The sequence below is a fragment of the Pseudomonas sp. WS 5410 genome, assembly GCF_012985645.1.
GTDB classification, from domain to species: domain Bacteria; phylum Pseudomonadota; class Gammaproteobacteria; order Pseudomonadales; family Pseudomonadaceae; genus Aquipseudomonas; species Aquipseudomonas shahriarae.
Map to the genome: position 1 here is coordinate 1 of NZ_JAAQWS010000018.1, position 53,836 is coordinate 53,836.

Genomic DNA, 53,836 nt, shown 5'->3' on the forward strand with positions numbered 1-53,836 from the left:
CTTGCCCGCGATGGCGGCAGCCCAGTCACTCTTTCTGGCGGCTGACCCACCGCTATCGCAGGCAAGCCAGCTCCCACATTTGATTTGTGGCGGTACCAAAAATCTCTGCCTCAGTGAGACCCCCTGTGGGAGCGGGCTTGCCCGCGATCGCGGCAGCCCAGTCACTGTTTCTGGCGGCTGACCCACCGCTATCGCAGGCAAGCCAGCTCCCACATTTGATTTGTGGCGGTAGCAAAAATCTCTGCCCCAGTGAGCCCCCCCCCCCCTGTGGGAGCGGGCTTGCCCGCGATAGCTATCTAACTATCAACGCTTCTCTAGCTTTTGGGGCAACGGCGCAAACAGCGCCTCGATATCCTCGTTGCCCAGCTTCCAGTCGCCCGTGGTGCGGCCATCCAGCACCCCCGCTGCCAGGTCTGACTTTTCTTGCTGCAGCGCCTGGATCTTCTCTTCCACGGTGCCCCGGGCAATCATCTTGTACACAAACACTGGCTTTTCCTGGCCGATGCGATACGCACGGTCAGTCGCCTGGTTTTCCGTGGCCGGGTTCCACCAGGGGTCGTAGTGGATCACGGTATCGGCCTCGGTCAGGTTAAGCCCCACGCCGCCCGCCTTGAGGCTGATCAGGAAGATCTGCAGCTTGCCACTCTGGAAGTCCTTGACCGGCGTGCGTCGGTCGCGGGTCTGGCCGGTCAGCAAGGCGTAGGCGACCCCGCGTTTTTTCAGCTCGAGCTCAATCAGGCTGAGCATCGAGGTGAACTGCGAGAACAGCAGGATCCTGCGCCCTTCGGCAAACAGCTCGTCGAGCATCTCCATCAGGCTGTCGAGCTTGCCGGAACTGCTGCCGCGTGCGGGCAGGGTGGCGTCGTTTACCAGGCGCAGATCGCAACAGACCTGGCGCAGCTTGAGCAGCGCTTCCAGAATGATGATCTGGCTGCGGGCCACGCCCTTGCGGGTGATCTCGTCGCGCACCTTCTTGTCCATGGCCAGGCGCATGGTTTCGTACACATCGCGCTGGGCTTCATTGAGATCGACCCAGTGGATGATCTCGGTCTTTGGCGGCAATTCAGTAGCCACCTGTTCCTTGGTACGGCGCAGCAGGAACGGTTTGATCCGACCGTTGAGGTGTTGCAATCGTACGTCGCTGCCGCGTTTTTCGATGGGCACGCGGTAGTCACGGTTGAAGCTTTTTACATCGCCCAACCAACCCGGCAGCAGGAAGTGGAACAGCGACCACAGCTCGCCCAGGTGGTTTTCCAGGGGTGTGCCGCTCAGGCACAGGCGCTGGCGTGCATTCAGCTCGCGGGCGGCCTGGGCGGCCTTGCTGGTGGGGTTCTTGATGTACTGGGCTTCGTCGAGGATCAGCACATGCAGTGGCTGCACGGCCAGTTGTTCGATGTCTTTGGGCAGCAGGGCGTAGGTGGTCAGCAGCAGGTCGTAATCCTGCAACTGGGCGAAGTGTTTCTTGCGCCCGGCACCGTACAGTGCCAGCACCTTGAGCTGCGGGGTGAAGTGCGCCGCTTCGTCGAGCCAGTTGGGGATCAGGCTGGTAGGCATCACCACCATGCACGGCCGGTCCAGGCGCCCGGCGATTTTTTCGCTGAGAATATGCGCCAGGGTCTGCAGGGTTTTGCCCAGGCCCATGTCATCCGCGAGAATCCCGCCCACTTCCAGTTGGCGCAGGGACTGCATCCAGCTCAGGCCTTCGAGCTGGTAGGGGCGCAACGTGGCGTTGAGGCCCTCGGGGGCGGCGCAGGTGAAGTCCTTGATGTCGCGCAGGCGCTGGGCAAAGTTGCGGATCTGCTCGCCACCTTCCCATTGCAGCGGTAGGTCTTCCAGCGGGTTGAGGCGAATCGCGTCGGCCTTGGCCAGGCGCAAGGCGGTGGTGCCAGGCTCCTGCAGGTAGAACTCACCGAGGGTCGCCAGCACCGGTTTGAGCCGGCCGTAGGGCAGGGCGACTTGCAGCGGGCCGTGGCCACCGTTGGGCAGGCCGGGGATGTTCACCAGGATCAGTTCGTCGTCGCGGCGGCGCGCGAGCTTTTCCGGGTTGAGGATTTCGGTGTGGGAGCGCATCAGGTTCAGCAGGATCGGCAGCAGGCTCAGCCGTTCGCCATTGACGATAATGCCCAACTCCAGGTCGAACCAGTCGCGCTCCGGCACTTCATCGACGCTGGCGTACCAGTCCTCGACCGGGCTCAGGTCGAAGCCGAAATCCTCGTCGATCTGCAGTTCCCAGCCGGCAGCACGCAGGCTTGGGGAGGCGTTGAGGGTGAAGTTCAGCCAGGCGCTGTCATTGACCATCTCAAACAGCTCGCCGGCGCTTTCCGGCAGGGCCTTGCTCTGGCGGGTGGCGATCTTGAAGCCCAGCAGGCGCAGGTGCTCGCGAAAGCCTTGCTCCACCTCGGGATGGCGCTTGATCCGCAGGCTCTGGGTTTCCTGGCGGACAATGATGTCGGCGTTTTTCTGGCCGCTGACATAGTTGCCCTGGTAATTGAATGACAGCGCCGCCCGGTGCTGGATATAGCGCTGCATCTTGCCGTTGCGTGGCTCAAAGGCGCTGAACTCGATGCTGGCCAGCCACAGCCGGGGAATCGGCTGCACATCCTCGAGCACCACTTGCGGCAGGACCACGCGGTTATCCAGCACGGCCTGCAGTTTCTCCAGCAGCTCGGCATCCTTGGCCGCCGCCGGGTAGGCCAGGGTTTCCTGGACCTGCAGCAGCACGGCCGCGATGTGTTTGCAATTGGTGTGCACGGGGCAGGTGCAACGGCTGTCCACCAGGATCAGGGTGCCTTTGGCCGATTCGCGCAGGGAGATGGTCTGGCGATACACATTGCCGCCCGAGCCTTCGCAACTGGCGATGATGGTGCTGTCGCCGGACTCGACAATCCTTACGCGGTTTTCCAGGGCGTAGCGCCGGCCGCGCTCCAGGCTTTGTTCCTTGAAGCGGTTGGCCCAGGACGGAGCCAGGGGTTTGGTCAGCGACGACGTCAGGGGCATGGCGCTGGATCAGTCCGCCAGGCCGGGCGGCGGCGCGCTCGGTGGCTTGGCGGTAAGGGAGGTGATCTTGATCAGCAGGGCCAGGTGGCCGGCGTCCAGGTAATTGAGCTGGTTGTTCTTGGTGCGCACGTCCGGCTGGCTCAAGTGTTCGCTGGCAATCACGCTGCCGTTGTTGTCGAACTGGTTGAGCCAGAAGCTGGCGTCAATACGGGTAAAGCGCCCCAATTGCAGGTCCAGTGTGCCCTGGATGGGGTATTGGCCAAACTGTTCCTGGCCGTCGGTGATTTTCACCTTTACCGGCTGCTCGCCCAGGTTCTGCTCCCAGGCTTTGTGCAGCAGCACCGTGTAGTCGCCATTGGCCTGGAGTTTCTCGACGATATTGTTCAGGCGCGGCGGGCTGATTTTCTCGATCCCTTGGCGTGGCGCCCCGGCGGCCCAGTCTTCCGGGGCTGGCCGGCTATTGATCAGCGGCTCTGCATTCTGGCGGATCAGGATCATTTCCACCTGGTAGAGGCTGTCGGCAAACGCCGAAGGTGCGACTACCACCAACAACAGGCTCAGGATACGAAGCAGGCGCATGGGGCGTCCTTCAAGCAGGTTTCGGGATGAGGCGCTCAAACAGCGCCTCCAATGTATTAAAGCGCTCTTCTGCACGTTCCATCGGCACCATGAACTTGAACAGCGTAGCGCCTTCGAATTTGTAGCGGTTGGGCTGGCCCTGGATCAACTTGATCAGTACCAGCGGGTCTACCGGCGTCTGCGCTTCGAACTCGATACGCCCGCCCTGCGGCCCGGCGTCGACCTTCTTGATCCCCAGTTGCTCGGCCTGCAATTTGAGCAGGGTCAGGCGCACCAGGTTCTTGGTCGGCTCCGGCAACAGGCCGAAGCGGTCGATCATCTCCACTTGCAGGTCCTTGAGACCTTCTTCGTCAGTGGCCGAGGCGATGCGCTTGTACAGGATCAGGCGTGCATGCACATCCGGCAGGTAGTCTTCGGGAATCAATGCCGGCAGACGCAGGTTGATTTCCGGCCCGCCGCCCAGGGGTTGGTCGAGGTTCGGTTGTTCGCCTTTGCGGATGGCCTTCACCGCGCGCTCAAGCATTTCCATATAGAGGGTAAAGCCCACGGCCTGGATCTGCCCGCTCTGGCCGTCGCCCAGCAGTTCGCCGGCGCCACGGATTTCCAGGTCGTTGGTGGCCAGCACAAAGCCCGCGCCCAGGTCCTGGGTGTTGGCGATGGCTTCCAGGCGCTTTTCCGCATCGCCGGTGATTTGCTGGCGCGGTGGCGTCAGCAGGTAGGCGTAGGCCTGGTGGTGACTGCGGCCGACCCGGCCACGCAACTGGTGCAGCTGCGCCAGGCCGAACTTGTCGGCGCGCTCGATGATAATGGTATTGGCGCTCGGCACGTCGATGCCGGTCTCGATAATGGTCGAGGCGATCAGCACGTTGAAGCGCTTGTGGTAGAAATCGCTCATCACCTGTTCGAGTTCGCGTTCGCGCATCTGCCCGTGGCCGATGCCGATCCGCGCTTCCGGCACCAGTTCGGCGAGGTCGGCGGCGCATTTCTCGATGGTTTTCACATCGTTGTGCAGGTAGTAGACCTGGCCGCCGCGCAGCAACTCGCGCAGCAGAGCTTCCTTGATCGTGCTGTTGTTCTGCTCCATGACGAAGGTGCGCACCGACAGGCGTCGTGCCGGCGGCGTGGCGATGATCGACAGGTCGCGCATGCCCGACACCGCCATGTTCAGCGTGCGCGGGATCGGTGTGGCGGTCAGGGTCAGGATATCGACCTCGCTGCGCAGGGCCTTGAGCTGCTCCTTCTGGCGTACGCCAAAGCGGTGCTCTTCGTCGATGATCACCAGGCCCAGGTTCTTGATCTTCACATCGTCCGACAGCAGCTTGTGGGTACCGATCACGATGTCGATCTTGCCTTCGGCCAGGTCGGCCACGGCTGCGTTGACTTCCTTGGCGGACTTGAAGCGGCTCATCACCTCTACGGTCACCGGCCAATCGGCAAAGCGGTCGCGAAAACTGTTGTAGTGCTGCTGGGCGAGCAGGGTGGTCGGCACCAGGATTGCCACCTGGCGGCCGCCATGCACCGCGATAAACGCGGCGCGCATCGCCACTTCGGTCTTGCCAAAGCCCACGTCACCGCAGACCAGGCGGTCCATGGGCTTGGGCGCGAGCATATCGGCGCGCACGGCGTCGATGGTGGTTTGCTGGTCCGGGGTTTCTTCGAAGGCGAAGCCGGCGCTGAACGTGGCGTAGTCGGCCTTCGGGTCGGCGAACGCATAGCCTTCGCGGGCCGCGCGGCGAGCATAGATGTCCAGCAGCTCGGCGGCTACGTCGCGCACCTGCTCGGCGGCCTTGCGCTTGGCCTTCTGCCAGGTCTCGGAACCCAGGCGGTGCAACGGCGCCAGGGCGTCGTCGCTGCCGGTGTAGCGCGCGATCAGGTGCAGGTTGGCCACCGGCACATAGAGCTTGGCGCCCTCGGCGTATTCCATGGTGAGGAATTCGGCGGCCTGGTTGTCGATCTCCAGGGTCTGCAGGCCCAGGTAGCGCCCCACGCCGTGGTCGATATGCACCACCGGCGCGCCTTCGCGCAGTTCGGTGAGGTTCTTGATCACCGCGTCGTTGTTGGCGTCGGCACGTTTTTCCCGGCGCCGGCGCTGCATCACGCGTTGGCCGAACAGCGGGCTCTCGGCAATCAGCGCCAGGGCCGGATCATCCAGTTGCAGGCCTTCGTTCAGCGGCGCAATGGTGATCGCCAGGCGGTCCTTGCCGGCGACAAAGTCCGGCCAGCTGTCGACGGTTTTTGGTCGCAGCTTCAGACGTTCGAGCAACTCCAGCAGCACTTCGCGGCGCCCGGCGGATTCGGCGGTAAACAGCACGCGGCCGGGGAAGTCGCCGAGGAAGTCGGACAACGCTTGCAGCGGCTGGCTGGCCTTGGCTTCGATGGCCAGGTTGGGCAGGGTTTGGGCGGGGAAGCGTTCGCGGCCGACGCCGGCTTCCACATCCTGTTGGCTGGCGACCACCCGTGGCCAGTTCTTCAGGCGGGCGAAGCAGTCCTCTACCGGCAGGAACAGCTCGGCAGGCGGCAATAAAGGCCGGGATGGATCGACGCGGCGTTCTTCATAACGGTTGCGCACGTCGTTCCAGAAGTTTTCCGCCGCCTGTTCGATGCCCGGCAGCGAGAACACCTGAGTGTCCTGGGGCAGGTAATCGAACAGGGTCGAGGTTTCGTCGAAGAACAGCGGCAAGTAGTACTCGATACCGGCGGGGGTAATCCCGCTGCTCAAGTCCTGGAAGATCGGGCAACGGCGGAAATCCACGTCAAAGCGTTCGCGAAAGCGCGCCTTGAAGCGCGTGACGGCGTCTTTTTGCAGGGGGAATTCCCTGGCCGGCAGCAGCTTGATCGACTGTACTTTGTCGATGGAGCGCTGGTTTTCCGGGTCGAAGGTGCGCAGGGTCTCGATTTCGTCGTCGAACAGGTCGATGCGGTAGGGCAGTTTGCTGCCCATCGGGAACAGGTCGATCAACGCGCCACGCACGGCGAACTCGCCATGCTCGTACACCGTATCGACGCAGCGGTAGCCGCTGGCTTCCAGGCGCGTGCGCATCTGTTCCACGTCGAGTTTCTGGCCGATATCCAGCACCAGGCTGCTGCCCAGCAGGAACTTGGTCGGCGCCAGGCGGTGCAGGGCCGTGGTGATCGGCACCACCAGTACGCCGTGGGCCAGTTCCGGCAAGCGGTACAGGCTGGCGATGCGCTGGGAGATGATGTCCTGGTGCGGCGAGAACAAGTCGTAGGGCAGGGTTTCCCAGTCCGGGAAATGCAGCACCGGCAAATCGGGGGCAAAGAAACTCAGCTCCTGCTCCAACCGTTCGGCGCTTTGGCTGTCGGCGGTCAATAGCAGGGTAAAGCGCTTGGCTGCACTGGCAGCCTCGGCAATGGCCAGGCTCAGGGCGGCACCGGGCAGATTGCCCCAATGCTGTTTACCTGCCTCGGCAGGGAGTAGCGGTAGACGCAGGACGGGCACGGACGTTTGAGCTCCAGCGTTGCGACAAAGTCGGTAATTGTAACGGCCCGGAGTGCCGCCTGTCAGTTGCTGACTGTGCCTATTACGGTTTGTAGGAAATGTAGTGGCTAAGACAAACAATGCGCGGTTTTGACTCAAAATGTAGTGCCAAAATGCACGTATGTTTCGGAGGGTTACGGACAAGTGGCCCGAGGCTTTCACCAGGGGGGGCGCTGGAAGCCGCGTATTTACTGGCCTGTAGCGCGGCGAAAATTATGTGCAAGGGCTTTTGTTGCGTGGCGCGCATTGCTCCGGGGGCGGTCGGGCGGCATAATGTAGCCCCTTTTTTCAGCCCCTACATGTGGAAGGTTCCCGTGACTCAGAAGCCCGACCAGTGTCTTGGTGAATGGATCGACCGTGAAGCACTCGCAGAAGCGATGATCCCGCTTATCGGTCAGCTGTACCGCAATAACAATGTGGTGAGCTCGATCTATGGCCGCAGCCTGATCAACCAATCAGTCATCGCGATTCTCAAGGCTCATCGCTTTGCTCGCCATCGTTCTTCGGACGATAGCGAACTCTCCGTCCACGAAACATTCCCTCTGCTTAAAGCCATGAGCGAGCTCAAGCTCGGCGCGGCTTCGGTGGACCTGGGCAAGTTGGCGTTCAAATTCCGCGCTCAAGGCAATGGCCGCAGCGCCGAGCAGTTCGTGCGTGAAGAACTGGCCGACGTGGTTGGCCAGCAAAACGCCGCATCCCGTAAAGGCACTGACGTGGTGCTGTACGGCTTCGGTCGTATCGGCCGTCTGCTGGCACGCATCCTGATCGAAAAAACCGGCGGTGGCGACGGCCTGCGCCTGCGGGCCATTGTCGTGCGCAAAGGCGCCGAAAATGACCTGACCAAGCGCGCCAGCCTCTTGCGTCGCGACTCGGTACACGGTTCGTTCAATGGCACCATCACCATCGACGAAGAAAACAACACCATCACCGCCAACGGTAACCTGATCCAGGTGATCTACGCGAAGAACCCGACCGAGGTGGATTACACCCAGTACGGCATCCAGAACGCCTTGCTGGTGGACAACACCGGCGTATGGCGTGATGCCGACGGCCTGGGCCAGCACCTGGCCTGCCCGGGTATCGACCGCGTTGTGCTGACTGCGCCTGGCAAGGGCAAGCTGAAGAACATCGTTCACGGCATCAACCACAACGAAATCACCGCTGACGACAAGATCGTGTCCGCCGCTTCCTGCACCACCAACGCCATCGTGCCGGTGCTCAAGGCTGTGAATGACAAGTTCGGCATCATCAACGGTCACGTCGAAACCGTTCACTCGTACACCAACGACCAGAACCTGATCGACAACTTCCACAAGGGCGATCGCCGTGGCCGTAGCGCCGCGCTGAACATGGTGATCACCGAGACCGGTGCTGCCACCGCTGCTGCCAAGGCCCTGCCTGAGCTGGCCGGCAAGCTGACCGGTAACGCGATCCGTGTACCCACGCCGAACGTGTCGATGGCCATTCTCAACCTCAACCTTGAGAAAGCCGCCACCCGCGAAGAGATGAACGAGTACCTGCGCTACATGGCGCTGCACTCCGATCTGCATAAGCAAATCGACTTCGTCAATTCCCAGGAAGTGGTGTCCACCGACTTCGTTGGCTCGCGCCACGCCGGTGTGGTCGATGCTGAAGCGACCATCACCCAGGATAACCGCGTTGTACTGTACGTCTGGTACGACAACGAGTTCGGTTACAGCTGCCAGGTGGTGCGCGTGATGGAAGACATGGCTGGGGTCAACCCGCCAGCGTTTCCGCGCTAAGCGTTAGCGGTAAATGAAAAAGCCCCGACTGGTTCGGGGCTTTTTTGTGGCTGGGGGTTTGTGTGGGGTTTGAAGGCCTCATCGCGGGCAAGCCCGCTCCCACAGTTTGATTTGCGAATACATTCAAATGTGTGGGCGGGCTTGTCGGGCCGCCGCATCGCCGCGATAGCGATCTATCAGGCCCCACCGACTACCGAAGCCTGCGCAGTGCGCAGTTCGTGCCGATTCCCCTTGAACAGCACCAGGGTCGCCACTAGCCCCAGCACCGCCGCCCCACTGAGCCAGATCCCCGGCGCTGCCTTGTTATCCAGTACATGGATCAGGTAAGTACAGGCGGCCGGGGTAAAGCCGCCAAAGGTTGCGGTCGCCAGGCTGTAGGCCAATGAAAAGCCTGTGGTGCGTACTTCCACTGGCATGATTTCGGTCAGCGCGACGACCATGGCGCCGTTGTACGAGCCATACAGAAACGACAGCCATAACTCGACGAGCAGCAGGTGGCTGAAGCTCGGATTGGCCACCAGCCATGACAGGGCCGGGTATGCCGTGAGGATTGCCAGAATAGTCGCCCCCAGCAGCAAGGGTTTGCGACCCACCTTGTCGGATACCGCGCCCATCACGGGCAACCAAAAGAAGTTCGACAGGCCGATGCACACGGTGACCAGCAACGCATCCAGGTCCGACAGGTGCAGTTCGGCCTTGCCGAAGGTCGGTGTGTAGGCGGTGATCAGGTAGAACGACACGGTCGTCATCACCACCAGCGCCATGCCTGCCAGGACGATGCCGAAATTCTGGCCGATGGAGCGGATGATTTCCTGCAGGGTAGGGCGATGTTTACGTGCCTGGAATTCCGGGGTTTCCTCCAGGGAGCGGCGAATCACGAAGATCACCGGCACGATCAGGCAGCCGATCAGGAACGGCACGCGCCAGCCCCACTCACCCATCTCCTCGGGGCTCAGCCAGTGGTTCAGGCCCACGCCCAGCAGGCCGGCGAAGACCACGGCGGCTTGTTGGCTGGCGGACTGCCAACTGACGAAGAAACCTTTACGTCCCGGCGTGGCGATCTCCGCCAGGTACACCGAGACCCCGCCCAGTTCGACACCTGCCGAGAAGCCTTGCAGCAATCGGCCAAACAGCACGATCAGCGGCGCGGCTACCCCGAGGGTGGCGTAGCCGGGCACGCAGGCGATCAGCACGGTGCCGGCGGCCATCATGGCCAGGGTGATCACCAGGCCTTTTTTACGGCCATGGCGGTCGATGTAGGCACCGAGGAAAATTGCCCCCAGCGGACGCATCAGGAACCCGGCACCGAAGGTCGCCAGGGACAACATCAGGGACGCAAAGGCGCTGTCGGCAGGGAAGAAGGTCTTGGCAATGGCCGTGGCGTAGAAACCGTAGACCATGAAGTCGAACATTTCGAGAAAGTTACCGCTGACAACGCGAAAGATCGCCTTGCCTTTGCCCGTGGTGTTGGACATGTCATTTACTCAACTGGCTATCTTGTTGGAAATCCCTGGTCGTCGTTCTTCCTTGCTGCAAGGTCTGGGCGCTGGCTGGCGCCCAAGAGTTTTGTAACCATATGTGTATCCGTGTGGGCGAGCAACAAAAACCGTTAGCAAGCTGGCTATTTGTCATGAAGCAACCCGCGTCAGGCGACGACATGCCGCATAATGGCCAGCCCCGAAAATTTGCTTGAGTGCGGCTTCATTGGGTTTTCAGCAGCGATAAGGTTGTGTGGCTTATGGGCGGTTTGCGATGCGCGATGGTGGGCGCTGTGTTGGCGATCTTGACGGGCTGCGGCGGCGATGAGCCCCTGGAGGCGTTTGGCGGCCCGACCATGGGCAGCACTTATTCAATCAAATATGTCCGTACCCCCGGTACGCCGGCGGCCAATGATGTGCAGCCTCAGGTCGAGCGCATCCTTGCCGAGGTCGACCGACAGCTGTCGACCTATCGCAGCGATTCCGATATCGAGCGCTTCAATGACTTGCCGGCCAACCGCTGCCAGCCGATGCCCGAGTCGATCCTGCAGTTGGTACGCACGGGCGAGCAGCTGTCCCAGGCCAGTGGCGGCGCTTTTGACCTGACCGTCGAGCCACTGCTCAACCTGTGGGGCTTCGGGCCCCAGGCGCGACAGGTAAAAGTCCCGGATCCCATGACGCTGGCCTTGGCGCGCCAGCGCGTCGGTCATCAGCACTTGCGCATCGACGGTCACCAGCTGTGCAAGGACGCGGCGGTGCAAGTGGACTTCAACAGCATCGCCGCCGGCTACACGGTGGACCGGATCGCCGAGCGGCTAGGGCGGTTGGGCATTCACCGGTACCTGGTCGAAGTGACTGGCGAGCTCAAGGCCGCCGGGCGCAAACCCGATGGCACGCCCTGGCGTGTGGCCCTGGAGGAGCCCCGCGATGACCAGCAGGTGGCTGAGCGTGTGATCGTGGTGGACGGCTTCGGCGTGTCTACTTCAGGTGACTATCGCAATTATTTCCAGCAGGATGGTCGCCGCTATTCCCACACCCTCGATGCCCGTAGCGGGGCGCCGATCACCCATCACCTGGCGTCGGTCACGGTACTGGAGCCTTCGGCGCTTATGGCGGACGGCTTGTCGACCTTGCTCCTGGTACTGGGGCCCGACGAGGGCTGGGACTATGCAGAAAAACAGCGGATCGCGGCATTTTTTGTGATGCGTGAGGGGGATGCTTTCGTCACACGCAGCAACAAAGCGTTCGAACAACTGACGGCGGTCAAGCCGTAATCAATACTGTGTAGTAAAGGCAAAACTGGCCTACGACGCGACCAAGGGTTAATGTGCGCGGCGTTGAGCCTTATATAGACTGTGCCCCGGCTCACACACCTGAGCCTATTTGATCCTTCATGACCGCTGGCCGCGGCATGATTTAGCCAGGCGCCCAACCGTGCGTCCTGGCCTGTTCTGAGGAGTACGCATGGCTGTCTACAACTACGACGTGGTGGTACTGGGTTCCGGCCCAGCTGGAGAAGGTGCGGCGATGAACGCCGCCAAAGCAGGACGCAAGGTGGCGATGGTCGATAGCCGTCGTCAGGTCGGCGGTAACTGCACCCACCTGGGCACCATCCCGTCCAAGGCCTTGCGTCACTCGGTGCGCCAGATCATGCAGTTCAACACCAACCCGATGTTCCGGGCCATTGGTGAGCCGCGCTGGTTCTCGTTCCCGGATGTACTGAAAAGCGCCGAGAAAGTCATTTCCAAACAAGTCGCCTCGCGTACCGGCTACTACGCCCGTAACCGCGTCGACCTGTTCTTCGGCACCGGCAGCTTCGCCGACGAGCAAACCGTCGAAGTGGTCTGCGCCAATGGCGTGGTCGAGAAGCTGGTGGCCAAGCACATCATCATCGCCACCGGTTCGCGTCCGTATCGCCCGGCCGATATCGACTTCCACCACCCGCGTATCTACGATAGCGACACGATCCTCAGCCTGGGCCACACCCCGCGCAAACTGATCATCTACGGCGCCGGCGTGATCGGCTGTGAATACGCCTCGATCTTCAGCGGCCTGGGTGTGCTGGTGGAGCTGGTGGACAACCGCGACCAGTTGCTGAGCTTCCTCGACTCGGAAATTTCCCAGGCGTTGAGCTATCACTTCAGCAACAACAACATCACCGTGCGCCACAACGAGGAATACGACCGCGTTGAAGGCCTGGACAACGGTGTGATCCTGCACCTCAAGTCCGGCAAGAAGATCAAGGCCGATGCCTTGCTCTGGTGCAACGGCCGTACGGGCAACACCGACAAGCTGGGCATGGAAAACATCGGGGTCAAGGTCAACAGCCGTGGCCAGATCGAGGTGGATGAGAACTACCGCACCTGCGTCACCAATATCTATGGTGCCGGCGATGTGATCGGCTGGCCGAGCCTGGCCAGTGCCGCCCACGACCAGGGCCGTTCGGCGGCTGGCAGCATTGTCGACAATGGCAGCTGGCGCTATGTCAACGATGTGCCGACCGGGATCTACACCATTCCCGAGATCAGCTCCATCGGCAAGAACGAGCACGAGCTGACCAAGGCCAAGGTGCCTTACGAAGTGGGCAAGGCGTTCTTCAAGAGCATGGCGCGTGCGCAGATCGCCGGCGAGCCGCAAGGCATGCTGAAGATCCTGTTCCACCGCGAGACCCTGGAAGTGCTTGGCGTGCATTGCTTCGGCTACCAGGCCTCGGAGATCGTGCACATCGGCCAGGCGATCATGAGCCAGCCGGGTGATCTCAATACCCTTAAGTATTTTGTGAACACCACGTTCAACTACCCGACCATGGCTGAAGCCTATCGGGTAGCGGCCTACGACGGCCTCAACCGGCTTTTTTGAGCGGCTCCGGCCGGTGGCCTGAGCCGGCCGGGGAGACCGATTTCAGTAATTCCCGAGAGTGGCAGTGGCCAAACCGGGAAAGTCTGTAATCAGGCTATCTACGCCGAAGTCGGCGAGCCTGCGCATCAGCGCGGGTTCGTTGACTGTCCACACGGACACGTGCAAGCCCTGGCGCTGGGCTTTTTCCAGTCGCTCGGGAGTGCACAACGTCCAGTTCAACGCCAAATACTCACAGCCATAGTTCTGCGCGACCTTCAGCGGGTCGAGCCAGGCGTATTCGGCCACCAGTCCACGGGACAGGTCCGGCGTCAGCTCCAGGGCGGCTTTCAACACTTCCCGCGAGCTTGAAGTCACGGTGACCTTGTCCAGCAGGCCAAAGCGCTGGGCCATTTCCCGGATCGCCAGTACGGTGGTCGCGGCGCGGGTGCGCGAGGCGCTTTTGACTTCCAGTTGCCAGTGGTCGAAGTCGCACTGCTCAAACAGTTCTTCCAGGCGCGGGATCGGGCAAGGGGTGACCCAGCCTGGGCCGCCTTTGCGTGCGTCCATCTTCACCAGGTCGGCGGCGACGTATTCCACCACCTTGCCGCGTCGGTCTGCGGTGCGCTTCAAGGTCGGGTCGTGGATCACCATCAACTCGCCGTCCATGGACAGGTGCAAGTCCAGTTCGCAACGGCGCACGCCGTGCTTGAGGCATTGCTGGAAGCTGGTCAGGGTGTTTTCCGGTGCTTCGCCTTTAGCGCCGCGGTGGCCATAAATCAGGGTCACAGTTGCTCCTTTTCGCCAGGTGTCTGGCTGGATAAATACGAAATCAGGTGTCTTGGCCGTCGCTTTGTTCCCGGGCCAGGCGCCGTTCCTGGGCCTGTTTTTGCAAAATATAGCGAGCCAGCAACTGGCGCTGGGCGTCAGTCATGGATTCGAATTCGGTACCGATGTCAAAACTGTCGCCCTTGGGATCGCAATGGGTGACCTTGGCCCGCAGCAGCAGGCCCAGCGCCTGGGGCATCAGCACCAGCTTGACCGCCAGGTGGCTGCCGGGCGTGAGCACCGTGGGGTGTTGGAAGTCGATGCCACCTTCGGAAATGATCACCGGCTGCGGCGCGCCGATCTCGCCCAGCAGGCTTTGCGCCATGACCTGGCTGAGCAAATCCATGCGTTTGTTCTGCACTTTGAGGAAGGCGGCGAGGGTGCGGTCGCGCTCGCCGAGCTGGCGCAGCAGGTGTTGGGACTCGAATTCGCTCAGGTGCAGTTCACTGAGCAGGTTGAACAGCGGGGAATCATCCAGCAACACTTCCTTGCTCGCCGCTTGCGGGGCCGACAGGCTTTTGATTTGGAGTGCGATCATGTCGTCGATACGGTAGTATTCGCGGCGATCTTCTTCATCTAATGTCGTCATGGCGAACCCCAGGTAACGGTAATGGTCTGAGTGTAAAGCTGCTTACCAGACCCCGCCACCGGGACGTCTTCTTTTCCTCCGAACAAGCCCCGACATGTTCAGACCTCTCTTCGTATTTATCGGCACGCGTTATACCCGTGCAAAGCGTCGCAATCATTTTGTGTCGTTCATTTCCCTGACCTCCATGATCGGACTCGCCCTGGGCGTCGTCGTAATGATCGTGGTGCTATCGGTGATGAATGGCTTCGATCATGAGATGCGCACCCGCGTGCTGGGCATGGTGCCCCACGCGACCATCGAGTCCGGCGAGCCCCTGGGTGACTGGCAAGGCCTGGCCGACAAGGTCAAGCAGAACCCCAAGGTGCTGGCCGTCGCGCCATTTACCCAGATGCAGGGGCTGTTGACCAACAATGGCAAGGTGCAGAAAGTCCTGCTCAATGCCATCGACCCGGCACAGGAGCGCAAGGTCTCGATCATTGATCAGTTCATGCAGCAGGGCCAGCTCGATGCCCTGTCGCCTGGCAGCTTCGGCATCGTGATCGGCGACCGTGCGGCGGCCAAGCTCGGCGTGGCCATTGGCGACAAGCTGACCTTCGTCGCCCCGGAAGTCACCGTGACCCCGGCGGGCATGTTCCCGCGCATGAAGCGCTTTACCGTGGTTGGCATCTTTCATGTCGGCGCCGGCGAAATCGACGGCTTCCTCGGCCTGACCAACCTTACCGACCTGGCCCGCCTGCATCGCTGGAAGCCGGACCAGGTGCAGGGCTTGCGCCTGAAGTTCAACGACCTGTTCGAGGCGCCGCGCGGGGCCTGGGAAATCGCCCAGCACCTGGGTGAAAGCCAGTACTACGCCCGTGACTGGACCCGTACCCACGGCAACCTGTACCAGGCGATCCGCATGGAAAAGGCGATGATTGGCCTGTTGCTGTTGCTGATTGTCGCGGTGGCCGCCTTCAACATCATCTCCACCCTGGTGATGGTGGTGAACGACAAGAAGGGCGACATCGCCATCCTGCGCACCCTGGGCGCCACGCCGGGGCAGATCATGGCGATCTTTATGGTCCAGGGCACGGTGATCGGCGTGGTCGGTACCTTGATCGGTACGGCCGTGGGGATCTTCGCCGCGCTGAACGTCAGTGCTGCCATCGCCGGCGTCGAAACCCTGATCGGCCACAAGTTTCTCAACGCCGACGTTTACTTCATCGACTATTTGCCGTCCCAGGTGCAGAGCCAGGATGTGTTGATGGTCGGCGGCGCCGCGTTGGTCCTGAGTTTCCTTGCCACCCTATATCCAGCCTGGCGCGCGGCACGTACCCAGCCGGCGCAGGCTTTACGCTATGAGTGAATCGGGCATGAGTGAAAAAGCAATCCTGAGCTGCCGCAACCTGGGCAAATCCTACGAGGAAGGCCCGGAATCGGTAGTGGTGCTGTCCAACCTGCAACTGGAACTGCATCCGGGCGAGCGCGTGGCGATCGTTGGCAGTTCCGGCTCCGGCAAAAGTACCTTGCTCAACCTGTTGGGCGGCCTTGATACGCCGTCCCAGGGCAGCGTGTGGCTGGCCGGTGAAGAACTCTCGGCGTTGAACGAGAAGGCCCGTGGCCAGTTGCGCAACCGCTCCCTGGGCTTTGTGTACCAGTTCCACCACTTGCTGCCAGAGTTCACGGCCCTGGAAAACGTGTGCATGCCGCTGTTGATCGGCAAGACCGCGATCCCGGAAGCGCGTCAGCGTGCTACGGCGCTGCTGGAGCGCGTCGGCCTGGGGCATCGCCTGGAGCACAAGCCGGCAGAGCTGTCTGGCGGCGAGCGCCAGCGTGTGGCGATTGCCCGTGCCCTGGTGAACAACCCAGGCCTGGTGATGCTCGATGAGCCGACGGGCAACCTCGATTCCCACACTGCCCAGGGCATCAAGGACTTGATGCTGGAGCTGAGCACCCAGATGCGCACCGCGTTCCTGGTGGTGACCCATGACATGAGCATGGCCCGGCAGATGGACCGAGTGTTGCACCTGCAGGAAGGTCATCTGGTCGCCATCTGACCTGTTTCAGCCCGGGCATTCGTGCCTGGGTTTTCTATTTTTTCAACGGTGCCCGCGAATGTTCAGACCGTTATCGATTTTTATCGGCACGCGCTATACCCGCGCCAAGCGCCGCAACCGTTTTGTCTCGTTTATCTCGATGACCTCGATGATCGGCCTCGCCCTGGGCGTGCTGGCGATGATCGTGGTGTTGTCGGTGATGAATGGCTTCCAGCGGGAAATGAGCTCGCGCATTCTGGGCATGGTGCCGCATGCCACCATCGTCGGCGTCAACCCGATCAGCGACTGGCAGCCCGTGGCCGCCGCCGCTCTGAAAAACCCCGAAGTGACCGCCGCCGTGCCGTTTACCGAGATGGAAGGCATGCTGTCCTATAAGGGCTCGATGCAGCCGATCCAGATCAGCGGGATCGACCCGGCCCAGGAAGGCAAGGTGTCGATCGTCACCCAGCATATCGTCCAGGGCAATCTGGAAAACCTGCAGCCGGGTGAGTTCGGCGTGGTGATCGGTGAAATCACCGCGCGCCGTTTCCGCTTGAATGTGGGGGACAAGCTGACCTTGATCGTCCCGGAAATCAGCACTGCGCCCGGCGGCATCACCCCGCGTATGCAGCGTTTGAACGTGGTGGGGGTGTTCAAGGTGGGTGCCGAGCTGGATAGCTCGATGGCGCTGATCCACGTCGCCGATGCCGCGCAAATGCTGCATTGGCAGCCGAACCAGGTGCAAAGCGTGCGCCTGGCGGTCAAAGATCTGTACGCGGCGCCGAAAGTGTCGGCGGACATTGCCGGCAGCCTGGGCGCCGCCTACAAGGCCGATGACTGGACCCACACCCAGGGCAGCCTGTTCAGTGCAATGAAGATGGAAAAGACCATGATCGGCCTGCTGTTGCTGATGATCGTCGCCGTCGCCGCGTTCAATATCATCGCCACGCTGATCATGGTGGTGAACGACAAGGGCGCGGACATCGCGATCCTGCGCACCATCGGCGCCACGCCACGACAGATCATGGCGATCTTCATGGTCCAGGGCACGGTGATCGGTATCGTCGGCACCCTGATTGGCGGCGTGCTGGGAGTGATTGCCGCGCTCAACGTCAGTGAGCTGGTGGGCTGGATGGAGCGCGTGACCGGGCAGCATATCTTCAGTTCGGACGTGTACTTTGTCAGCAACCTGCCTTCGGAGCTGCAAGGTGGCGATGTGTTGCTGATTTGCAGCGCGGGGTTTGTGTTGAGCTTTCTGGCGACGATCTACCCGGCGTATCGGGCGGCGAAGATTGAGCCGGCGCATGCCCTGAGATATTCGTAGGTCTTGAGATCGCTATCGCAGGCAAGCCAGCTCCCACATTTGACGGTGTTCGCAAATCAACATGTGGGAGCGGGCTTGCCCGCGATGAGGCCCGCCCAGCTTGCCTCAAACCCCCTGCGGCAGCTCAATCACAAACCGCGTCCACCCCGGTTGTGACTCACAGAAAATCCTCCCCCCGTGTGCCTGCACAATCGACTGGGTAATCGCCAGCCCCAGCCCTGCATGCTCACTGCTGCCTTCATGGCGTGCCGGATCCACGCGGTAGAACCGGTCAAACAGCTTGGGCAGTAACACCTGGGGAATCCCGGTGCCGGTGTTTTCCACGCTCAGCGTCACGCCCTGGGCGTTTTCGCTGATCCTCACCCGTACTTCGCCGCCCGGCGGGGTAAAGCGCACAGCGTTGTCCAATAGATTGGAACAAGCACGGCGCAGCATGCTGCGGTCACCGACGGCACTGGCGCTGCCGTCGCGCAGCAGGTTGACCTGGGCGTCCTCGGCCAACGGCGCGAAGAACTCCAGCAAGGCATCTACCTCGTCGGCCAGGGCCAGGGGCTCGCGCCTGGGGTTCAGCAAGCCGTGATCGGCCTTGGCCAGGTACAGCATGTCATTGACCAGTTGGGCCATCCATTGCAGCTCTTCCAGATTGCTGTGCAGCGCTTCACGGTAGTCCTCCAGCGGCCGGGGCTGGGTGAGGATCACCTGGGTCTGGGTCAGCAGGTTGGATAGCGGCGTGCGCAGTTCATGGGCGATATCGGCAGAGAACGCCGACAGCCGCTGGAACGCGTCGTCGAGGCGGCTGAACATGGCGTTGAAGGCCTGGGCCAGTTCCGCCAGTTCGGCGGGCATCTGTTCTTCGGGCAGGCGCTGGGTCAGGGAGTGGGCGCGTACGCGGCTGGCCACTTCAGTCATCCGCCGCAACGGACGCAAGCCGCTGCGTGCGGCCCAGGCGCCGAGAAGCGCGGTGGCCAGGGCGGACAGGCCGACCGTCAGCCAGATCAGGTGCTGCATGCGCTGCAGAAAGTGTTGGTGATGGGTGATGTCCAGCATCAGGACCAACTGCGCGGAGCTGGGCTGCTCGGGATTCAACGGCGCGTTGTACACCCGGTAGCTGGTGCCGGCGCTTTGCAGGCTGTGCAGGCCGGGCGCAGTGGGCAGGTCATTGGGGATGCGCAGCGCGCTGTCAAACCAGCGCTGGCCGTCGGCGGCATTGATGCGTACCGACAGGTCGGGTTGATGACTCAGCTCGTCTTTCAATGCGGCGATGCGTGGGGCGAACAGCGCCGGGGTGTCGGCGCCTTGCAGGGCGCTGCGCAGGGTCATCAGCTTGCTGTCGAGCAATTGCTGGTCCAGCTCGAGGAAGTGTTTCTCGCTGGCCTGGTTGAACAACACGCCCGCCAGCAGCGAGACCACGGCGGTGCAGCCGGCAAACAACAGGGCCAGGCGGCTGGCCAGGGACAGGCGCTTGATCAACTGAACCGCTCCTCCAGCACATAGCCCATGCCGCGCACGGTGTGGATCAGCTTGTTGGGAAAGCTGTCATCTATCTTCAGGCGCAGGCGGCGGATAGCCACTTCGATGATATTGGTGTCGCTGTCGAAGTTCATGTCCCAGACCTGGGAGGCAATCAACGACTTGGGCAGCACTTCGCCCTGGCGGCGCAGGAGCAGCTCCAGCAGGGCGAACTCCTTGGCGGTCAGGTCGATGCGCTGGCCGCTGCGATCCACGCGGCGGCGGATCAGGTCCAGGCGCAGGTCGGCCAGGTGCAGGCTGGTTTCCTGGGGGAGGCTGCTGCCTCGGCGCAACAGGCTGCGCACCCGGGCCAACAGCTCGGAGAACGCGAATGGCTTGACCAGATAGTCGTCGGCCCCCAGCTCGAGGCCGTGGACCCGATCTTCGACCGCATCCCGCGCAGTCAGGAATAACACCGGAATCTCCAGGCCGGCGCTGCGCACCGCCTGCAGGATCTGCCAGCCGGTGCGGCCTGGGAGCATCACGTCGAGGATCAGCAAATCGTAGTCGCCCGTCAGCGCCAGGTGCTGGCCGGTGGTGCCGTCGGCCACCAGTTCGGTATTGAACCCGGCTTCGGCCAGGCCCTGGCGCAGGTAGTGGCCGGTTTTGGGTTGGTCTTCGACGATCAGCAGTTTCATAGGCAACTCATGGCAACGGGTAGCAGCAGGCTTTATACCGTGTGCGCCGTGGTGCTGGCGCAACCTGACAAAGTTGTAATCTAACAGTCAGCTGACTGGCAGCGACGCATTACTAGAGTGTCCCACAAGCGGATCCCGTACCTTTGGAGAATGAACATGTTATCGCGCAAAGCCTGGTGGTTGGTGGGTTGTCTGATGATGCTGAGCGCTGCGGCGCTGGCCGATGGTGCGCACACTTTCGCCTTTGGCGAGGCTGCCCCGGCGACCAAGGCCACGCGGACTGTAGAAGTGCTGCTGCAGGATATTTCCTTTGCTCCTACATCCCTGGATGTAAAAGCCGGCGAGACGGTGCGCTTTGTGCTGGTCAACAAGGGCCAGTTGCTGCATGAGTTCAACCTGGGGGACGCAGCCATGCATGCCGATCACCAGAAGGAAATGCTCAAAATGCAGGCCAACGGCATGTTGACCAGCACCGGCATGGGCCAGATGGATCACGCGGCAATGGGTCATGGTGACATGGGCAGCATGAAGCATGACGATCCCAACAGCGTGCTGGTGGAGCCGGGCAAGACCGCCGAATTGACCTGGACCTTCAGCAAGGCTGGGGCCCTGGAGTTTGCCTGCAACCTCCCCGGGCATTATCAGGCGGGGATGGTCGGCAAGCTGAACGTCAGCCAGTAAACCTCGGGCTCAAAGGCGGGGGCAAAGGCTGGTAGACTGGCGGGGTTTATTTAGCCAGGTTTCCGCCATGCATCCCGCAGCCGAACATTCGCCGCTGGGCAAGTCCAGTGAATACATCTCCACTTACACCCCTTCATTGCTGTTTCCCATTCCTCGCGCCGCCAAATGGGCCGAGCTGGGCCTCACCGCCGAGACGCTGCCCTACAAGGGCGTGGACTTCTGGAACTGCTTTGAATTGTCCTGGCTGCTGCCGTCTGGCAAGCCGGTGGTGGCCATCGGTGAGTTCAGCATCCCGGCCGACTCGCCGAACATCATCGAATCGAAATCCTTCAAGCTCTACCTCAACTCGCTGAACCAGACGCCGTTTGCCGATGGGCCAAGCCTTGAGACGACCCTGCGTGCCGATCTGAGCGCGGCGGCCGGCAAGCCGGTGGGCGTGCGCATCCGTAGCCTGGCCGAAGTGGAAGACGAAGGCGTGGTGCGCCTGCCGGGCGTGTGCATTGATGACTTGGATATCAGTGTCAGCAACTACGAGCATCCGCGCCCGGAACTGCTGCGCTGTGATGATTCCCGTGTGGTGGAGGAGAGCGTGCACAGCCATCTGCTCAAATCCAACTGCCCGGTGACCAGTCAGCCGGACTGGGGCAGCGTCGCGGTGGAATATCGCGGCGCGGCGCTGGACCATGCGAGCCTGCTGGCGTACCTGGTGAGTTTCCGCCAGCACTCGGACTTTCATGAGCAGTGCGTGGAGCGGATCTTTCTCGACCTGCAACGGTTGCTCAAGCCTGAGAAGTTGACGGTTTATGCGCGGTATGTGCGACGGGGTGGGTTGGATATCAACCCGTATCGCAGCACTGAGGATGTACAGTTCCAGAACCTGCGCCTGGCCCGACAGTAAGCTTCACACCCAGCAAATGTGGGAGCGGGCTTGCTCGCGATAGCGGTGTTTCAGTCAATATCTTCGGTGACTGACACTCCGTTATCGCGAGCAAGCCCGCTCCCACATTGGGTTTTGTACCTGGCTCGGGTTGGGATTAAATCCCCATATTGCCCAAGGCCACCACAATATTGCGCAATGTCCCGGCAATGCCCGGATGGTCCAATTCGAAACGTTCGACTGCCAGGTTCACATCATCGGAGATGCTCGGCGGCTGGGTCGCAGGTTCCAGTTCCAGTTGCACTTCAAATTTGGCAATCAATGCTTCCAGCGCTTCGCGTTTTTCCAGCGGCAGAGGCGGCTCCTGGTTCAATTGCTCGCGCAGGATGTTGACCTGTTCTTGCAGTTTTTCGCGGGCAGGCATGGCGTTCTTCCTTTTATCAATAGGCACTGGCATAGACCACGGCACGCCGAGAAAGGTCTACGGTATGACCTGTAGATTAATCCACTGGCGGCGACTGTGCATGATCTTGATCAGGGCTTCTCGCCTTTGAGCCGGCGCAGGCTGATGTCCGCCAGGCAGGTGCCCAGCTCACCCAGATGATCAATCACCGAGTGCACGCCGAGGCCGTACAGCGCGACCGTAGCTTTGGCGCGTTTGTGTTCGCGCGCCTGTTCGCTCAGGGCTTGCCATTGGCTGGGGGACAGCCCGCACAGTGAGCCGCAGGACGCCAGGCCAATGGTCCAGAGCCCGGCGTTGAGCCCGGCTTGCAGCAGTCGGGGCTCGCCGCTGACCAGCACGCAGCCATCCAGGCGCTGGATGTTCAGGTCCATCAAGGCTTGCCAGCAGGCATGGGGCGCCGGCCAGGGTGCGGTCGCAGGGCGGGTGCCTTGGATCCAGTCCGGCAGGACGGCGGCCAACGGCGTGGTGACGGTGGGGGGCAGTTCGTCCAGCCACGCGCAGGGGGTGCCTTGACTGTTGAGCCATTGCAGGATGTTCAGGGCGCCAGGGGTGGTCAGGGCTTCGCCGGTGGGGATGGTGTCGGCGTGGGCCATGGAACCGAAGTCCACCAGGCAGCCACTGAGGCCAAAGAGTACGGCGGTCAAGGACGGGGCGTTGTCTGCAGCGATCTGGGGGTGGGGCATTGGGACGTCCCTGAAAATAGCTGTGACGCTATCGGAAGCCCATGACAAGCAGATGACACCTGATCTTGGATGTAGGAGTTTTGTATATTTGCTGAATGACAATTCCGTCAAGCTGCCTAATCTTACACTTCCGTCATATACTGCCGTCTTATTCAGGGCATAGCGCCCATGACAGATCATTCAAGGAGTTCAAGCTATGCGCTGGAGCCAGTGTCTTGCTCAACTATCGGTATGTGCCAGTGTGTTGCTGGTGCCTTTCGCCGCCCAGGCTGCGGAAGACGATCCATGGGAAAGCATCAACCGCCCGATTTTCACCTTCAACGACACCGTTGATACCTACGCCCTCAAGCCATTGGCCCAAGGCTATCAGTTCATTACCCCGCAATTTGTCGAAGACGGTATCCACAACTTCTTCCGCAACATTGGTGATGTGGGCAACCTGGCCAACAATGTGCTGCAACTCAAGCCATACCAGGCGGGTGTCGATACCGCGCGTTTGCTGGTCAACACCACGTTTGGCGTGCTCGGCGTCATCGACGTAGGCACCAAAATGGGGCTGCAACGCAGCGACGAAGACTTCGGCCAGACCCTCGGCTACTGGGGCGTGGGCAGCGGTCCGTACGTGATGCTGCCGCTGTTGGGCCCAAGCACCTTGCGTGATGCGCCGTCCAAGTACGTCGACAGCTACACCGAACCGTACCGCTACATGAGCGATATCCCTACACGCAACAGCGCCATGGGCCTGGATATCGTCGATACCCGTGCGAGTCTGCTGTCGGCTGAGAAGCTGATCAATGGCGACAAATACACCTTTATCCGCAATGCCTACCTGCAGAACCGTGAGTTCAAGGTCAAAGATGGCAAGGTAGTGGATGACTTTTAAGGTTAACCCTTGAATGGAAAAGGCGGCCTTCGAGGCCGCCTTTTTTGTGTGCATTAATTTCAGTACATCTTGAGGATTTTCAGGCCCAGGTGTTGGTCGTCACCTTCTTTCCTGGCCCAGACCACCTCGGTGTCCGCCTCCAGGCCTTTAAGCGCGGCGTGCTCTGAGTCAATACGCACCTTCAGTTGGTCGCCCACGTTGAACGGGTGCTGGGCCTGGACCTGCATGCCAGAGCTGGAGAGGTCCAGGCAGACGCCCGCAATCTCTTGCCCGGCATGGATCAACGACACGCCGGCATCCACACGCATGCGGATGAAATCGCGCTTTTCTGCATAGTCACGTTCATTTGCGCTCATAGCTTTCATCCTTCCATTGCGTTGTGGTTTTGCCTGTTCTTATAACTCCCGGTGATTTGCGATGTAAAGACGTCCAGCGACCATCGGCATGAGCTTGAAACCCCTGGCGGATGGGAGTACCGTCTGCGCCTTAGAAGGGCACCTCTGCTTTACCTTTGTGCGTGAGCCAAAAGCTCATGTTTTGTAGGACAGAGAGGCTAGAAAGCGAATCCAGTAGTGCGAGCCGGGCCATTGCCTGACTGCCTACGCCAACCTAATTCTGGCGCCGTTTGCCCACATGCAAAAAACCAGTGCCACGCTGCTGATAATCGATGACGACGAAGTAGTGCGCGCGAGCCTCGCGGCCTATTTGGAAGACAGTGGCTTCAGCGTCCTGCAGGCCGGCAATGGTCTTCAGGGTCTCCAGGTGTTCGAGCGCGACCAGCCCGACCTGGTGATCTGCGACCTGCGTATGCCCCAGATGGGCGGCCTTGAGCTGATCCGCCAGGTAACCGAGCTTGCTCCGCAGACGCCGGTGATTGTCGTGTCCGGTGCCGGGGTGATGAACGACGCCGTGGAAGCCTTGCGCCTGGGCGCTGCCGATTACCTGATCAAGCCCCTGGAAGATCTGGCCGTACTGGAGCACTCGGTGCGCCGGGCGCTGGATCGTGCCCGCCTGCTGCTGGAAAACCAGCGCTACCGCGAGAAGCTCGAAACCGCCAACCGTGAGCTCGAAGCCAGCCTTAACCTGCTCCAGGAAGACCAGAACGCCGGTCGCCAGGTGCAGATGAACATGCTGCCGGTGAGCCCCTGGAGCATCGACGAGTTCCAGTTCGCCCACCAGATCATCCCGTCGCTGTACCTGTCGGGGGATTTTGTCGACTACTTCCGCGTGGATGAGCGCCGGGTCGCGTTCTACCTGGCCGATGTCTCCGGGCACGGCGCATCCTCTGCATTCGTGACCGTGTTGTTGAAGTTCATGACCACACGGCTGTTGTTCGAATCCAAGCGCAACGGCACCTTGCCGGAGTTCACTCCCTCGCAAGTGCTGGGCCACATCAACCGGGGCCTGATCAGCTGCAAGCTGGGCAAGCACGTGACGATGGTGGGCGGCGTGATTGATGAAGAAACCGGTCTGTTGACCTACAGCATTGGCGGTCACCTGCCATTGCCGGTTTTATACACTCCAGACAGTGTGCGTTATCTGGAAGGGCGCGGTCTGCCGGTTGGCTTGTTCAATGAAGCCACCTATGAAGACCACATCCTGGAGCTGCCACCGGCCTTCAGCCTGACGCTGATGTCTGATGGCATCCTGGACCTTCTTCCAGAGCCTACACTCAAAGAGAAAGAAGCCGCCTTGCCCCAACGGGTCAGGTCGGCGGGCGGCAGCCTGGATGGCCTGCGGCAGGTTTTTGGATTGGCCACGCTAGGGGAGATGCCGGATGATATCGCCCTATTGGTGTTGAGCAGGAATCTTTGATGAGTACCGGAAGAATCCAATTCGCCGAGCAAGACGGGACCTTCGTCCTGAAGTTTGTCGGTGAAGTGCGCCTGACCCTGTGTTCGGCGCTGGATGCAACGATTGAGCGGATTTTCACAGCCTTGAATTTCTCGGCGATCGTGATCGATCTGACCGAAACCCGCAGCATCGATAGCACCACCCTTGGGCTGTTGGCCAAGTTGTCCATTCTGTCGCGGCAGAAGGTCGGACTGCTGCCGACCGTGGTCACCACCCACGAAGACATCACCCGGCTCTTGCAGTCGATGGGTTTCGACCAGGTGTTCAACATCGTTGACCGCCCGATCCCCTGCCCGGAATGCCTGACCGACTTGCCTTCCCAGGACCAGTCCGAGGAAGTGGTGCGGCTCAAGGTGCTGGAGGCGCACAAGATCCTGATGGGCCTGAACGAGTCCAACCGCGAAGCGTTTCACGACCTGGTCAACGCCCTGGAGCGTCACTGACCTCGCTGTGAGCACGGTCAACATGTGGGAGCTGGCTAGCTTGCGATAGCGCCAGCCCAACCAACACAAATTGAGCTACAAAAAAGGGCGGCATCCCAACGGATGCCGCCCTTTTTGCCGCCCTCGCTTTTTACAGCTTGGCGCTCAACAACGCTTCCAGCTTCTCCTGGTCCCGAGCAAACTGACGAATGCCCTCTGCCAGCTTCTCAGTGGCCATCGCGTCCTCGTTGGACTCCCAGCGGAACTGCGCCTCTGTCATATGCACACGGGGTTCACCGGCATGGCCTGGCGCCAACTTGCGCTCCAGCTTGCCATTGTCGGCCGCCAGCTTCTCCAGCAAGTCCGGGCTGATGGTCAGGCGGTCGCAACCGGCCAACTCTTCGATCTGGCTCAGGTTGCGGAAGCTCGCGCCCATCACCACCGTTTTGTAGTCATTGGCCTTGTAGTAGTTGTAGATGCGGGTTACCGACTGCACACCAGGATCATCGGCACCGGTGTAGTCGTTGCCATTGGCCTTTTTGTACCAGTCGTAGATACGACCGACAAACGGCGAAATCAGGAACACCCCGGCTTCAGCGCAGGCTACGGCCTGGGCGAAGGAGAACAACAGGGTCAGGTTGGTCTGGATGCCTTCTTTCTCCAGTTGCTCGGCGGCACGAATACCTTCCCAGGTGGATGCGATCTTGATCAGTACGCGGTCGCGGCCAATACCTGCCTTTTCGTACAGGTCGATCAGGCGATGCGCACGCTTGAGTACCGCGTCCGTGTCGAACGACAGCCGCGCATCCACCTCGGTGGAGATGCGCCCTGGCACCACCTTGAGGATCTCCTGGCCCACAGCCACCGCAAAGCGGTCACTGGCCAGGCCGACATCGCCGTTGCAATCCTGCACGCAGGCGTCCAGCAGCTTGGCGTAAGCCGGAATGGACGCGGCTTTGAGCAAAAGGGAAGGGTTGGTGGTGGCATCCTGCGGCTTGACGCGAGCGATAGCTTCAAAATCGCCAGTGTCGGCAACTACGGTGGTGAATTGCTTGAGTTGTTCCAGTTTGGAAGTCATGGGCGTGCTCTGTCCTATGGGTCTGATGACATTACCCGAGGGCCGATAGCCGCTCAAGGGCGCAAACGCGTTCGATCGTTTGCGAGGGCAATAACCTGAAAACAGTCGTTTGAATGACCGACCGTGCTGCTATATAGGAGGGCAAAATCGCTATCAGGTTCAACCAGCAACGCGATCAGAATGTGGGAGCGAGCTTGCCCACGATAGCGATGGACCTGTCGCCGCTCCGTCAACGGCCTTCCAGCAACGCTCCGGCCTGATCCAACAAGGCCAACGGATCCGCGGCCTTGTGAATATCCACCGACAACAACTGCCGAAACCTGCGCGCCCCCGGAAACCCGGTGCCCAACCCCAACACATGCCGCGTAATGTGATGCATCGCGCCACCGGTGGCCAGGTGCTCGGCGATATACGGCCGCAACTGCGCCAACGTCTCGGCCCGACTGATTACCGGCGCCGTACTGCCAAACAACTGCTGATCCACCTCTGCCAGCAAATACGGATTGTGATAAGCCTCACGCCCGAGCATCACCCCATCAAACACCTGCAGATGCTCTGCGCATTGCTCCAGGGTCTTGATCCCGCCATTGAGAATAATCTCCAGCTCGGCAAAATCGCGCTTCAACTGCGCCGCCACGTCATAACGCAGCGGCGGAATGTCCCGATTCTCCTTGGGCGACAACCCCTCCAGAATCGCAATCCGCGCATGCACGGTAAAACTGGTGCACCCCGCGTCCTTCACCTGCCCGACGAAATCACACAACTGAGCATAACTGTCCCGGCCATTGATCCCGATGCGATGCTTCACCGTCACCGGAATCGACACCGCATCCCGCATCGCCTTGACACAATCCGCCACTAGGGCAGGGTGCCCCATCAGGCACGCGCCGATCATATTGTTCTGCACCCGGTCGCTGGGGCAGCCGACGTTCAGGTTCACTTCGTCGTAACCGGCGGCCTCAGCCATGCGTGCGCACGCGGCCAGGTCGGCTGGAACACTGCCGCCCAGTTGGAGGGCGAGAGGATGCTCGGCTTCATTGTGACGCAGGAAGCGTTCATGGTCGCCGTGGAGAATGGCGCCGGTGGTGACCATTTCGGTGTAGAGCAGGGCGTGCTTGGAGAGCAGGCGTAGGAAGTATCTGCAATGACGGTCAGTCCAATCCATCATGGGTGCAACGCTAAAGCGCCGAGACAGTGCGGGGCTTGGTACTGCTGGGCTAAAGCTCTGTTTATCTAGCATTTTACTCAACGTGTTCTTGGCGTGTTTTAGGGCGTTTTCAGGCGTTTTTCAGGGCTCGGTGGTACGATGTACCACCTCAAAACTGACGCGTACCACTTTCGATATGGCGACTATTAGGGCAAGAAAACTGGCGGATGGGACTGTGAGCTACACGGCTCAGATCCGCATCAAGCGCGACGGAGTGCAAGTCTACCAAGAGAGCCAGACATTCGCCCGGAAACAGGCAGCCCAGGCGTGGACGCGCAAGCGCGAATCGGAGCTGGACCAGCCTGGTGCTATCGAACGGGCGAGCCGGCAGGGCGTCACCGTCAAAGACATGATCAAGCAGTACTTGCTGGAAGTGGAAAAGGCCCGGCCGTTAGGCAAAACCAAGAAGGCCACGCTTGAAGCCATCGGCAAAATGGATATCGGGCAGCTCAACGATACCGACGTCACAACCCAATGCCTGGTCGACTTCGCCCTCTGGCGAATGAGCCGTGAGGGTGGTGGGGTTCAGCCACAAACCGCTGGCAACGACCTGGCGCACCTCGGCGCTGTCCTGGCCATTGCCAAAGATGCCTGGGGTTACCATGTCGATCCGCTCGCCATGGGCGGTGCCAGGCGTGTGCTGCGCAAGCTGGGCTACAACCTGAAAAGCCGGGAGCGTGACCGCCGGCCGACCTTGGACGAGTTGGGAAAGGTGCTGACGCACTACCAGGCCATGCAGGCCAGGCGCCCGACCGCCATCAATATGTTGAAAGTCGTGGGGTTTGCCCTGTTCTCCACACGCCGCCTGGATGAAATAACCCGTATTCGCTGGGCGGACGTCGACGAGCCTGGCCAGCGGGTGCTGGTGCGCGATATGAAGAACCCCGGCCAGAAGATTGGCAACGATGTTTGGTGTTTCCTGCCGGACGAGGCGTGGCAGATCCTCCAGACAATGCCAAAAGCTGGCGACGACATATTCCCCTATAGCCCTGAATCAATCTCGACGTCCTGGGCGAAAGCCTGCAAATTCCTGGAAATTGCAGATCTTCACTTTCATGACCTTCGCCATGAAGGTGTGAGCCGCCTGTTTGAAATGGACTGGGATATCCCGCGTGTGGCGAGTGTTTCCGGGCACAGGGATTGGAACTCTATGCGGCGTTACACCCACCTGCGTGGCAAAGGTGACCGATATGTGGGCTGGGAGTGGCATGGAAAGATATTAAGGGCGCCCGTCCAGCTGGGCGCCGCATCAATGAAGTGGCTCAAACGGCGGGTTTTAACCCGTTGAGTTGGTTGTGCTCTTTAACCGCGGCGGCGCGCTGTAGGTCGAGGTAGACGGCCAGATCGGTGATGTGGACGCCCTTGGCAGACTTCTGGCTCGGCTCCAGGCGGGTAATTGGCAGCTTGATCTGACCACTCATCACCTTGCGCTGGAACATGTCTGGCGTCAGGTGTGTGAAGTAGTCCCGGCAAAGCAGCTCCAGCGGGATAATCGCCTGCCCGTCGTATTGGGCCATAAGAATAAACGCGGTGTTCATGCTGCCTCCGAGGGGGCTCGAGCCAATACTTGCGGCAGTCCGTGGTTTTCAACCATGACAGAGGCCCACCATTCCAGTGATTACCCACCACAGCTCCTGCGATGCCACGAAGCCGAGGCCAGCCAGGAAGCCCCATATTGAGATTTTAATCATAGTGCGACCTCCCGCTGTGCCACGGTCAAGGCAATCGCCACCGGCTGTACCCAAACTGGCATGCTGTTGAGCATGAAGGTTTCGCCTGCTTGGGCCAGCAATAAGGTGGTGCCCATTACATGGGCGATTGCTTCCGCGGCTGCCGGTGGAACTGCGTTCCCGATCCGCTCTCTCCATGCCTGATCACTCAAACCGTCCAGTTCAAACCACTCCTCAGGATCAACCAGGCTTTGCAGCGCGGCCAACTCCAGCGTGGTGAATGGCCGGTGCCAGGTGCCGTCGAGGCTTTCGATAACGCAGGTCAGCCGCTCGTTGGCTTCTGGCATGCGTGGATCAGCGACGGACCAACGCCCATTGTCCTGGCGGGCACTGGCTGAAACGGCCCCGCACTGGGCGCTCCAGCCCACAACGCCGTAGTGGCCGCCCGTTAGGTAGGCATCGCCTTTGGTGCGTTTCATGCCGGGGCGTGGATCCTGAACGGCGAAAGCGCCCTGGCCCGTGGTGCTGCCGGAAATTACGGTGCGTGAGGTGCCATCCCACTGAGCCACGTTGTATTTTGCGTGTCCGATACCAGGGTCACGTGGGTCAGCAACGCTGAACGTCCCTTGCCCGGGTGACTTGACGCCGATTACCGCGCCACTGGTTTCGTCCCAGCGCCGGACGCCGTACTGCTGGTATTGCAGTGCGCCGGTTCTGGCCCGTGGATCAGCTACCGAAAACTTGCCGTTGGTTGGGCCGCTGCGTGCGGCGACGGTACCGGCGGTTTCGTTCCAGTCATGCACGCCCAGGAAGCCGTCACGGAACTGGGGAACAATGATCAGATCGCGTAGGTAGCCGTCCTCGATCGCTAAATCGTTCAGGCAGCGCCAGTCCTTACCAGCTTCGACCAGGGCGAGGCGAACCCACGTTTTCCATTGCAGCGCCGGAACCCGGTGCATTGGGCCCGCGGCGGCAATATCACCAGCCATTGGCATGCGGCCGAGGATCGAACCAACAGACTTGAGCGTCTTTTTCTCTGGCTCGTACAGGAAGGGCGGCACCTTCTCTATGTGCCTGGCCACGAGCAGGAAACGCTTACGGCTCTGGGCCAGGCCACCGATAACACCGCAATCGTGCGTGGTTTCTGCAACTGCATAACCGTAGTGGTTCAGCAGCTTGTTGATCTGGTCCAGCAGGTGCCGGCCACGGGTGGCCAGGCGCGGTACGTTCTCGAAAACGATCAACGATACCGGGTCATCCTTCCAGGCTTCACACATCAACCACACGCAGCGCAGCGTCAGTTCATTGAGGGCCTGGTATTTCGGGGTCAGGCTCATTGTTTCGGATAGCAAGCCCGAGGCGCCTTTGCAGGGGCTGGAGATAAACACCGCGTCTGGGCGCTCGTAACCGGCAGCCTTGCGTACATCGTCGGGACCAGCCTCAACCCAACCAGGCGGTGGTGGCTTGCCGTGAAACGCGGTGTACATGCTGAGGGTGAACAGATCCATCAACGTGCCAGAAACACCAGACAGCCGCTGGAAGTCGCGCAACCCGGCCGGGTCAACATCAATGCCACCGATGCACTGCCACTCGGCCTGCATGTTGCCCACCACGGGCTTGGCGTTGTTGAACCCTTTGGCGCCGCCGCCGAGGCCGCAGCAGAAGTGAAAGTGCTTAAAAACACGCTTAAGCATGGTCACTGCCCTCCCATGAGCATGCGTGTAAGCGCGTTGGGTTGGCCGTCAGGTGTCAGCTTGTCGAGTGGTTGGGTGGTGCTACGCCCGTTTGAGGTACGCAAGGTGGCGACGTTGCCAGCGATCCTTGTGATCACGCCTGTACGAGCGCTGAGACGGTATTCCCGACCTCCACCACTCATTGCGACATAACTGACCTTGTCGCCGACGGCGAGTGGGGTTGTGGTAGCCTCTACAGTGCCGCCTTGGGGTTGATTCACTTGCATGGTGCTTCTCCTTTGGGTGGTCGGTGTCGAGGGGTTGCAGCCCCTCGACACCACCTTCTTACTGGCTTTCGCCGATTGGGTTTTGCTTGCGCACCAGGTGCAGCAGCAGGTTTTCAAACTCGACAACTTCATCTGTCGCGGATTGCCATTCCAGGACTGCCTGGATCTGTTCCCGGCTGCACTCCAGCACCAGTATTTCTTTATCGCCTATGGCACGAACCTCCAGGATTGCGACCAGCCCGGCAGGGTCGTAGGCTTCAGCGTGAACAATTTTCCCGGACTCGTTAAACCAGGCTTTCAGCTCTTTCAAATGCCGAAGGCGGTTGGTTTCCCCCTCCTGGCCGTCACCGGTGATTACTTGTATGTGCATGGTGCTTCTCCTTTGGGTGGATGGTGTCGAGGGGTTGCAGCCCCTATACGCCCTGGAATACCCAGCAGCGAATGGTTTTCGGTTTGTCGAAAGCATCCAGCGCCCGCGCCGAGTTGACGGCCTTGTTGGATTCCAGAAATTTGGGTGATTTGCTGGTTTTGAGCAGGCGTTTCAGGTCACCGAGTGCCGGTACCTGCTGGCGCTTGTTGGCCGCCATCTCTACAAATTCGTTGAGGTTCACAGCAATCAGCCCATCCCGGCGGGCGTGGTTGAGCGCCCCTGTCTCGTCCATGCCATTGAGGAAGTCGTAGAGGTCCCAAAACTCGGTAACGGTCGGGTGGTCGGCGTTGATTGCCTGCTGGCGCTCCAGGGCCATGCGGCTGACCTCGGCGTGTGCCAGGGCTTTACGGTGCTCGCCAAGCGGCACGACCTCGGCAAGGGCATCCACCAGACTGCGCAACTGGGCGTGGTTCTTCGCGATACGCACTGTGCGGATGCCGGGTTGTGCCAGCAGCTCCTGCTCGTAGCCGGAGGTGTTTTCTTCCATCAGGCGCATGGTGTTGGCTTCGCGCTGCAGCGCCTTGACCAGGAAGCCGCTGATCTTTTCCATCGGCATGCGCTCCAACTGCTCGGCGAACTGCTTGGTTTCCGGGGTGTGGTGCTCACGTGTCAGGTGGACGTGGCAGAGGCGCTGGAGAATCGGCTCAGAAGCGTTCACTGCGTTGTTTTGTGCAATCAGCAGCGCGGCGCGGAAGGGTGGTTCGTGGGTGTCGTTGCCGTTGTTTTTCACGCCAGTGGAGCGAACGCTGCGGCCGTTGTAGGCGGTTTTCAGTTCGTCCCAGTCGAAGTGCTTTACGGGCTGGCCTTCCTTCTGTTCACGCTCGGACTCGATCAGCACCACCGGCAGGTTGCTGACCTGCGAGAAGTTGCGCGCACGGCTGGCGGCGGTCGCTTTGGAAGGGTCGAAACCTTCGTAATCAGTGCGGCCGACCAGTTTCCACAGCAGCTCGACCAGGGTGGTTTTGCCTGAGCCGGCTTCGCCTACCAGTTCCAGGAACATCAGCGACTTGTGGATCTGGCGGATCTGCTCAGCATGCAAAGCGCCGAGCCACCAGGCCAGTACCACAAGGCCCTGGACGCCAAAGCAGCGCCAGTAAATGTCGAACCACCCTTCGTTGTAGGCGTTCAGGTCGGTATTGATGTGCAGCACGGGCGACTGGCTCTGGGACTTGATACTCAGCTTGCCCAGGTCAAAAAAGTCTTCTTTGTTACGCACATGCACCGCCCCGTCGAAGAAGGCCAGGTCGTTGAAAACATAAGCACCGTGTTCGCGGCTGTAGCCAATCCACTCGATGGTGTTGACGGCTTTCAGGCAATCCAACTGGGGGGCCAGAATCCGTTTCAATTGTTGGGCACTGCCCTCGAACATCGCGCCATTGGAGACGTTGAGCAGGCGATTCGCGAACTCGGGCGCCGACGTGAGCTGCTTTGCCGTGAAGGTGCTTTTAATGGCAGGCCCTTGTGGGCGCTCGATACGGAAGTAGTACCAGGCCTCATCGGTCAGGTCGTTGCGCATGTAGTACAGCGCTTGGAAATTGCAGTTGGCGATGCAGGTCACTGAGCCGGATTGGCGCAGTGCCTTGTAACGCTTTTGTTCATCGTTGAGCAGTTGGTCCTCGTGACGCTGTGAACTCTCAAGGTCACTCATGGCGCGGTCGTGCTTATCAAGGTCAATCCGAAACCAGTACAGGCGCTTGCGGAATGTGAAGTTGAATTCCTTGCGTTCGTCGCGCAGGTAAATGAGGAAACCCTTTTCTTCAGCCGAGTCAGCCAGCAGCAGGTCACCCTGGTGGCGTGCGTCATCAAGGTCGTGCTCGATGCGCTCGGCACGTTTCTCGTCGCCCTCGATCGACTTCCAGCGGTGGTGCAGATCGTTCCAGTCGACCTTTTTACCGTTGGGCTGGGGGATCACAGCCGCTTTGCAGGTGAAGCCCAGGTCGCGGGCCTCTTTGACCCAGCGGCGTGTATTGGCTTTAGCCACCGGTTCGTTATCCAGTGCCCACACCAGGGTCGGCAGGCGCTTGTCAGCGTCATGGCGCAGCTTGACCAGGGCCTTGAGAGAATCAATCGGGCAGGGAGCACTGGACATCATCGACACGGCCGACACGTCGTTATGCAGCAGTGCGATAGCGTCGAAGATCCCTTCGACGATAAACAGCTCGTCGACCTCCAGCAGGTCTACGCTTGGCGGGCACCACCAAACGCCTTTGTAGCCTGTCGCACCTTCGCCGGTAGGGCGAAAGCGCGCTTTCATCTTGCCGAAGCGGTCAGGCCGATCTATCAGGCGTTCCCAATAGCCGCCTTTCTCCAGGGCAAAACGCACCGTAGCGCTGCCGATGTTGAGGCGACTATCCCAATAGTTTTCCTGGGTGAACCAACCGGCAATCAGCTCAAATTTGAAGCCCCGCGCAAACTCCAGGTAGGCGCGTGCGGTAGCAAGGGGATTGTCCGGTGTCGACGGGGCAGTCTTGCTCCAGTCGTTGAACAGGTCGTCATACACGTCCTTTATATATACGCGGTGGTCGCACTTTTCCGGCCGTCCACAGATCAACGTCCAGGGCGAATCGTAGAAGGTGTACAGAGTCTTCTGGCCGCAGGCAGGGCAAACACCCTTGCGCATGTAGTCGGTGCCGCGCATGTGCTTGAGCTGGTAATCCCGCTCAATGCGTTGGATGACGTCGGCGCGCAGCCTTTCTTTCATTTCCATCGGGACTTACTTCGCTTCGTCGAGACTGTGTTTAAGGGCGCCGATAAGGCGTTTCTGTGCGGCCATTATCGGGAAGGCAAGGAGCAGCGAGCCATGCCGCAAACCCTCGGGGATCATGCGAAAACGGTCGTCGTACCAATGCTCGTTGAACTGCTGTGCGTACTGAGCACGCAGCACCTGGAGCAGGGCCTCAGCCTGGTCGCGGGGCAGTTTTGCGGTGATGGCGACGTCGATTTCCATGGTCCACCTCGGATTTCGGGCAAAGCTCACCCAAACCCACGGCAACCGGGGAAGGGCGGGATGTTTAAAAAGGGGAGTTACTGAGGGTGAGGTTTGAGCGCGGTATCGCGCTGGTCGAGCAATTTCTGCGGGAGCAGTCGTGCCGGTACCGGGTATCGCAGATGGGCGCGGGTATCGATCAGATGCACGACCGTTCTGTCATCACCGGCACCCCAGTCCACACCCAGGTTTTGCCGTTGTTTGATGACCTGCAGTTCGGTCCAGGCGTTGTGTACCAGCTTGGGCGCCATGAACACCGGCACTTCCAGCGCCAGGGTCAGATGACGTATGCACCGGTCGAACAGCAGATCGGAGTCCACCAGGTGTTCGGCGTCATGGCGTTGTAGGTAAGCGAAAGCAGCGTGTTGCATGCTGCTGCGGTAGTCATGAGTCAATTGCTCGGGCTTCATCACGCACGCTCCATTTCCAGTTGGTCCAGCAGATCGGGTTGATCGTTGGCGGTTTTCATTGCCTGTCGACGAATGACCACGTCTGCAACTGGCAGCTTTACAGCTGGGTTTGGCATGCCGCTGGGGCTCAGCTCGTGGGTCATTTGAAACAAAGCACGCACCGACCAGCCACAGGCTTCGTTGGTGCATTGCATGTAGGTGATACGCAAGAAAATGTGCTGTCCTTCGCTGGTGCGAATACGCATGCGGCCTTGGCAGTGGGGGCAGACCAGCTTGTAAGTGCTCAATGTTTGGGCCCCTTGCTGTGCAACTGGATGGTCGCAAGTACTTCTGAATGACGAGCCGACATATAGCGGTTGTGCGCGCCGAGGATCGCTTCCGCCTCGTCGCGTTCGATGCGACCGTCGTCCAAGGCTTTGGCAATGATCTGGTCGACGACTCCGCGCTTGGCGGCAGCATTGACCGACCGGCTGTAGAGGTCGACGTTGTCCAGGGTTTCCGGGTTTGCCAGTGGGACGAACATGCCGCCGTACAAGGCTGCGATGTATTCCGGCAGATGCGTGGTACCAGCGTCCTGCTCCAGAACATGTATCTGTTCATCGCTCAAAGGTCGGCTGCCGGCATTTTCATAGATGTGGTTATCGAACTTCTTGAGTTCGTAACCAAGGCGAGCTGCAGCGCATTCGCGTCCGCCTGGGTAGTCGCAAATAACTGCACTCATTACCTGCCGCTTGGTCGCTAGAACTGGGCGTTTCATCTTCTGGTTTCCCCTTGGAGCCAGAGGCCCTAGTTTGTAATGACGCCGTCTTTGATTCCGAGCAGCACGGCGGCGCGGTGAGCTTCACCGCGCAAGCACTTTTTCTGTCCGTTCAAAACTGCGTAGACCGTCGACGGGTTGAATTCATTTTTTTCAGCCCAGTCTTTGGCCGAGATCCCGAGACGTGCGAGACGGTCACGGGCCTCTTGGCAGGCTTGCTCGATGGGGGATGCGTTCGGCATAGTCTCGTTTCGTGTGGTTTCGTGTGGTGATAGGCGAAGTATTTCCCATGTTCGTGGGATCGTCAAGTCTTGATGGAGACAAATGTGGGTATTGGTGACCGCCTCAAAGAGGAACGGGAGCGCTTAGGGTTCAGTCAGACTGAATTTGCGGCCGTCGCAGGGGCTTCGAAAAATAGCCAGTACAACTACGAGAAAGGTGAACGAAGCCCAGATGCGGTCTACCTCGCAGCTGTGGCTGGGAAAGGGGTGGACATTCTTTATGTGGTTACTGGCGAGCGTAAGCCGCGGTCGACCGACAGCATCGGTGCTGATGCTTCAGAGTTGCTGGCTGCTTATCAGCACGTCACTGAAGAAGATCGCCAGGTTTTGCTACGCATGGCCTTGGCGTTCGCAGTAGTGGGTAGGGCAGCAGCCGATTAGCTGAGGTTAGGCGAACGGAAGTAACACACCGACCAAGATGGCCGGTTTTTCAAGGAAGTTCAAAGGAGTAGAGGAATGGCGCTGAAGCCCTGTAAGTCCTGCAAACATAATGTCGATACATCGGCGAAAACATGCCCTAACTGCGGTGTGGCAAATCCAGGTGTTTCCACGGGAAGCGCTGTTGGAGGGGCCATATTTTTGGTGATCATCATCGCTATCGTCGTTTCAATGTGCTCTGGCGGTGAAAGCGATAAAGCGGATGATAAAAAAACCAAGGTCGATGAAGCTGCCTGCCGTAAGGACCTACAGTGCGCGGGAGACAAGTACGGAATTGCCGCCAGTATCTACTGCAAAGATCCGGTATCTCGCCTGGCCAAATACACCTCCCGCTGGACTGATGGCACTTTCGAGACGAAGTTCAGCCATTTCCGTTGGCTGAATCAAGAGCAAGGCACGCTGACTTTCATCGGTGACAAGATCGAATTTCAGAACGGCTTTGGCGCCTTCCAAAAGCACATCTATGAATGCGACTTCAATCCGGTGAACAACCAGGTTCTTGATGTTCGGGCTCGACCTGGGCAGTTGTAACGTTACAAAGCCTCACAGTTTTTTGTTCGTGAGCTGATGACACACCGATTTTGTGATGAACATCCGTTGTTCTCCGGGAGACCTTGACGGTGCCGTGTTGGCACCGGGCTCTCGTTGTGTGTGAAAGGAGTATTCGCATGATGGAGAACAGCGGTGTGTCGGAAAGCAGAGTGTCAGTCGTAGATGCGAACTGCCTTAGCGAGCAGGAAATGAGGTTGCTTGTATTGTTCAGGGCGATCAGCGTCCAGCGGCAAACTGATGTAATGCGATTGTTGGAAGTTTTTGTGTACGCACCTGACCAGTGAGCTATGACCCCGGCACTGTGTCGGGGTTTTGATTGAGGTTGACCCAGAGCATAGGAGGGCACGTGTCTAACGATTATCAAAGTCTTGATACAGATCGTCTGAAGCAGATATTCAAAGAGCGCATAACAAAACCGGAATGCCCATTTTGTGGTCACGATGATTGGGCTTTACCGCACGTTACAGGCTCTACTGGTGTAAGAATTCCATGGGCGTTTGGACAAAATTTTGCTCTGAGTGGTCCTGCTGCGGTGATGCTTTATTGCAAAAATTGTGGGTTCATGCGTCTGCATGCCCTTGCAGCATTGGACGGTGTTCTTGTCGAGCCCGATGTAATTGAAGTCGGTCCGCCAAAGGAGGCGCCATGAGCGAGCCGTTTGAACTGGTTAACCTGAGTGATAGGTACCCTGGTCGCTTTGATGGTGACAGAACGGGAGGTGGGGACGATAATGGAACCAGAACCCCACCGGGACCACCGGGAGACGATCCAATGGAAGCGCGCGTAGCGAAGCTTGAAACCCACGTAGAGTACATCCGTAGAGATTTGGATGAGGTCCGTGGTGATGTGAAAATCATCAAAAACCGACTGGCGTATTTTGCAGGCGCTTCACTGGTCATCGTTGCGATTTTGGCTTGGGTTGTAAATAACCGTTTTGACCAGGTGCTTCAGCTACTGACTAAGTAGGTGTAGTTCTGTCCATTGAAACCCGGCGATTGCCGGGTTTTGCTTTTTGGGTAGGGCGAAAAATCACGCCTCTGCCGCTTGCATTTTCCTCCACTCCCGATCTACGGCACGCTTGGCCGTCTTTTCACTGGCATACAGCCACCGCAACCGCCTCAGTTTCGCCTGATCCCCCGCCGTGATTGTCTTTTCCTTCCCGCTTTTCTCATCCCGGTAGTACGCAATGATCCCTGTGTAATCCCCCGCGTTTTCCTCTGCCAGATCCTCCACATTATCCTCGGGCAACTTGCTCTCCAGCTCCAGGCTCACGGTGTAACCACCGTCCGCAGTCAGGCTGTGCTGCACATTCCCGCCGTACCAGATGATCTCGTCGATTTCCGCCTTCACGCCCTGGAGCGTGTAGGTCAGTTCGGGAATCAGGTCTGGCCGGCCCATGGCGAGGGTATAGCTGAGGGTGGCGCTGCCGCGTTGCAGGCGTCTGAATTCGGCACGGGCAGCGCGCAGGGCTGATTGTTGGTCGCTGTAGGTGTGGCGCAGGTCTTTAAGGTTGTCGCCGCCACCCGCAATGGCCTCCTGTTTCTTGGCGCTGTTGACGTCGTAGTAATAGGCGCGCACGCCGTCGTAGCTGTCGCGGTCGGCTTGCAGGTAGCGGTGCTGGTCGCCGTCGATGCGGGTCAGGGTGATGTGGGGCAGATCCAGGCCGCTGGCGGTCTTGCCGCCACCGGCCGGGAGGCACAGAAGGCAGCCGGCTTTGACGCTGGCCACCGCGTCGAATTCTTCGCCCAGGCGGCTGATCAGGTTGGCGTCGGATTCGTTTGCCTGGTCGAGCTGCAGGATGGACAACCCGTCCAGGGCGCCGGCAATGGTGGCGGTGAGGTTGTTGCCGATGGCGATATCGCCCAGGACTTCGCCGAGGGTGGTGTTGCTCCAGCTGCGCTCGCGTTTGGTCTTCAGGCCCTTGCGCAGGTCCGCCGAGCGGGCGCGGATGCTCAGGACATCCGGCGCGCCGCTGTGTTCGGTTTCGTCGACGGTGTAGGTGCCTTTGTCTACCAGGCCTGTATCACTCCAGCCCAGCCACAGCCGCAACACTGCGCCCTTGGGCGGGATGGTCAGTAGGCCGTCGTGGTCGCTGAGGGTGATGGTGAGTTGATCGGCCTCGACGCCGCGGTTGTCGGTCAGCTCCAGGCTCATCAGCCGCGGGCTGATCTTCTGGGCGATATCGAGGCCGTCCACGGACAGACGAAACGCCGGCACCGGGTAGGCTGCGTCGCGGATGAAGCGCTGGGCGGTGTCCTTGAGGTAGCCGGTGACCTTGGACAGGGCGGCTTCGATCACAGCAACCCCCGCAGGATGTTGACGCCGATGTTGGTGGCAGCGCCGAGCAGATCGATACGGTCATCGTCGGTGCGTTTAAGGCTCAGGGTGAACTCAATGCGTCGTGGCGTGCCGTTGCTGAAGAATATGGTTTTGGTTTCGCTGAGACTTTCGATCACCCACAGGCCGTAGATCCGGCCACTGCCTTCGACCATGGGCCAGGCCTTGCCGGTGTTTGCCATCAGGCGCAGGGCGTCCAGGCTGAGGGCGCTTCCGGCCAGCTCCGGGAAAATGATGCCGGGAAGGGTGATGGAGTCGTCGCCACGGCCCACGAACTGCCGCGCAGGAGCGGCGCCGACGCGGTTGTTGCTCGCGTGGCGCCAATCAGTTTGGCGCTGCAGCTCCTGGTAGGCGGCGGTGGAGAGGCTGAACACGAACATGCCGAGGGTACACATCATGGTGATTATTCCCGGTCAGAGAGTTTGCTGCGCTGGCGCGCCTTTTTTTCGTTTTCGATCTTGTTGAGCATGGCGCGCAGGCTCTTTTCCATGCTTTGCAGGTCCATGCTCGGCGACGCTGGCAGGTTGATTTGATACACGTCGTGGCTGTCGTACGTGGCTGCTGCCGGCGAACTGCTGATGGGCGGGCGGTCATCCACGGCCAGCGCCGGCATGGCGGTGGCGCTCAGGGCGAGGGTGCCGGCCGCTGTGAGTTGCTTGCCCATGCTGCTCAGGGCGTCGAGGGGGCCTTTCTGGCCGCCCTCCAGGCCTTTTGTTAGGCCTGCCATGGTGAACCCGCCCAACTCTGCGAACACCCGCGAAGGGCTGTGTATGCCGAGCTTTTCCTTGAACCATCCGATGCTGGCGTCGCCGATTGAGCTGATGGCCGTCTTGACGCTGCCAAGTCCAGCCATGAGGCCATTGACCAGGCCGTTGACGATCATGTTGCCGAACTCGGTAAATCGACTGGGCAGATCCACGCCTAGGTAACTCAACACCCCAGCGAAGGCCTGGTAAATCAGGCCGATGGGGCTGAAGTTGGCCAGGGTGTTGATGATGCCGCCGATCCCGTCGCTAAACCCTGCCTTGATTTCGGTCCAGGCGTTGGCGAAGTAGTTCTTCACCGCGTCCCAGTTGGTGTAGATCAGGTAGGCGCCTGCAGCCAGGGCGGCAACCACGGCGGCGATGACCAGGACAATCGGGTTTGCTGCCAGCCCCCACAGTGCAATCCCTACGGTGCGAAGGGCGGTTAAAAGCGCACCCCCCATGGTTGTGGCGAGCAGGCGTATGCCCTGGGTGAACATCGGAAATATGTTATGAGCAAGTCCAGTCAGTGTAGGGAATAGCCCCTTCACCATTTTGGAAACACCGCCGCCCTGTATGCCAAACATGGTCATGCCATAGCGCAGCATGGCAAATGGTCCCAGCAGACTCGCCATGGTCAATGCTAGACCCCCGAAGCTGAACGCCAGGACTGCCACAAGGCCCACTGCCTTCACCAGACCACCAGCCAACTTCGGATTTTCTCGTGCCCAAGTTCCGACACTGTTGGCGATGTCGCCCAGCGTTTTAATCAGGTCTTTCAAGTCGGGCGCGACGGCCGCGCCGAATTCGGCCAAGGCGTTGGTAAGACTGCCCTCTGCGGCTTCCATCACGTTGGTCAGTGTGCCCAACTGTTCGTTGACGCGGGTGCGTAGATCCGCCTGGGTTTGTAGTTGCTGCTGTACCTGCTGATACGCGGCCAGCCCTTTGTTCATCATGACGTTGAGGGTCGTGATGGTTTCTGCGTCGTCGCCAAATAGCTTGCCGATGACCGCTGTTCTATCGACCTGATTCAGATCCTTGATCTTGTCGATTTGGGCGTAAAGGTTCTCCACGCCAGAGAAATTTCCTTCCTCATTGGTAAAGCTGAAGCTGATTTTCTGCCCTTTGTCTGCGAGCATCTTGTTGATGCTGTCGACGTTGCTTTTCTTCAGCGATGCCTGGAATATTTTTCGGAAGGCATTACCTGCTTTGCTCCCCTCGATACTGGCCTGATCCATCATGATCAGTAGTGGTGCCAGGCTTTTGGTTGCCTCCAAACCTGACTTGTTGATGATGTCCATCACGGGCGAAATGCTGCTGAAGCCAGCAAGCATGTTGGTCGGATCAACACCCGCGTAGAACCCTCGCTGGATGGTATCCATCAGGCTCATCATGTCTTTTTCAGTGGTGCGCGTAGCGTCCTGCATCTTGGCGGCGAACTCAGCGGCTTGAGTCGCTTCCATTTTCAGCAGGACGCCGAGGTAGGCGGCGGCTTCACCAGTACCGCCCAAGATATTTTTCGAACTCAGGCCCTGGCGACGAAGCATGGTCATCATGTTTTGAAAGTCGGCAGTGGTACCGGGCAAGAGGTCGCCGAGCTTAGTGGCCTGCTCTGTGATCTTCTGGAAGTCCTCTGACACCTTGCCGGTGTCGCCCATCATGGACACTTTGAGCTGGGTGGCTGAGTCTTCATTGGGAGCAAAGGCCCTGACTGCCGCCATGATGGGCCGACTTGCCGCGTATCCCACACCCAATCCAGCAGCCCCATTGACTGCCAGGTTGCCGGCTGCTCTCTGGGTTTTCTCCATCTGACTGCGGGCTGTAGCTGCCTGCTTGTGCTGGGCGGCCAGCTCGGCCATTCGCTTGCCCTGCGTACTGATGCTGGCGTTGGTGGCGTTGATTTGCTCGCGCAGCTGGCGTTCGTGCGTGCCCAGGTTCTTGGTGCTGATACCCGCGTCATACAGTCGGGAGCGCAGCCCCTGGAGCTGCTCGCTCTGCTGTTGGTGCTGCTGTTTCAGCCGCTGGGCCTCGCGCACGGCCGTTCGAAAATCCTTCGCCATTGCCCTGGTCGGCACGCCGGTCGCGGCAAACTGCTGGCTGAGGGTTTTGACTTTGGCCTGCGCAGCATTCAACGCCTCGTTGGTCTGCTCGACAGCTGCGCGTTGCGACCGCCAGGCGGTGAAGTCTTTCTGCTGGGTGTTGAGTTCCTTCAGGCGGTCGCGGGCAGCCTTGAGTGCGCGGGCGGTCTCCAGGCTGCCGTTGTTGATTTGCTTCAGCGGGCGGGTGGCTTTGTCGATGGCACTGAGCAGCACCTGAAGTTTCAGATCATTTGCCATCGGTGGAACTCCGCACCCTGGCACGCTCGCGCCAGTCCATCAGGTCTTGCAGGCCCAACTGATCCATATCAGCCGGTGCCCAGTGAAAAACCACGGCCAGATCGGCCATGGCGTCCTCTACGCAACGAGGGATGCATCCGTCTTCGCCGACTTCTGCAACAAAAAACCGCTGATCTTGCTGCTGAGGGCGAGCAGATCGGCCGGGTCCATGCCGGAGACCTCAATGGCGGTGAGGGTTGGGCTGCTGATACGCGGCACGACCTTGATCAGGCTGGCGACGTCCATTTGCAGCAGTTCCACCAGGCTCACACCGCGTAGCTCGCCCGAGCTGGGTTTGCGCAAGGTGATGCTTTCGATGGTGGTGACGCCGCGACGGATCGGGGAGTCGAGGACGACGGTGTTGTCGTCGGCAAGTGGCTGGAGGTCGGGTTGTTCGGTGGCGGCTGTTTTCATTGGAAAAGCTCCTAGTGATGAACGTGTGGGGTTGTCGATCGAGGGCGGGGATCAGACCCCGATGGCCTTGCGCTGTTTCTCCAGCATGTCCTTGCCACCGACCTTCTCGATGAAGTTGAGCAGGTCGATTTCGATGATTTCTTCGTTATCGACCGTCAGCTTGTAGTAGGTGCAGGTGGTGGTGATGGAATACTCGGTGTCCTCGCCTGGCTGCGCGTCACCCATTTCGATGGTTTCGTGACGGCCACGCACCACGATTTCCACGGCGCTGACTTCGCCAGTGTCGTCCTGCTCATAGGCGCCGGAAAAGCGCAGGGCCACACCCGAGGCGTTGACTGCGCCGAACTGCTTGAGGCTGATCAGATCGAGGCCGCCGGTTTTCCATTCCAACTGGATGCCGTCATCGGAAAAGCCCAGGTCTGCCTTGACCGGGCCATTCATACCGCCGCCGCGATAGGCTTCCATTTTGCGGCCGAGGGCGGGCAGGGTGACGGACTTAACCAAGCCACGGTAGATGTTGGCGTCGTTGAACAACATGAGGTTTTTGAGCTTGTGGGGCAGGGCCATGGCGGTGTTCTCCGGGGGTATGGCACAGGGTTAACTCCCCTCGCGGGGAGGCCCGGTTTAGCTGTTGATCTGGCTGGCGAACTGCATCAGGTAACGGTCGGTGATGCGCTGGCGAAGCGTGAGGTCTTCCAGGGGCGGCACTGGGGTGTAGTCGTAGTCGAGGGTCAGCTTGCCGGCCTTGAGGGTGTCCTTGTCGTTAATGTCTTCGGGGTACCAGCAACTGCCGCCGATTAGGTAGCCCTGGGCAATCCACTCGCGGAACTTGGCGTTAACGCCCTCGATGATGTCCCGCACCAGGGAGGCGTGCATGGGCTTGTCGACCGCCCACATGTGCGCCTCGGCCATGGTGTCGGCAAGGATCTGCGCGGTACGGGTGTAGTTTTCAAAGGCGAACAGCGGATCGTCGCTGCACGTACGGCTGCCCCAGAAGCGGAAGCCGCCCTCGTTGATCAGCGTGGTGACTTCGTTGCTGTTGAGGTAGTTGGCATCGGTGGCCGGGTTTTGCAGATCCCAGAACACGTCGGCGCTGATGCCGGTCACGCCATTGACGGCGACGTTGGAGATGGTCTTGTGCCAGCCGATTTCCTGATCGATCTTGGCCCGCAGGCCCAGGGCGCGTGCCACTGCCGAGGCGGTGATGGTCGCATTGGTGACGGTGCTCCAGTTCTGGAACTCCGGCCAGATCACCATCACTTCACGGGCGCCGAAGCTTTCGCGGTAGGCGACCACTTCTTCCTTGGTTTTGCAGTCCCAAGCACTGACGTAAGCAAAGGCGCGCAGGTCCTTGGCAATCGACACCAGGGCGGTGGCCACCGGTTGGCTGTCGAGACCAGGCACGCCGAGAATGCGCGGCGTCATGCCCACGCGGGCCTTGGCGGCGAGCAGGGCTTTCATGCCGGTGTACTTGCCATCGGCGGTGGTGGTGCCGATCAGGGCGCTGGTGGTGGCGGCTTCGTCGGCGCCTTCCTTGACCCGCACCACGATGGTGTAGGGCTTGGTCTGGTCGGCGATGGCTTGCAGGCTGGATGCCAGGGTGCCTTTGACGCCGGCTTTGGCAATGGCGCTTTGCACATTGGTCAGCAGTACCGGGGTGTCCAGCGGAAACATCAGTGGATCTGCATCTTCAGCCGTACAAACCAGGCCGATGACTGCGGTGGAGATGGTGCGGATGGGGCGGGTGCCGTCGTTGAGTTCGATGACCCGCACGCCGTGGAGATAGTCTGAACCGGCCATGGGTGGTTGCCTGCGCTGTGATGGAATGACAGTGCACAGGCTGCCGCGCGCGCGCCGGTTGGGCGAGCGCGGCGGGTTGTAGGGAAGGGGATTACAAAGTCTAAGACGGCGTGCGCGGAATTTCTCCGCGCCTATTCTGCTTGGGCAGCAAGCCAGTCCGGTGGAGTCGGGCGCAGCTCGGCGGCTGGAAAGCCTTCTGCTGTCGGCCAATCCCGCAAGGACTGCCTGTACCTCAGCAGCTCTGAAAATTGCTCAGGCGTAATCTGGGTTTCCTGACCCATGTCCACCTCGTCACGATGGCGGGTGACTATCCACTCACTGGTGGATATCACCTGGTCTCGCCAGCGCCGTTCCGTTTCGGCCAGTTGCTCACTGGTTGGGAGCAGGGCCGGCGCGGCAATCGGTAGCCCTTCTTCGTCAGGAACAACCCGGCCACCTTCCTGCCGGACCCGCGACATTCGCTCGAACACTTCGACCGACACCTCGCGTACGTAATACGGTATCGAACAGTCATCGCTGCCAGGTTCCCCATGGATGTCTGATCGGAAAAAGGTAGTCGTTGAAGGACTGAAATAAAATTTCATGCATTACCTCCCTATTGCGAGTATGCGGAAACGACCCTCGGGCGAGAAGTTCCCGCCGGCACTGATCGCAAACCGATCCTTGGTGACGTCACCGACGACGAGGCCGCTGTTGTTTGCATACCCCCCGTATGTGCCGCTATGAAGAATCGGGAAAACGCCAAGGCATTCGTTTGGAAATGACACGGGGAAAAAACGATAGTCAGTCGCGCTCACGCTTTCTGTTGATTCGAACACCTGCTCTATCCAGCCATTCGGGAGGCGAAGGATTCCGTTTCCAGCAGAACTCGTTACCGTCGCGTTTGCAGATGTCCACAGCGGAGCGGAGCTAAAAGTAATCGGGCCAACTCCCGGTGGTGCAGTTCGAACAAACGCCACCCCGTTTTGAACGGCGATGCATGCCGCTGGTAGAGCTTCGTTATGACGTACCCAGTCAGCACCATTCCAGTAACAGTTTTGAGCCAAGGAGGACTCAAGAGCGGACGTCACAAGCGCAAAGGCCTCGCCATGAATATCAATGTTCCCACCTGTCAGCGGGTTTACATTGCGTATCGCGTCAAGAATTCCGTAGTCCGCCAGGAAGTGCCCTTTGTCGGCCTTTGCATTCAACCTGTAGTCAACATCCACGACACGGTACGCATCCAAGATGCCGTAATCAGCTAACTTCGTGCCCTTGTTCGCCTTGCCGGCCAACGCATTGGTCATGGTGGTAGCGAAGTTCGGGTCGTCCCCCAGCGCTGCTGCCAGCTCGTTCAGCGTGTCCAGTGCGCCCGGTGATGAATCGACCAATGCGGCCAGTGCAGCAGCGACAAAGGCAGTGTTGGCTACCTGGAGCGTATTTGTTCCCGGCGCAGCTGTAGGCACCGTGGGAATACCCGTCATCGCCGGGCTGTTCAAGTTGGCCTTGGTCGCTAACGAGGCGGTGACGGTGGTCGCGTATGTATTGATCGAGGCCCAGACGAACGCAGCGTTTGCCAATTCGCCGAAATTGCTACCAGGGGGCGCTGTAGGCGCCGTAGGGTTCCCGGTGAAATTAGGGCTCGCCAAGTTCGCTTTCAACGCGGGATTAAAGTTCCCATCGTGGAAGACGGTGCGCCACACATAAGAGCCATTCGGCAACACTCGCCGAAAAGAAAGAACATCCATACCGCCTGAAACGTCACCGGCAATATCGAGTGCGGAATTTGCCCCCGGATATTTTATCCGTAGAAACACCCCCCAACCGGAGGACGGTGGCTTATCCGTGGTTTCACTTGTGTACGTTCCTACGGTGGTTTTTGCTATATCCGCGATAGCCCCTGCAGTTCCAAATTGTGGCGTGGAGCTGATCGCGTCCTCGATACCGTGACCCTTGAGCGTTGTGGGGTTGCTGCCCGAGACCACAACTCCATGCTTATCGATGGTGACTTGTTGATAAGTCCCCGGTGCTTTGTTACCAGGCAGCACCGCGTCAATACTTAGCTCAACGTATTCGCGGGTAGCGAGCACTACCGCCGGATCAATCTTCAGCACGATGTTGGCGAGGCTGGAAACGATCAGATTCATCCGAATAATCTGTGTCCGGCCAGATCCTTGCGTCAGCAACGGCTTGAAGGTTGGCGCGCAGTTGGCGACGGCCACTAGATCGCCGTCCGTGTCGTAGAGGCCGATCTCTCGAATCCAGAAACCGCCGACGTTTTCCGGGATAACCTGCTCGGCGATGATGATGCCGGCGTTTTTCGGGTCTGGCTTGAGCTGGTTGAGCGGCGCGCGGCGTCGCTCGTTTATCAGCTTGGTTTGCAGGCGGTCGGGGAATGGGTCGGTGCCATTGGCATCACCCACGCCCATCTGTGCGAACGTCCAGGGGATGCCGAGGGCGTCCGCGTTCGCCTGCTTGGCCTCGCCGATGGCCGTAAGAATGGCTTGAAACTGGCTGTTCTGGTCGATCATGGGAGGATGTCCATCGTATCAATGTGATGTTCGCGACCGCCCAGGCGCAGATAGCCGCTGACTTCGATGTCGCGTTGGGTCGGTGGGTAAACGCTGAGTTCATCGCCTTCGCTGACGCAGGCGCCGATATAGAAGCTGCCGGTGGTTTCCAGGCTGATGGCCAGGCCGGTGAGGTGGCGGCTGCGGGGTTTGGCGTCATCGATCAGGAAGGTCAGTTCCTGATACATCTCTTCGGTGATGCCGGTGTCCAGCACGCCGACCTTGAGCTTGAAGGTACCCGGTACGCCGGCCGGCACGTCCTCCCACCACTGGATGATTTCGATCAGATAGCCCAAGGGCTCGACCACGCGCCGCAGCGCGCCGATGGTGCCTTTGCGCGAATGGATGTAGTACGCAGCACGGATGGCTGCGCGCTTGGTCGATTCCGACCAGGTGCTGTCCCAGCGGTCGACCGAAAACGACCAGGCCAGGTACGGCAACACAGCGAGCGGGCACAGGTTCGGGTTCCATAGCAGACGAATCGGAATGGGTACCCGTTGGATCTGCGCCAGTGCCACGGCCGCGTCACGCTCCAACTGCGTCGAGTTGCCGGGTAGCAGGTGTTGGGTGCCCATCACTCAACCCCAACCGATAATTTAATGTCGGTACAAAACGGCGCCTGATAAGGCGTGGCGGCAATATCGACCCAGTTCTCCAGCTCGACCTTGCGCACGCCCTCGACGTGCAGCGCGGCGTGGATCGCCGATTCTGAGACTTCCATACCCAGTCGGCGGCGCTGGTGGACGTAGTCCTTCAGGCGTTGTTCGGCAGCCGCTCGGGCAGGCTCAGTTTCTGGGCCGCTGGTTTTCAGGTAGAGCTTGGCCTTGACCTGGTAGCGCAGGATCTGCGCGGCCTGGACGGTGAGGCGGTCGGCGACGGGGCGGCGGTCATCATCGCTGAGATAGGCGCTAACCACGGCCAACAGCCCAGGTTCTGCGCTCCCGTCGGCCAGCATGCCCTGGACCGTCACCACGACCACGGCTGGGGAAGGGCTTTCCGCCGTGGCGTCGGCAACACGGCCGTCAGCAGCGCGGGCGTGGAAGATATAGCTGTTACGCGGGCCGGCGGTGCTGAGGCCTTCCCAGGCCATCTGCGTGCGTTCGCGCAAGCTGTCGTCATCTTCCATGACACGCGCCATGGGCGGGGATGCTGATGCATTGCCCTCCTGAATCACCAGGCGCTTGACGTTGAAGTTGGAGGCCAGGTTGTCCAAGTCCGAACCTTTGGCAAAGGGCAGCAGATTGGCGGTTGCCGCTTCGTTGACCCGTTGGCGCCAGATCGTTTCGCGGTAAGCGTTCTCCTGCAGCAGCTTGGTCAGCGGCTCCGACTCAAGCTCAAGGCGGGCGGCGATTTTTGGCTGTTCCTCTGCCGGCCACAGGCTGATGGCGTAGGCCTTGCGCTCGGCAAGGATCTGCTCGTAGTCGATCTGCTCGACGATCTGAGGCGCGGGCAACAGGCTGAGGTCGATGGCGGCGAACGTGTTCATACACTGGCCCCCAATTGCAGCGGCAGGCTCATGCTCAACGGCTCATTGGTGTCGACCAGGGTGCCGTCCAGGTCCAGCACCGATTGGCCTTGCAGATTGGCGCCGAGAAACTGCACCCGGTTCAGGCTGATACGCGGCTCCCAGCGCATTAACGCCATGACCGTGGCTGCGTACACGCGCAGGCGGGTGGCATCGTTGAAGGGATGGTCCACCAGCTCGGGCAGCAGGCTGCCGTATTCGCGGCGCATGACGCGGGTGCCGATCCGGGTGGTGAGGATGTCGGTAATCGACTGGCTGATGAGGTCCAGATCGCCGATGGCGCCGCCGGTTTCTCGGTTCATTCTGGTTTCCCCGTCTTGCCGCTACCGGGCATAACATCGCCATGCGGGTGATTGACCACGCTGATACCGGCCGCGATAACGTCTTCGGTGACTGTCACGGTACCGGTGACGTTCTGATTGCCGGTTTGGGTGTAGTCGCCGTGGTGCGTGATCGGGCCGACGATGTTGATGCCGCCCGTGCTGGTTAAGTTGGTGGTGCCGCCGTCGGGTAGGGTGGCGTTCAGGTGGTGGGCGACGCTGTCGTACTCGATCACCGTCCCGTCGGCATAGGTGCGGCGGTGCAGGCCGGGGCGGTTGCCGTTGGCGGGAATATGATCGCTGGGTAGGCCGGTGATGACGATGCCATTGGCGAGTTGGCCGGACGGGCTGATCAGGATGATCTGCTCGTCGACGGTGGGCGGGTCCCACTCACGGTCGGCCCCCGCACGCAGGGCCAGCCAGGGCAGCCAGGCGGTGGTCAATTCGCCGGTCTTTACCTTCACGCGCGGGGGCACCATCTGGACTTCGGCGATGACGCCGAGGCGGATGAGGTTTTCGAGCATGCGGGAGAGGGCGGCGAAATTGTTCATGGCGCCGATGGTGGCGCCACGCGTGCGCGGGTGCAGCTTTGCTGCCTTGTAGGGAGGGGTCTTACAGTGTCAGGTGTGCAAGCAAGCTGTCACGGATCACATCAAGATCCGCTTCGGTGAACCCCAACACTTCACGCTGTTCGTACTGCACGTCGGGAGCGCCACGCTCTGCGCGGTCCTTCAAACCGTACTGGTGAACCCTGGCAATTCGGGCAATTCGCCCGGTAAAGCCCACAGATATGGCGTTGCTGTCACCTCGGGCCTTGAGGTATGTGGCGTTCTTCAGCTTCTTGAACATTTCCAACTTGCGGCGGATATGCCCCTGCTTACCACGCAGATTGCGCTGTTTACGGGGGGCAAACTTGCTGCCGTCCGGGTTCTGCTGGGCAGTAACCCGTTTTTGTTGGCTGCGGCGCAGCTCCTGGCCGATGCTGCGGGCCAGTTGATTGCGTGCCCCAGGCTCAAGCCGTTCCAGCAGCGTCGCTGCCCAGGTCTCGAGGGCTTCCAGATCATTTGCCATCGAGCACAAACCATTCGCTGGTATTGCCCTGGGCGCCAGGCTTCCAGTTCGGGTCGAGGTATCCCGCTACGCGCTGTGGCTCGTTTGGGTGCTTGACGGTGGTGTTGCCCTGGTCATCTTGGCCGACGATCACTTTTTCCGTGAGCGGTAGGGTAATGCTGAGGTCCACCAGGTCTTTGTTCAGAATTTCGGCCTCAAATTGGAAGCCGTTCTTCACTTTATCGAGGTTGTCGAGCAGCTCGGATTGGTTGACGCTGAGCCAGCCAAGTAGCGGGAGCATTACGCTATCAGGGTGTCCTGCGAACTCTGTGAGGATGATCTGCAGTTCAAAACTGTACTCAAAAGAGAGGCTTGGCGCAGAGGTGCAACGAACTTTGCCGTTGTTGATAAAGATCAGCAGCCGGTCGGGGTTGTTCTTGAACTCGGCGACGGTGGCCAGGAGGTGGGCGCGTAGGCTTTCAGGCTTGTTCATGGCGCGGCCTGCTGGTGCTGATAAACCATGTCGACCTGCGCCGCACAGTCGGCCCAGGCGGCTTCGACGCGGTCCTGGTCGGTGAGCTGGTCGCCATTATTGCGTGGGCTGGTCGCCGGCAACTGGCACGGCACCACGGCCGGACACCCACTGACGATAAGCGTCGGCGCCGGTAAGGGCGGGGCGCTCCCGCAACCGGCGAGCAGCATCAGGCAAAGGCTGAGTAGCCCAGGTGCGTAGTTCGGCATTTTCACGTTTCAGTTCCTCTATGGTTCGTTTGCGCTTTGCCAGGCCTTGGCGCAACTGATCCTGCTGAGTGCGCAGGGCGCTCTGGGCGTCTCGCTCCTGCTTCAGGGTGTTCGTGAGCGTGTTGGCGGTGGTCAGGTTGCGGTCAGCGTCTGCGCGGGCGGTCATGGCCGCCGCCTTTGCCAGCTCTGTTTTGCCCTCGGCGATGTTGATGCGCTGTTGCTGACCCCAGATCAGCAGAGCCAGGGCGCCGAGCAGGGCAATGCCGTACAGGGCCTGCCGCAGGGTGCTCATGACAGGAACTCACCCAGGACAAATACGCGGAATTCTTCCGGGCTATAAATGGCGCGCAACTTGGTGAACCAGCTGTCAGGTTTCAACCCTACAAACCAAAAATGTCGTTGAAAGTGCAGGTTGTTAAGCTCGATCAGTCTCAATAGCAGGTCATTTTCGGGAGTGTCGACCCCGAGCTGTCTTACCTTTTTTGCCGTCGTTGCGTAGTAGGCCCCGGAGCGGATTTTTGTTGACTTGAGCCAATCGAACTCGTCGTAGAACCAGACAGCATTGGCCGAATCAATATCCGCGGGAGGTTCTTCGCCATCCGACAAGACTGTGATCCCCGGCATTTGTTTGCTGACGTACTCCCCCAGGGTACTGACGAAAATAACCGTTCGCCCTTCGCTTTTTAGTTGATTTGCGAGCCCAATCAGCCGTGTGGTCTTGCCGCTCTGACGCGGGGATATTTCGAGGTAGGCGATCTTTGTGGTCATGCGCGGTACCAGCCCAGTTTGTTCATGACTTCGCTATCAAGGTGAGTGATTGGGCCGCGCACTATCACGCATCTGCATCCGTCCATCAGGTGGAGTGCTTCGCCCAATTCCCGCATGTCGTCCTGTTCTGTGCTTTCCGGCACCACCAGCAGATCGCCGTCCTGCACCCGCAGTTTTTGCACCGCTTTGAAGTCGATCATGCCGCCACCCCTTGCCCGCAACCGCAGTCGGCGTGGCGTTCGTAGGCGCGCTGTAGCTTCACGTCGTAGAGGTTTCGCTGATAGTCCGGGCCGTTGTAGAGCTTGGCGAATTCGGCCCATTTGCGGGCTTTCAGCGCCTTGTGCAACACCGGGTCGGTTTCAATGAAACGGGTGAAGGCGTCGAACTGCTGCGATTCGCCGGCACTCATGGCCGCCACGAAGTCCTGCACGCTGGTGTAGCCCAGGCGCTGCCAGTGAAAGCCCATGATCTGGAACGCCCCCCAGGACGCAGATTCAAGGGCGGCGTTGTCGTCGATCAGACGGGCCATCGCCAAGCGCTGGTGTTCGGCGGTACCGCCGGAGTATCCGCCCGACTTTGGGTTGACCAGGGCGGGATTGACGGCGGCGAGCTGGTCGGCGTGATATTTGAGTTCGGCGGCGTCGTCGCCTTCGTGCCGAACCTTGGCGAGCTGGCGGTACATGATGTGCCGTTCGAAAAGGATCACTGGCTTGCCGTTGTCGAGGAAGCCCTTGCCCTTGGATTCCACTTCGTTGATGGCATAGATGCTTGCCAGCGGCACGCCGAGGCGTTCGGCGGCAGCGATCAGATCGTTGTTGCGCAGCAGCTGGGCGCAGTCACCGCCGGCCAGGCTGGTTTGGGTTTTTTCGCCGGCTACGCCATCAACGACCAGACCAACCTTGAGCTGATAGGCACGGACAGCGATTTCGGTGTTGTCGCCGTAGCTGCCGTCCACATCCAGCTTGGCGCCGTGGTTGTTGAGGTTCTTTTGCAGTGTGCGGACGGCCTGTGAGCGGTCGCCGTGGCGTAGGGTGGTGGTCATGCGCTGTGCCTCAACAGGGCGGCGACGTTGCCGCGAGAACGGAATATCAGGGTGCAGAGCAGCACGATGGAGACGGCTTGCCAGAGGCTGGTGGGCTGGCGGTACAGGAGGATTTCCAGACCGCAGATGCACAGTGCGGATCCAAACAGGCTGGCGAGTAGCGAGATGCTGCGCCGGTACCGCGCAGCGCCTCGGGTGTAGCAGGCCAGGCGCAAGGCGCTGAGCAGATAGGCCACGGCCGTGATCAACTGCACGATCAATTCGATGTTTGGCATGTCAGCTGCCCCCTCTGATGCGGCGGACGATTTCCCAAAAGTCAGCTTTCTCAACCCAGACCATGAGCTTGATGCTGATGGGGATGATCACCAGGGCGCAGCCGAACGCGGCGCCGCCGCTGGTGATAAATGGCAGGGCTTGCAGCGCCATGGGGGCAAAGAGGTAGCCCACACCGGCCGACAGGAACAGAGAGCCCAGGCGCTGCCAGAC

The 53,836-nt window shown here is 60.2% G+C and carries 60 protein-coding genes and 1 pseudogene (1 of these 61 cut by a window edge); 16 read left to right on the plus strand and 45 right to left on the minus strand.

Translation table 11 applies throughout. The features are described from left to right. Window positions 1-303 precede the first annotated feature (303 nt). Genes HBO24_RS22730 through mfd form a run of 3 tightly spaced genes read right to left on the minus strand, consistent with a single transcriptional unit; the run spans window position 304 to window position 7,036 of the window. Window positions 304-2,997 (minus strand): DEAD/DEAH box helicase, encoded by a 2,694-nt coding sequence (locus tag HBO24_RS22730; RefSeq protein ID WP_057960298.1) that lies wholly within the window; start codon window positions 2,995-2,997, stop codon window positions 304-306. 9 nt (window positions 2,998-3,006) lie between these two features. Continuing rightward, the gene (locus HBO24_RS22735; RefSeq protein WP_057438527.1) at window positions 3,007-3,576 is read right to left on the minus strand and encodes a CsiV family protein; all 570 of its coding nucleotides are present in this window, start codon (window positions 3,574-3,576) and stop codon (window positions 3,007-3,009) included. Between the two features lie 10 nt (window positions 3,577-3,586). Next, window positions 3,587-7,036, minus strand: a complete 3,450-nt coding sequence (mfd, locus tag HBO24_RS22740; protein WP_057960297.1) for a transcription-repair coupling factor — start codon at window positions 7,034-7,036, stop codon at window positions 3,587-3,589. Between the two features lie 338 nt (window positions 7,037-7,374). Between mfd and HBO24_RS22745 the strand changes: the two genes are divergently transcribed. Then, window positions 7,375-8,838, plus strand: coding sequence for a glyceraldehyde-3-phosphate dehydrogenase (locus HBO24_RS22745; RefSeq protein ID WP_115128680.1), 1,464 nt, complete (start codon window positions 7,375-7,377; stop codon window positions 8,836-8,838). A 176-nt stretch (window positions 8,839-9,014) separates the two neighbouring features. Here HBO24_RS22745 and HBO24_RS22750 read toward each other — a convergent pair whose 3' ends face one another. Beyond that, the gene (locus tag HBO24_RS22750; RefSeq protein ID WP_057960295.1) at window positions 9,015-10,313 is read right to left on the minus strand and encodes an MFS transporter; all 1,299 of its coding nucleotides are present in this window, start codon (window positions 10,311-10,313) and stop codon (window positions 9,015-9,017) included. Between the two features lie 263 nt (window positions 10,314-10,576). Here HBO24_RS22750 and HBO24_RS22755 point away from each other — a divergent pair, with 263 nt between their 5' ends. Further along, complete coding sequence (locus HBO24_RS22755; RefSeq protein WP_170060352.1) at window positions 10,577-11,590, plus strand: FAD:protein FMN transferase; 1,014 nt, start codon at window positions 10,577-10,579, stop codon at window positions 11,588-11,590. Window positions 11,591-11,780: 190 nt separating this feature from the next. Next, window positions 11,781-13,175 (plus strand): Si-specific NAD(P)(+) transhydrogenase, encoded by a 1,395-nt coding sequence (gene sthA, locus HBO24_RS22760; protein ID WP_057438530.1) that lies wholly within the window; start codon window positions 11,781-11,783, stop codon window positions 13,173-13,175. A 42-nt stretch (window positions 13,176-13,217) separates the two neighbouring features. On the opposite strand, the gene HBO24_RS22765 is transcribed toward sthA, so the two are convergent. Beyond that, window positions 13,218-13,940, minus strand: a complete 723-nt coding sequence (locus HBO24_RS22765) for a glycerophosphodiester phosphodiesterase (protein WP_057438531.1) — start codon at window positions 13,938-13,940, stop codon at window positions 13,218-13,220. Between the two features lie 43 nt (window positions 13,941-13,983). Next, entirely contained in the window at window positions 13,984-14,568 is a 585-nt protein-coding gene (locus tag HBO24_RS22770) for a PilZ domain-containing protein (protein WP_057438532.1), read from the minus strand. Window positions 14,569-14,662: 94 nt separating this feature from the next. Here HBO24_RS22770 and HBO24_RS22775 point away from each other — a divergent pair, with 94 nt between their 5' ends. The 3 genes from HBO24_RS22775 to HBO24_RS22785 are packed head-to-tail and all read left to right on the plus strand — an operon-like array spanning window position 14,663 to window position 17,907. Continuing rightward, window positions 14,663-15,913: a lipoprotein-releasing ABC transporter permease subunit gene (locus HBO24_RS22775; protein WP_057438533.1), complete on the plus strand. Its 1,251-nt coding sequence runs from the start codon at window positions 14,663-14,665 to the stop codon at window positions 15,911-15,913. A gap of 7 nt (window positions 15,914-15,920) precedes the next feature. Continuing rightward, entirely contained in the window at window positions 15,921-16,604 is a 684-nt protein-coding gene (gene lolD, locus HBO24_RS22780) for a lipoprotein-releasing ABC transporter ATP-binding protein LolD (RefSeq protein WP_019818240.1), read from the plus strand. Between the two features lie 58 nt (window positions 16,605-16,662). Continuing rightward, window positions 16,663-17,907, plus strand: coding sequence for a lipoprotein-releasing ABC transporter permease subunit (locus tag HBO24_RS22785; RefSeq protein WP_170060353.1), 1,245 nt, complete (start codon window positions 16,663-16,665; stop codon window positions 17,905-17,907). A 105-nt stretch (window positions 17,908-18,012) separates the two neighbouring features. Here HBO24_RS22785 and HBO24_RS22790 read toward each other — a convergent pair whose 3' ends face one another. Together HBO24_RS22790 and HBO24_RS22795 are read right to left on the minus strand one after the other, a co-directional pair. After that, window positions 18,013-19,377, minus strand: a complete 1,365-nt coding sequence (locus HBO24_RS22790; protein ID WP_170060354.1) for a heavy metal sensor histidine kinase — start codon at window positions 19,375-19,377, stop codon at window positions 18,013-18,015. Next, window positions 19,374-20,054, minus strand: a complete 681-nt coding sequence (locus HBO24_RS22795) for a heavy metal response regulator transcription factor (protein WP_170060355.1) — start codon at window positions 20,052-20,054, stop codon at window positions 19,374-19,376. The genes HBO24_RS22790 and HBO24_RS22795 overlap by 4 nt, the downstream gene beginning before the upstream one ends. 156 nt (window positions 20,055-20,210) lie before the next feature. Between HBO24_RS22795 and HBO24_RS22800 the strand changes: the two genes are divergently transcribed. Then, on the plus strand, window positions 20,211-20,735 hold the full coding sequence (locus HBO24_RS22800) for a cupredoxin family protein (RefSeq protein ID WP_115128675.1): 525 nt from the start codon (window positions 20,211-20,213) through the stop codon (window positions 20,733-20,735). Window positions 20,736-20,802: 67 nt separating this feature from the next. Beyond that, the gene (gene queF / locus HBO24_RS22805; protein ID WP_170060356.1) at window positions 20,803-21,633 is read left to right on the plus strand and encodes an NADPH-dependent 7-cyano-7-deazaguanine reductase QueF; all 831 of its coding nucleotides are present in this window, start codon (window positions 20,803-20,805) and stop codon (window positions 21,631-21,633) included. A 136-nt stretch (window positions 21,634-21,769) separates the two neighbouring features. On the opposite strand, the gene HBO24_RS22810 is transcribed toward queF, so the two are convergent. Both HBO24_RS22810 and HBO24_RS22815 read right to left on the minus strand, forming a co-directional pair. Beyond that, window positions 21,770-22,036, minus strand: a complete 267-nt coding sequence (locus tag HBO24_RS22810; protein ID WP_057438538.1) for a DUF4404 family protein — start codon at window positions 22,034-22,036, stop codon at window positions 21,770-21,772. A 110-nt stretch (window positions 22,037-22,146) separates the two neighbouring features. After that, window positions 22,147-22,758, minus strand: coding sequence for an HAD family phosphatase (locus tag HBO24_RS22815; RefSeq protein ID WP_170060357.1), 612 nt, complete (start codon window positions 22,756-22,758; stop codon window positions 22,147-22,149). A 196-nt stretch (window positions 22,759-22,954) separates the two neighbouring features. Here HBO24_RS22815 and HBO24_RS22820 point away from each other — a divergent pair, with 196 nt between their 5' ends. After that, a complete protein-coding gene (locus HBO24_RS22820; protein WP_057438540.1) occupies window positions 22,955-23,641 on the plus strand; it encodes a VacJ family lipoprotein in 687 nt (228 codons plus the stop codon). Window positions 23,642-23,700: 59 nt separating this feature from the next. Here HBO24_RS22820 and HBO24_RS22825 read toward each other — a convergent pair whose 3' ends face one another. Further along, window positions 23,701-23,997, minus strand: a complete 297-nt coding sequence (locus HBO24_RS22825; protein WP_032863288.1) for a PilZ domain-containing protein — start codon at window positions 23,995-23,997, stop codon at window positions 23,701-23,703. Window positions 23,998-24,274: 277 nt separating this feature from the next. On the opposite strand from HBO24_RS22825, the gene rssB reads away from it, so the two are divergent. Both rssB and rssC read left to right on the plus strand, forming a co-directional pair. Continuing rightward, a complete protein-coding gene (rssB, locus tag HBO24_RS22830; protein ID WP_032863287.1) occupies window positions 24,275-25,456 on the plus strand; it encodes a two-component system response regulator RssB in 1,182 nt (393 codons plus the stop codon). Beyond that, on the plus strand, window positions 25,456-25,938 hold the full coding sequence (rssC, locus tag HBO24_RS22835) for an anti-sigma factor antagonist RssC (RefSeq protein ID WP_029293846.1): 483 nt from the start codon (window positions 25,456-25,458) through the stop codon (window positions 25,936-25,938). Before rssB ends, rssC begins: the two co-directional genes overlap by 1 nt. A gap of 130 nt (window positions 25,939-26,068) precedes the next feature. Here rssC and tal read toward each other — a convergent pair whose 3' ends face one another. Both tal and dusA read right to left on the minus strand, forming a co-directional pair. Next, complete coding sequence (gene tal, locus HBO24_RS22840; RefSeq protein WP_057438541.1) at window positions 26,069-26,995, minus strand: transaldolase; 927 nt, start codon at window positions 26,993-26,995, stop codon at window positions 26,069-26,071. Window positions 26,996-27,224: 229 nt separating this feature from the next. Beyond that, entirely contained in the window at window positions 27,225-28,235 is a 1,011-nt protein-coding gene (dusA, locus tag HBO24_RS22845) for a tRNA dihydrouridine(20/20a) synthase DusA (RefSeq protein ID WP_170060358.1), read from the minus strand. Window positions 28,236-28,338: 103 nt separating this feature from the next. Here dusA and HBO24_RS22850 point away from each other — a divergent pair, with 103 nt between their 5' ends. Next, window positions 28,339-29,490: a site-specific integrase gene (locus HBO24_RS22850; protein WP_170060359.1), complete on the plus strand. Its 1,152-nt coding sequence runs from the start codon at window positions 28,339-28,341 to the stop codon at window positions 29,488-29,490. On the opposite strand, the gene HBO24_RS22855 is transcribed toward HBO24_RS22850, so the two are convergent. From HBO24_RS22855 to HBO24_RS22895, 10 genes are all read right to left on the minus strand, one after another. Then, complete coding sequence (locus HBO24_RS22855; protein ID WP_170060360.1) at window positions 29,465-29,740, minus strand: pyocin activator PrtN family protein; 276 nt, start codon at window positions 29,738-29,740, stop codon at window positions 29,465-29,467. The two genes, HBO24_RS22850 and HBO24_RS22855, sit on opposite strands and share 26 nt — an antisense overlap. A 149-nt stretch (window positions 29,741-29,889) precedes the next feature. Beyond that, entirely contained in the window at window positions 29,890-31,566 is a 1,677-nt protein-coding gene (locus HBO24_RS22860) for a DNA cytosine methyltransferase (protein WP_170060361.1), read from the minus strand. A gap of 2 nt (window positions 31,567-31,568) precedes the next feature. After that, window positions 31,569-31,832: a hypothetical protein gene (locus HBO24_RS29850; RefSeq protein ID WP_315973200.1), complete on the minus strand. Its 264-nt coding sequence runs from the start codon at window positions 31,830-31,832 to the stop codon at window positions 31,569-31,571. Between the two features lie 58 nt (window positions 31,833-31,890). Then, window positions 31,891-32,202 (minus strand): hypothetical protein, encoded by a 312-nt coding sequence (locus HBO24_RS22865; protein ID WP_170060362.1) that lies wholly within the window; start codon window positions 32,200-32,202, stop codon window positions 31,891-31,893. A gap of 43 nt (window positions 32,203-32,245) precedes the next feature. Beyond that, window positions 32,246-34,963 (minus strand): toprim domain-containing protein, encoded by a 2,718-nt coding sequence (locus HBO24_RS22870; protein WP_170060407.1) that lies wholly within the window; start codon window positions 34,961-34,963, stop codon window positions 32,246-32,248. A 12-nt stretch (window positions 34,964-34,975) separates the two neighbouring features. Then, on the minus strand, window positions 34,976-35,209 hold the full coding sequence (locus tag HBO24_RS22875; protein WP_170060363.1) for a hypothetical protein: 234 nt from the start codon (window positions 35,207-35,209) through the stop codon (window positions 34,976-34,978). Window positions 35,210-35,286: 77 nt separating this feature from the next. Next, entirely contained in the window at window positions 35,287-35,658 is a 372-nt protein-coding gene (locus HBO24_RS22880) for a hypothetical protein (protein WP_170060364.1), read from the minus strand. Further along, window positions 35,658-35,945, minus strand: coding sequence for an ogr/Delta-like zinc finger family protein (locus HBO24_RS22885; protein ID WP_057439568.1), 288 nt, complete (start codon window positions 35,943-35,945; stop codon window positions 35,658-35,660). The genes HBO24_RS22880 and HBO24_RS22885 overlap by 1 nt, the downstream gene beginning before the upstream one ends. Then, the gene (locus HBO24_RS22890; RefSeq protein WP_170060365.1) at window positions 35,942-36,415 is read right to left on the minus strand and encodes a YmfL family putative regulatory protein; all 474 of its coding nucleotides are present in this window, start codon (window positions 36,413-36,415) and stop codon (window positions 35,942-35,944) included. The genes HBO24_RS22885 and HBO24_RS22890 overlap by 4 nt, the downstream gene beginning before the upstream one ends. A gap of 29 nt (window positions 36,416-36,444) precedes the next feature. Next, window positions 36,445-36,657: a DNA-binding protein gene (locus HBO24_RS22895; RefSeq protein WP_092231667.1), complete on the minus strand. Its 213-nt coding sequence runs from the start codon at window positions 36,655-36,657 to the stop codon at window positions 36,445-36,447. Window positions 36,658-36,741: 84 nt separating this feature from the next. Here HBO24_RS22895 and HBO24_RS22900 point away from each other — a divergent pair, with 84 nt between their 5' ends. The 4 genes from HBO24_RS22900 to HBO24_RS29680 all read left to right on the plus strand — a co-directional run bounded on the left by HBO24_RS22900 (window position 36,742) and on the right by HBO24_RS29680 (window position 38,652). Further along, complete coding sequence (locus HBO24_RS22900) at window positions 36,742-37,077, plus strand: helix-turn-helix transcriptional regulator (protein WP_170060366.1); 336 nt, start codon at window positions 36,742-36,744, stop codon at window positions 37,075-37,077. Between the two features lie 75 nt (window positions 37,078-37,152). Beyond that, window positions 37,153-37,665 carry a zinc ribbon domain-containing protein gene (locus HBO24_RS22905; RefSeq protein ID WP_170060367.1) on the plus strand — a complete coding sequence of 171 codons (513 nt, stop codon included), beginning with the start codon at window positions 37,153-37,155 and terminating at the stop codon, window positions 37,663-37,665. A gap of 367 nt (window positions 37,666-38,032) precedes the next feature. Next, window positions 38,033-38,335 carry a hypothetical protein gene (locus HBO24_RS22910; RefSeq protein ID WP_170060368.1) on the plus strand — a complete coding sequence of 101 codons (303 nt, stop codon included), beginning with the start codon at window positions 38,033-38,035 and terminating at the stop codon, window positions 38,333-38,335. Beyond that, on the plus strand, window positions 38,332-38,652 hold the full coding sequence (locus HBO24_RS29680; RefSeq protein ID WP_258571530.1) for a hypothetical protein: 321 nt from the start codon (window positions 38,332-38,334) through the stop codon (window positions 38,650-38,652). Before HBO24_RS22910 ends, HBO24_RS29680 begins: the two co-directional genes overlap by 4 nt. 63 nt (window positions 38,653-38,715) lie before the next feature. Here HBO24_RS29680 and HBO24_RS22920 read toward each other — a convergent pair whose 3' ends face one another. From HBO24_RS22920 to HBO24_RS23025, 22 genes and pseudogenes are all read right to left on the minus strand, one after another. Beyond that, window positions 38,716-39,984, minus strand: coding sequence for a phage late control D family protein (locus tag HBO24_RS22920; RefSeq protein ID WP_170060369.1), 1,269 nt, complete (start codon window positions 39,982-39,984; stop codon window positions 38,716-38,718). Beyond that, the gene (locus tag HBO24_RS22925) at window positions 39,981-40,421 is read right to left on the minus strand and encodes a phage tail protein (RefSeq protein ID WP_170060370.1); all 441 of its coding nucleotides are present in this window, start codon (window positions 40,419-40,421) and stop codon (window positions 39,981-39,983) included. Before HBO24_RS22925 ends, HBO24_RS22920 begins: the two co-directional genes overlap by 4 nt. A 5-nt stretch (window positions 40,422-40,426) precedes the next feature. Then, on the minus strand, window positions 40,427-43,102 hold the full coding sequence (locus tag HBO24_RS22930; RefSeq protein ID WP_170060371.1) for a phage tail tape measure protein: 2,676 nt from the start codon (window positions 43,100-43,102) through the stop codon (window positions 40,427-40,429). Next, on the minus strand, window positions 43,092-43,211 hold the full coding sequence (locus tag HBO24_RS22935; protein WP_029293885.1) for a GpE family phage tail protein: 120 nt from the start codon (window positions 43,209-43,211) through the stop codon (window positions 43,092-43,094). Before HBO24_RS22935 ends, HBO24_RS22930 begins: the two co-directional genes overlap by 11 nt. Before the next feature lie 8 nt (window positions 43,212-43,219). Then, complete coding sequence (locus tag HBO24_RS22940; protein WP_170060372.1) at window positions 43,220-43,555, minus strand: phage tail assembly protein; 336 nt, start codon at window positions 43,553-43,555, stop codon at window positions 43,220-43,222. Between the two features lie 51 nt (window positions 43,556-43,606). Further along, window positions 43,607-44,122 carry a phage major tail tube protein gene (locus tag HBO24_RS22945; protein ID WP_170060373.1) on the minus strand — a complete coding sequence of 172 codons (516 nt, stop codon included), beginning with the start codon at window positions 44,120-44,122 and terminating at the stop codon, window positions 43,607-43,609. A gap of 57 nt (window positions 44,123-44,179) precedes the next feature. Next, window positions 44,180-45,355: a phage tail sheath protein gene (locus tag HBO24_RS22950; RefSeq protein WP_170060374.1), complete on the minus strand. Its 1,176-nt coding sequence runs from the start codon at window positions 45,353-45,355 to the stop codon at window positions 44,180-44,182. A 131-nt stretch (window positions 45,356-45,486) separates the two neighbouring features. Further along, the gene (locus tag HBO24_RS22955; RefSeq protein ID WP_170060375.1) at window positions 45,487-45,939 is read right to left on the minus strand and encodes a phage tail assembly chaperone; all 453 of its coding nucleotides are present in this window, start codon (window positions 45,937-45,939) and stop codon (window positions 45,487-45,489) included. A 3-nt stretch (window positions 45,940-45,942) separates the two neighbouring features. Beyond that, window positions 45,943-47,865 carry a phage tail protein gene (locus HBO24_RS29685; protein WP_262152998.1) on the minus strand — a complete coding sequence of 641 codons (1,923 nt, stop codon included), beginning with the start codon at window positions 47,863-47,865 and terminating at the stop codon, window positions 45,943-45,945. Further along, the gene (locus HBO24_RS22970) at window positions 47,862-48,479 is read right to left on the minus strand and encodes a phage tail protein I (RefSeq protein WP_170060376.1); all 618 of its coding nucleotides are present in this window, start codon (window positions 48,477-48,479) and stop codon (window positions 47,862-47,864) included. Before HBO24_RS22970 ends, HBO24_RS29685 begins: the two co-directional genes overlap by 4 nt. Beyond that, a complete protein-coding gene (locus HBO24_RS22975) occupies window positions 48,479-49,390 on the minus strand; it encodes a baseplate J/gp47 family protein (RefSeq protein WP_170060377.1) in 912 nt (303 codons plus the stop codon). Before HBO24_RS22975 ends, HBO24_RS22970 begins: the two co-directional genes overlap by 1 nt. After that, complete coding sequence (locus HBO24_RS22980; protein ID WP_092231639.1) at window positions 49,387-49,731, minus strand: GPW/gp25 family protein; 345 nt, start codon at window positions 49,729-49,731, stop codon at window positions 49,387-49,389. The genes HBO24_RS22975 and HBO24_RS22980 overlap by 4 nt, the downstream gene beginning before the upstream one ends. Next, window positions 49,728-50,300, minus strand: coding sequence for a phage baseplate assembly protein V (locus HBO24_RS22985; protein WP_170060378.1), 573 nt, complete (start codon window positions 50,298-50,300; stop codon window positions 49,728-49,730). The genes HBO24_RS22980 and HBO24_RS22985 overlap by 4 nt, the downstream gene beginning before the upstream one ends. Before the next feature lie 61 nt (window positions 50,301-50,361). Further along, complete coding sequence (locus HBO24_RS22990) at window positions 50,362-50,820, minus strand: phage virion morphogenesis protein (RefSeq protein WP_092231633.1); 459 nt, start codon at window positions 50,818-50,820, stop codon at window positions 50,362-50,364. Next, a complete protein-coding gene (locus tag HBO24_RS22995) occupies window positions 50,810-51,292 on the minus strand; it encodes a phage tail protein (RefSeq protein WP_170060379.1) in 483 nt (160 codons plus the stop codon). Before HBO24_RS22995 ends, HBO24_RS22990 begins: the two co-directional genes overlap by 11 nt. Continuing rightward, window positions 51,289-51,474: pseudogene (lysC, locus tag HBO24_RS29400) on the minus strand (Rz1-like lysis system protein LysC); the annotation flags it as partial. The gene HBO24_RS22995 and the pseudogene lysC, both read right to left, overlap by 4 nt. After that, a complete protein-coding gene (lysB, locus tag HBO24_RS29690; RefSeq protein WP_170060380.1) occupies window positions 51,389-51,832 on the minus strand; it encodes an Rz-like lysis system protein LysB in 444 nt (147 codons plus the stop codon). The gene lysB and the pseudogene lysC, both read right to left, overlap by 86 nt. Further along, window positions 51,829-52,308 carry a hypothetical protein gene (locus tag HBO24_RS23005; protein WP_170060381.1) on the minus strand — a complete coding sequence of 160 codons (480 nt, stop codon included), beginning with the start codon at window positions 52,306-52,308 and terminating at the stop codon, window positions 51,829-51,831. The genes lysB and HBO24_RS23005 overlap by 4 nt, the downstream gene beginning before the upstream one ends. Further along, the gene (locus HBO24_RS23010; protein ID WP_170060382.1) at window positions 52,305-52,508 is read right to left on the minus strand and encodes a hypothetical protein; all 204 of its coding nucleotides are present in this window, start codon (window positions 52,506-52,508) and stop codon (window positions 52,305-52,307) included. The genes HBO24_RS23005 and HBO24_RS23010 overlap by 4 nt, the downstream gene beginning before the upstream one ends. After that, window positions 52,505-53,350, minus strand: a complete 846-nt coding sequence (locus HBO24_RS23015; RefSeq protein ID WP_170060383.1) for an N-acetylmuramidase family protein — start codon at window positions 53,348-53,350, stop codon at window positions 52,505-52,507. Before HBO24_RS23015 ends, HBO24_RS23010 begins: the two co-directional genes overlap by 4 nt. Continuing rightward, complete coding sequence (locus HBO24_RS23020; protein ID WP_154906853.1) at window positions 53,347-53,625, minus strand: phage holin family protein; 279 nt, start codon at window positions 53,623-53,625, stop codon at window positions 53,347-53,349. The genes HBO24_RS23015 and HBO24_RS23020 overlap by 4 nt, the downstream gene beginning before the upstream one ends. 1 nt (window position 53,626) lies before the next feature. Next, window positions 53,627-53,836: the 3' portion of a putative holin gene (locus HBO24_RS23025; RefSeq protein WP_070994593.1), read on the minus strand. The gene runs 144 nt beyond the window's last position; 210 of the gene's 354 nt are visible here — the last part of the coding sequence; its start codon lies beyond the right edge, outside the window — the gene reads right to left on this strand; the stop codon is at window positions 53,627-53,629.

Bases quoted from the DNA above. Each gene is read 5' to 3' on its own strand.
- HBO24_RS22785 (WP_170060353.1), top strand. From the start codon at position 16,663: ATGTTCAGACCGTTATCGATTTTTATCGGCACGCGCTATACCCGCGCC.
- HBO24_RS22995 (WP_170060379.1), bottom strand. From the start codon at position 51,292: ATGAACAAGCCTGAAAGCCTACGCGCCCACCTCCTGGCCACCGTCGCC.
- HBO24_RS22875 (WP_170060363.1), bottom strand. From the start codon at position 35,209: ATGGAAATCGACGTCGCCATCACCGCAAAACTGCCCCGCGACCAGGCT.
- HBO24_RS22890 (WP_170060365.1), bottom strand. From the start codon at position 36,415: ATGAAACGCCCAGTTCTAGCGACCAAGCGGCAGGTAATGAGTGCAGTT.
- HBO24_RS22750 (WP_057960295.1), bottom strand. From the start codon at position 10,313: ATGTCCAACACCACGGGCAAAGGCAAGGCGATCTTTCGCGTTGTCAGC.
- HBO24_RS23005 (WP_170060381.1), bottom strand. From the start codon at position 52,308: ATGACCACAAAGATCGCCTACCTCGAAATATCCCCGCGTCAGAGCGGC.
- HBO24_RS22755 (WP_170060352.1), top strand. From the start codon at position 10,577: ATGGGCGGTTTGCGATGCGCGATGGTGGGCGCTGTGTTGGCGATCTTG.
- rssC (WP_029293846.1), top strand. From the start codon at position 25,456: ATGAGTACCGGAAGAATCCAATTCGCCGAGCAAGACGGGACCTTCGTC.
- HBO24_RS22795 (WP_170060355.1), bottom strand. From the start codon at position 20,054: ATGAAACTGCTGATCGTCGAAGACCAACCCAAAACCGGCCACTACCTG.
- HBO24_RS22975 (WP_170060377.1), bottom strand. From the start codon at position 49,390: ATGAACACGTTCGCCGCCATCGACCTCAGCCTGTTGCCCGCGCCTCAG.
- HBO24_RS22940 (WP_170060372.1), bottom strand. From the start codon at position 43,555: ATGAAAACAGCCGCCACCGAACAACCCGACCTCCAGCCACTTGCCGAC.
- HBO24_RS22745 (WP_115128680.1), top strand. From the start codon at position 7,375: ATGTGGAAGGTTCCCGTGACTCAGAAGCCCGACCAGTGTCTTGGTGAA.
- HBO24_RS29850 (WP_315973200.1), bottom strand. From the start codon at position 31,832: ATGCAAGTGAATCAACCCCAAGGCGGCACTGTAGAGGCTACCACAACC.
- rssB (WP_032863287.1), top strand. From the start codon at position 24,275: ATGCAAAAAACCAGTGCCACGCTGCTGATAATCGATGACGACGAAGTA.
- HBO24_RS22870 (WP_170060407.1), bottom strand. From the start codon at position 34,963: ATGAAAGAAAGGCTGCGCGCCGACGTCATCCAACGCATTGAGCGGGAT.
- HBO24_RS22950 (WP_170060374.1), bottom strand. From the start codon at position 45,355: ATGGCCGGTTCAGACTATCTCCACGGCGTGCGGGTCATCGAACTCAAC.
- HBO24_RS22970 (WP_170060376.1), bottom strand. From the start codon at position 48,479: ATGGGCACCCAACACCTGCTACCCGGCAACTCGACGCAGTTGGAGCGT.
- HBO24_RS22880 (WP_170060364.1), bottom strand. From the start codon at position 35,658: ATGAAGCCCGAGCAATTGACTCATGACTACCGCAGCAGCATGCAACAC.
- HBO24_RS29680 (WP_258571530.1), top strand. From the start codon at position 38,332: ATGAGCGAGCCGTTTGAACTGGTTAACCTGAGTGATAGGTACCCTGGT.
- HBO24_RS23010 (WP_170060382.1), bottom strand. From the start codon at position 52,508: ATGATCGACTTCAAAGCGGTGCAAAAACTGCGGGTGCAGGACGGCGAT.
- sthA (WP_057438530.1), top strand. From the start codon at position 11,781: ATGGCTGTCTACAACTACGACGTGGTGGTACTGGGTTCCGGCCCAGCT.
- queF (WP_170060356.1), top strand. From the start codon at position 20,803: ATGCATCCCGCAGCCGAACATTCGCCGCTGGGCAAGTCCAGTGAATAC.
- lolD (WP_019818240.1), top strand. From the start codon at position 15,921: ATGAGTGAAAAAGCAATCCTGAGCTGCCGCAACCTGGGCAAATCCTAC.
- HBO24_RS22820 (WP_057438540.1), top strand. From the start codon at position 22,955: ATGCGCTGGAGCCAGTGTCTTGCTCAACTATCGGTATGTGCCAGTGTG.
- HBO24_RS22935 (WP_029293885.1), bottom strand. From the start codon at position 43,211: ATGGCCGATCTGGCCGTGGTTTTTCACTGGGCACCGGCTGATATGGAT.
- HBO24_RS22775 (WP_057438533.1), top strand. From the start codon at position 14,663: ATGTTCAGACCTCTCTTCGTATTTATCGGCACGCGTTATACCCGTGCA.
- HBO24_RS22735 (WP_057438527.1), bottom strand. From the start codon at position 3,576: ATGCGCCTGCTTCGTATCCTGAGCCTGTTGTTGGTGGTAGTCGCACCT.
- HBO24_RS23015 (WP_170060383.1), bottom strand. From the start codon at position 53,350: ATGACCACCACCCTACGCCACGGCGACCGCTCACAGGCCGTCCGCACA.
- HBO24_RS29685 (WP_262152998.1), bottom strand. From the start codon at position 47,865: ATGATCGACCAGAACAGCCAGTTTCAAGCCATTCTTACGGCCATCGGC.
- HBO24_RS22825 (WP_032863288.1), bottom strand. From the start codon at position 23,997: ATGAGCGCAAATGAACGTGACTATGCAGAAAAGCGCGATTTCATCCGC.
- tal (WP_057438541.1), bottom strand. From the start codon at position 26,995: ATGACTTCCAAACTGGAACAACTCAAGCAATTCACCACCGTAGTTGCC.
- HBO24_RS22770 (WP_057438532.1), bottom strand. From the start codon at position 14,568: ATGACGACATTAGATGAAGAAGATCGCCGCGAATACTACCGTATCGAC.
- HBO24_RS22730 (WP_057960298.1), bottom strand. From the start codon at position 2,997: ATGCCCCTGACGTCGTCGCTGACCAAACCCCTGGCTCCGTCCTGGGCC.
- HBO24_RS22815 (WP_170060357.1), bottom strand. From the start codon at position 22,758: ATGCCCCACCCCCAGATCGCTGCAGACAACGCCCCGTCCTTGACCGCC.
- HBO24_RS22985 (WP_170060378.1), bottom strand. From the start codon at position 50,300: ATGAACAATTTCGCCGCCCTCTCCCGCATGCTCGAAAACCTCATCCGC.
- HBO24_RS22800 (WP_115128675.1), top strand. From the start codon at position 20,211: ATGTTATCGCGCAAAGCCTGGTGGTTGGTGGGTTGTCTGATGATGCTG.
- HBO24_RS23020 (WP_154906853.1), bottom strand. From the start codon at position 53,625: ATGCCAAACATCGAATTGATCGTGCAGTTGATCACGGCCGTGGCCTAT.
- HBO24_RS22930 (WP_170060371.1), bottom strand. From the start codon at position 43,102: ATGGCAAATGATCTGAAACTTCAGGTGCTGCTCAGTGCCATCGACAAA.
- HBO24_RS22990 (WP_092231633.1), bottom strand. From the start codon at position 50,820: ATGGCAAATGATCTGGAAGCCCTCGAGACCTGGGCAGCGACGCTGCTG.
- dusA (WP_170060358.1), bottom strand. From the start codon at position 28,235: ATGCTAGATAAACAGAGCTTTAGCCCAGCAGTACCAAGCCCCGCACTG.
- HBO24_RS22980 (WP_092231639.1), bottom strand. From the start codon at position 49,731: ATGAACCGAGAAACCGGCGGCGCCATCGGCGATCTGGACCTCATCAGC.
- HBO24_RS22955 (WP_170060375.1), bottom strand. From the start codon at position 45,939: ATGAAATTTTATTTCAGTCCTTCAACGACTACCTTTTTCCGATCAGAC.
- HBO24_RS22855 (WP_170060360.1), bottom strand. From the start codon at position 29,740: ATGAACACCGCGTTTATTCTTATGGCCCAATACGACGGGCAGGCGATT.
- HBO24_RS22945 (WP_170060373.1), bottom strand. From the start codon at position 44,122: ATGGCCCTGCCCCACAAGCTCAAAAACCTCATGTTGTTCAACGACGCC.
- lysB (WP_170060380.1), bottom strand. From the start codon at position 51,832: ATGAGCACCCTGCGGCAGGCCCTGTACGGCATTGCCCTGCTCGGCGCC.
- HBO24_RS22860 (WP_170060361.1), bottom strand. From the start codon at position 31,566: ATGCTTAAGCGTGTTTTTAAGCACTTTCACTTCTGCTGCGGCCTCGGC.
- HBO24_RS22905 (WP_170060367.1), top strand. From the start codon at position 37,153: ATGGCGCTGAAGCCCTGTAAGTCCTGCAAACATAATGTCGATACATCG.
- HBO24_RS22865 (WP_170060362.1), bottom strand. From the start codon at position 32,202: ATGCACATACAAGTAATCACCGGTGACGGCCAGGAGGGGGAAACCAAC.
- HBO24_RS22895 (WP_092231667.1), bottom strand. From the start codon at position 36,657: ATGCCGAACGCATCCCCCATCGAGCAAGCCTGCCAAGAGGCCCGTGAC.
- HBO24_RS22810 (WP_057438538.1), bottom strand. From the start codon at position 22,036: ATGCCTGCCCGCGAAAAACTGCAAGAACAGGTCAACATCCTGCGCGAG.
- HBO24_RS22850 (WP_170060359.1), top strand. From the start codon at position 28,339: ATGGCGACTATTAGGGCAAGAAAACTGGCGGATGGGACTGTGAGCTAC.
- HBO24_RS22925 (WP_170060370.1), bottom strand. From the start codon at position 40,421: ATGATGTGTACCCTCGGCATGTTCGTGTTCAGCCTCTCCACCGCCGCC.